This window comes from Methylophilus methylotrophus DSM 46235 = ATCC 53528, assembly GCF_000378225.1.
In the GTDB taxonomy this organism is placed as follows: domain Bacteria; phylum Pseudomonadota; class Gammaproteobacteria; order Burkholderiales; family Methylophilaceae; genus Methylophilus; species Methylophilus methylotrophus.
In genome coordinates, this window is sequence record NZ_KB905142.1 from 57672 (window position 1) to 113406 (window position 55735).

Sequence of the window (55735 nt, forward strand, 5' to 3'; positions counted from 1 at the left end):
ATGGTTTGTATCACGCCCTTGAGCAAACGCCGCAATTAGGTAAGCAGATGCGGCTGATGTTTTTTACCGATGGACAGCAAGCGCCGCCAGCCAATCCGAGATATATGCCTACTTATGCTGGTAAGCCAGGAGATGTACAGGGTTTTCTGGTGGGTATGGGCAAACCGACACCAAGCAAGATTCCCAAGCTGGATGAAAAAAATGCGGTTTCCGGTTATTGGGAGCAGGAAGAAGTGCAACGCTTCGGTAATTTCGGCATGGCAGAAACCTTATCCGTATTGGCCATGGAGCAAGGCCAGCATGACCGTAATGCCGGGCACGGGCCAGGCAATACATTACTGGAAAACGCACATTTGTCTGCGCTGGACGCCCAGAACTTGCAGCGTCTGGCCGAGACCACCGGTTTGCATTTTGTCCGGCTGGACGATACCGCCCAGGGCAGTGGCTGGGCAACAGGATTAGGCATGACTGCCTGGCGTTGGGCCGATACCGACCTCAGACCCTGGCTGGCCTGGCCAGCGGTGGCTGCCTGGCTGGTCTACCTGGCCTTGACCTTTGCCGGTAGCGCCTGGATAAGTGCTTTCCGGCACATCTGGCGTGGCATCAGGCACAGGTTGCCCTCGCTCAAGCGGCCTGGCAAATTATCCCCATAGATTTTATCGAGAAGGAGTAAACATGAAGTGGTCTTTATTACTGGCTGGATTATTGTTGAGTGCGAACGCGTGGGCGCATGGTCCCACACCGCAGAAAACGGATGAATCCATCCAGGTGGGTGCGTCGGCAGAGGCTGTCTGGAAGCGTATCAGCGCACCCTGTGGTCTGGCACAATGGCACCCGCAAGTGACGGCCTGTGAGGCGGTGGGGGACAAGCAGCAAAAGCTAACCCTCAAAAACGGCAAGCAGTTGCTGCAGGAAATTGATGAAGTCTCGGCTACGGACATGACGGTGGCTTACCGCTTGTCCGGGGATATTGACCTGGAAGCACTGCCAGTCAGCTCGCTCAATGGCAAAATCAAGGTGAGTGCAGATGGCAGCAATGCCAAGGTGGTATGGACCGCACGTTACTACCGTGCATTTACTGGCAATGAGCCGCCTGTAGGTCAGGACGATGAATCTGCTAAAAATGCCGTGGATAATTTCGTGAAAGAAGGTTTGCAAGGGCTGAAAGATGGCCGCAATGCCGTCGCAGCCAGCAGCACCAAAGGCTGGCGCCAAAAGGTGTGTGTGGCTCTGCGCCCACTGTTTAAAAGTGTAGGCATGTCTGTGTGCGCCTAAGGGGTAAGCATGCGTGTGCGCTTTTCTTTGTTACTGGTTCTACTATCGGTCATTCATCCGCATTGCCAGGCAGATGAGTCACAACAGGCGCTGGTCAGGTTGGTGGAGACGGATGACTCCCTGTGCCTGGCTCATGGCGGCAAAATGGTCTCATTACAGTTGACCGAGGCTGCCATGTCAGTGGATCAAAGTCCGGTGGAAGTGTGGATAGACCGCTGGTTTATGCAAGTGCAAACCGCGGACCACACCCGGCATGTGCTGACGCCGGAAGTACCAGAAACAGAACTGGGCTGCTCACAAAGCATCGCTGGCCCCCAGCACTGGACGCTGGGCACCATCAAACGCCTGCCGGTGGCAGGCGCTCCCTATCGCAAGGATTAATACATGCAACCTAACCAGACTTCCCCTCAACCGGTCACACTAGATAGCCAGCAGCAGTTCAACCAGCATGTGGCGAGCCAGGCATTTGTGGTGCTGCTTTTTACTGCCAAATGGTGTGACCCGTGCCAGACGTTTTATCCCGTGTTTGCCGAAGTGGCATCACAGAACCCAGCGGTATCATTTGCAATTGCTGACGTTGATGTGGCCACCGACCTTGCCGCTAATTTCCAGGTGGCGCAGGTGCCTGCGCTCATGGTGGTACGCGAACGTGTGATTATTGATATGGTCACCGGTGCCATGCATACCCATGAGTTGCAACACCACCTGCAAATGTGGCAGGCATTGGAGATGAAGGCCATTCAAGACCATTTCTCGCAAACCTCTTCCGCAGCGTAAATATCGCGTGCCTCTTCTTACAGCAAGTGCTACCCGAAGCGCCGGTGAAAAATTCCCAAGCGCTTGCGGGAGACTGTCTCAATCCGTTTGTCAGATAAACCCTTATAGTTTTTACCACAAGGTTGGGCTGATAACCCCCGGCCTGGTGTATGTCAGGCCCTGGTAACAGGGATGTGATCTTCCCCATGATTAAAGTGTTATGCATGCTGTTGGGCCTCAGCCTGGGCGTTTATGCGCAGGCGGCAGACTACGCCTATATCACCAATCAGGGTGAGGATACTGTGTCGGTGGTTGACCTGCAAACACAGCAGGTAGTGAATACCATCCAGGTAGGCAGAGCGCCGGTGGGGGTGGCTGTGGATAAGCGCCACCACAAAGTATACGTAAGCAATGTAGAAGGATATTCGCTCTCGGTGATTGATATGCACCGCCAGCAAGTGATAAACACCATTGCTTTGCCGATCGCACCCGTAGGCATCACTGTCAGCAAGCGCGGCGACCGTGTCTATGTGGCTGACTGGTATCACGATACCGTGTTGGTGATGACGGTAGAAGGGGAAACAGTTGCGCAAGTACAGGTGGGTCATGCGCCTGGTGGCCTGCAGTTGAGCCGAGATGATGCAACGTTATATGTGGCGAACCGGGATAGTAATGATATGAGTGTGGTTGATACACGCACATATAAAGAAACACATCGCATCAGCGTGGGGCTGCATCCCTTTGGATTGAGCCTGAGCCCGGACGGTCAACAGCTATTTGTGGTGAATGTGTATTCAAACGCCATCAGCGTGGTCGATACGCGGCGGCATCAAGTGGTGAAGACGCTGGCCGTAGGTGATCATCCTTATTGCGCCACCACGGATATGACAGGTCAACGCTTGTATGTGACCAATACCGGCGAAGACAGCGTCAGTGTGATTGACCTCGCCAGCGGCAAAACCATCGCTAGGGTTCGCGTGCCGGGCACGCCCGAAGGCATTGCTTATGATGCGGTGCATCAGCAGATACTGGTAGCGAGCTGGATGGATAACGTATTGGCAGTGATTGATGGCGAGCGCCTGATCTTGAAACCGGCTATCAAGGTGGGCTCTCAACCACGTGCATTTGGCCAGTTTGTCGGGCATACCGAGTGAGGATGTTGGTTGACTATGCTCGTTGTGCAAATAAAGGGAATTTTTCCCGGATAAATCGGGAAGCATGCCGCTATTGGCAGTACGCCTGAACACTTATGATGCAATCATCATTTAAATATTATATTTAATTGATTTTGCATAAAGTATATCTCCATGTTCGGGCCAGTTGTTGCAGCAACTGGCCGATTTTTTTAAGGATGCTGTATGCAAAAACACCTGTCACACCTATTGCTTGCTGGCGCGCTGGCCAGTTTCTGTTCAAACGTTTTTTCCCAACCCCTTGCCTATGTGCCCAACGAAAAAGATGGCACGGTTTCAGTGATTGATACCAGCACTGACGAAGTCATCAACACACTGCCTAAAAAAGGCAAGCTCGGCAAAAAAGTGCAGGCCGCCGCCATCCACCCCAGCAACCAAAAACTCTACGTCGTCGTGCGCGATAAAAACGCCGTCTCGGTGGTAGACACCCAGCTCGGCAAACAAACTGCCCTGATCAAAGTCGGCGACGAACCCGAAGGCATTGATATTTCACCCGATGGCAAGTTGCTGGCCGCCTGCCTGGAAGAAGAAAACGCCGTGTCGCTGGTAGACCTGCAAACCAACAAGCTCAAACACACCATTAAAACCCAGGGCAAAAACCCCGAGCATTGCGTATTTTCACCCGACCAGCAATGGCTGCTCGCCAGCAACGAAGAGAGCAATAATGTGGATGTGATTAACCTCAACACGCTCAAATCCGAACACCTGATCGCATCCACCAAACACCCGCGCGGCGTTGGTTTTAGCCCCGATGGCAAATGGGCCTACGTCGCCAACGAAGCCGCTAACATGCTAGAGATAGTCTCCACCGCCGACTGGAAAGTACAAGCCAATATCAAGGTCGGCTTGCGCTCCAACGGTGTCAAGGTCAACGCCGATGGTAGCCGCATTTACGTTAGCAACGGCGGCGATCACAACCTCAGCGTGATCGATACCGCCACCCGCGAAGTCATCGCCACGATCCCAGTCGGCCAACGTCCCTGGAATATGGCACTGACACCGAATGGTAAAAAACTCTATGTCGCCAATGGCCGTAGTAATAATGTCTCGGTGATTGATACCCAAACAAATGCCAAGCTGAAGGATATTGCGGTGGGGAATCTGCCTTGGGGGGTGGTGATTCATTAACCTTGATAGGTGATTGTTGCTTTTTATTCTGCATCACCACAATATGCGGCGTACCGTGTACGGTACGCCCTACTTGGGCTGAAGGACCGCCATTATTTTTTTCTTCCTTTTTAGGAAGACCTGCCCTTTAGGAACTCTCTACCTACTCATACTTGTTTCCTATGCCCAGCGCTGTGGGTGGCCGACGAGTCGCCAGGCCCCTGCGATTTGGTGACCACAAAGTCTTGCTTGTCTTCATCCCATCTAGATTCAATGCCAGTGACGCAGGACGATTCGTCACCGAAGAATTGGAAGAGATGTAAAAGATCCTCGATTCGGAGCTCATAGGCCCACTTGTGCCGTTTGTAGTCTGAGAAAACGAGCATTGAAGCAAAGCTTCGTCCTTCGGACAATGTCTGCATCCAGTAGTAATGAATGATCTGGTTGCATACATCGAGGGTCGACAGTGTAACCGACTCTGGGTTCCCCATATCAAAGCACTCGTGCGGCCAACCTGAGCCGGTGGCAGTGAACGGGCGGTTGCCGATCTTCTTGTAGCGCAGTACCGGCATACTTCTACTGCGGGCGCAATCATTGACCTTCGGTCGCTCCAATAGTGAGCGAATTTGAAATGCAGCCAACATAAGCTTACGCTCGAACAGTACGAGCTGTTTCTCAGACCACCGACGATACGTCCGATGATTCTTGAGCCAGTTCAGATCAGCTCTCAACTCAGTACGCCAATAGCGGGATTCAATCATTTTGAAGGCTAGCGGAGGTAAGGGGCCGTCTGGAGGCGGCACGCCGGAATACGTTCTCGCTTGACCGAAAGGTAAGACATTGAACTAAGCACGAGGCCCCCAAATGGCCTTGTTTCTCCGTTCCCAGTACTCGTATAAATCATTCCGAAGAGTGATTATCCGATCCGCAAGCTTTTCCAGAGACTCTGCGGAAAACTGGACATATTCTTGCTCCATTCCTTTTGCTGTCGTCTTAAGCCTCACATAGGTGTAGCCATCGTGATCGGTATTTTCCCAATCAGCGTGGACAACTAGGTTCCTAAGTTTTCCAACATCCGTAAGGTCAGCAATTAGCTTTTCAAACCCATCAATGACTCCAGAACCAGACAAATGCAAATCATCGCAGAAGCGTTTGAAGAGATCGACCTTCGCTCCATAACTCAACTTTTGAATGATGATCAAGCCTGGAATATCTGTTCTGTCCGTAACGGTTTCACACAGCACTGAATCTAGGGATTTCTCAAGCGCGTTGAAATACATAACGACTAAGCCAATAAGAGGCAGTGAATCTTCTAGATAGAGCTCGGCTTTCTCTTCGTCTTCTATCTCATGAGACAGATGTTGAATTAACTGAGTCGTTTTGGTTTTCATGACCTTAACCTCTAGCGACTAACATTAAGGGGCGCGCTTTAGCGAGACCTGCTTGATGGATGGGGTGGGAATGACAATCACAGTAGTCTCTTTTCAGTTTTTGGCAAATGTTCTGAAGTAAGGAAAAATAGGTCAGTAACAATACCCTCAAATAAACGGTTTAGGTCGTCAAGGTCATCGGGTGTAAAGTGTTCTTCAGCGGTTGCTAGATTACTTTTTCGTATAGATTTCTTTTCGCGACGAATTGTATCGGGTTTGGATTCGCTTGCATCCCATAGCGAGTGCACAAGAGTATTTCTCTGTTGTTCTGCCCAGTGAAGACGGGATATAAGTTCAGATATATCGTCTGGTAGGGTGGTTGATTTTAATGAGTGTGCAAACAAAGCTCCAAATGTTGCCACGCGAGAGCGAAAGGACATCTCTGTAGTAATAATTTCACCAACTTTGCGCGAACGACCCACCATTGCAGAAATGCATACCGAAAGTGCATCTTCTATGCGCTGAAACTGAACAATGCATTCTCCAAGGCGGGCTAATCCGCTTTCCCAAGAGTTTAATGATTGAACCAGTTTTTCATATTCGCTACGACGCATAGTTCTTAAGATGCCCAACGTAAACTAGGCATCCTAAATGACACAAAACTTTCCAGTATTGATGCTTTTTTGATTGAAGGTTTAAGGCTTTTATTTAACATTTTCAAGCTGTTGTTAAATTTTAGACCATCCTAAAATACAACCTTAACTGCGTCAACTTCTATCAGCCCTACACAATAACCAATACCTTTTAATGACATATTCATCAAAAGTCGAGTTTGCCGAGAACAGTTCCATGCCTTCTGGCTTGGCTTGAACAAGAAGCAATCCGTCCAATAGGTCTTTGTGGCAGGTTTCTTGTAAGAGGTTACAACGCTACAATCGACTATGTGATCGCACGCCTACATAATTCTTGCTGTATGAACGAATAGGGAAAAATTCCCGAATGTTTTTGGTGAATACTCTTTAAAATCCCCATTGCATGATGAAATCTCTCAGTCTTCAATTCAAACTCAATCTGATCATTACCCTGTTACTGCTTGGGCTATTACTGACTTGGGCGATTTCCGTGATTAAAAATGCGCGGGAGGATGTGTTGGCAGAGGTGGATTCGACGACCAACCTGGTGATGCATTTGCTGGATGCGCAGATCGCGCATTACATGACAGACTTTGGTTGGCTGAGCCGTAGCGAGGAAGGAAAAGTCTCTGTTTTCAGGCTGGAAGAATTGACCAATATCCGGCATCTGAAGGTGGATTTTTTTGATGTGAATGGTCGCTTAAGGGAGTCTAACCGCTCGACGCGTGTGGAGCATGCGGGGGAAGAACCACCGATCTGGTTTGTCAGGTTGCTCGACATTTCGAGTGTGCTTAATGAACCCAAACGCAAAAATATCATCCTCAACGGGCGTTTGATCGGTGAGTTGGTGATTACGCCTGATCCGAGTTTCGAGTTGCGCGAGATCTGGGATGATACTTCAGGCTTGCTCTCTATCGTTGGCTTGTTTGGCCTCAGTGTGCTGTTGTTTGTGTATTGGACGGTGCGGGCGACGTTTAAACCGGTCAAGCAGATTATCCATGGCTTAAACCAGATTGAACATGGCGATTACCAGACCCGGCTGCCTGGTTTTGAGCAGGTTGAGTTAAGCGAAATCAGCGACAAGTTTAACAAGATGGCGAGCACGCTGGAGCAAAGCATACGCAATAACCACAGGCTGACCCAGCAGATTATTCATTTGCAGGAAGAAGAGCGCAAAAAGCTGGCGCGTGACCTGCATGATGAAATCGGCCAGTACCTGACCGCAGTGCATATAGATGCCAGTGCCATGGTGGCGGCCAAAAAGCTGACCGTAGCGCGTGAAAGTGCCAAAGCGATTGCGCAAATCACCCGGCAAATGATGTTCACTATTCAGGATTTGCTGGCGCGATTGCGCCCGCGGGTGCTGGACGAGCTTGGACTGAGTCTGGCACTGGCAGAATTGATTCACCACTGGCACGATAGAAACCGCAGCATCATGGTCGTGAATAATATTTCCAACCACTTGACGCAGCCAGATGAATCGGTGGCGGTGACGGTATACCGTATCTTACAGGAATGCCTGACCAATATCAGCAAACACGCTGCGGCCGAGCGGGTGACCATAGAGGTGAGCGACAAGGCGGGTGGTTTGTACTTGCTGGTTGAAGATGATGGCCGTGGTTTTGATCCCACAGTGCCAAGCCGGGGTTATGGCTTGGCTGGCATGCAGGAGCGCGTGGAGGGATTGATGGGAACGATGAATATTAGTAGCGCCCCCGGCCAGGGGACACGCATAGAAGTGCACTTTCAAAATACAGGAAAATTTCGGGATACTGCGCCATGATAGTCAAGGTTGTGTTAGTGGATGATCACACGGTGGTGAGGTCAGGGTTGCGCCGTTTGCTGGAGAGCCATAAGTCCATAGAGATTGTGGCAGAAGCGGACACCGGCGAGATGGCGTATCAAGTGTATGGGGAAGTCTTGCCCGATGTGGTATTGATGGATATTTCCATGCCGGGCATGGGCGGGCTGGAAGCCGCCAAACGTATTTTGCAGCGCTATCCCCAGGCAAAAATTGTGATTTTCTCCATGCATGAGGCGGTGTCGTTTGCAGCCCAGGCGCTTAAAACCGGCGTCAAAGGCTATGTCACTAAAACGGGTGTGGCTGATGACTTGGTTCAGGCGGTGCTGGATGTCGCCAAAGGCCGTACCTTCCTGAGCCAGGATGTGGCGCAAAAGGTGGCTTTGCAGACATTGATCGGTGAAAGTAATCCGCTACAGCAGTTAACCTCGCGTGAATTTGAAGTGTTCCGCTTATTGGCAGAAGGTAAACGCGTCGAAGACGTGGCCGAGATGCTTAAAATCAGCCAGAAAACTGTCGCTAACTATTACACACTGATCAAGCAGAAATTATCCGTGAACAGCCCGGTGGAAATGGTGAGGCTGGCGATGAAACATGGTTTGATTGATGCCGAATAACGGGCCGCGATTTATTCCTCATCTGCAATTAGTCTACCTTTAATAAATCCTCCCAGCGCGTCGTATAGCCAGGACTCTTACGCTCCTGCTTCATGCGCCAGTCTTGCCTGACCTGCAATCCCTCGCTGGCTAGTTTGACCGTAGCCCGCCCCATTTTCTGGTTGATACTGTCCAGCACATGCATCAACCGTTCCGACTTTTCCTGACCAGTGGCCGCATGGAACATATCCTGTTGCTGTGCCCCGGCAGTCACCAGTTCACCCAGTGATACTCCCGCCTTGGCATAGTCGTATCCCGGACGATAAATCTTTCTTAGAGCAACGAGAGCTGCCTGAACCAGATGCAAGGTATTATTGGTGGCGACATACAGCGATAACCGCAGGCTGTTGTCGTATTGTTGGCCGGGGTCGCGGAAAGGGCTGGTGCGGATATAGACATAGATACTGCCTGCATATAATTTTTGTTGGCGCAGTTTTTCCGCTGCACGGGTCGTATAAAGCGTGACGGCTTCTTCCAGACTTTGCAGGTCTCGCACAGGGTGACCAAAGCTGCGGGTACTCAGGATTTGCTGCTTGGGGCCCCGTATCTGTTCAAGTTCCAGGCAGGCGGTGCCATTCAGTTCGCGTACCGTTTTCTCCATGATCACGTTAAACTTTTGTCGCATGGCTGCCGCATTGCTTACCTTGAGGTCATAGGCGGTGTGTATGCCTGCGTCATGCATATGCTGGCTTAAATGCCGGCCTATGCCCCACACATGGCTGACATCAATATCACGTAATGCGTCATCTACGGCAGCCATGGGCATGCTGTTGAAATTGCACACGCCATTCAGGGCTGGCTCTTGCTTGGCGAGATGGTTAGCCAGTTTTGCTAATGTTTTGCTGCTGCCTATCCCAACGCATACCGGCAGGCCGGTCGACTGCAGCACTGTTTGCCTGAGTTGCTTGGCATACAGTGTCAGGTCCCGCGTCGCAAATGAGGTGAGATCAAGAAATGATTCATCAATGGAATAAACTTCTTGCGCCGGGCTGAATTGCCGCAAAACAGACATGACGCGGTTACTCATGTCGGCATATAGTGCATAGTTGGATGAGTACGCAACGACGCCTTCCTGTTGGGCAAACTTGCGGACCTTGAACCAGGGTGCGCCCATGGGGATGCCCAGGGCTTTTGCTTCTGCACTGCGGGAGATAATGCAGCCATCATTGTTGCTTAACACCACCACGGGGCGATTGCGCAGCTTTGGGTTAAACACGCGCTCGCAACTGACGTAGAAGTTATTCACATCTACCAGTGCGATGGCCCTGGGGGCAAGATCTTTAAATGGGGTCTCATTCATTTTTATGAGGCCCATTTCATGAAATTCCCTAAAGTCTGTTCATGATCCGCAATAGCATGATTTTGACTGGGCAGGCCGATAATACATGCACACGAACCAGACATGGGGTCGGTTCGGGAAATAAAAAAGGAGATCATTATGTGGACTAAACCAGCTGCTACCGAAATGCGTTTCGGCTTTGAAGTAACCATGTACGTGATGAACAAATAATTCATCTGAGTACCCAGCAACCCGGTATGAATCCATGCCGGGTTTTTTATTGCCATCATATCCATGATTGTCTATCTGAACCGCCTGAACGAACCAATCACCACGCCCCACACTTCAAACTGCATCGGCGGCTCGATCAGGATAGGGCTGTATTTGCCTGATGCATTGGCGGGTAACAGCTTAGGGTTGCCATTTTTTTGTTTTGCCAAGATTTTGATGGTGAATTCGCCATCTATCATGGCAAGTACAATATCACCTATAACAGCTTGCTTGCCTCTATCCACGACCGCTTTGTCTCCTGGTATCAAACCCGCTTCAATCATGGATTCCCCCTGGATCGTGACAAAAAAAGTGGTATCCGCCTGATCAATCAAGTAGGCATTCGGGTCCAGACGGTCTTCGATATGGTCATCTGCTGGTGATGGAAAACCTGCCGGCACTTTGGATTGGAAGATCGGCAGACTGACTTCTTGCAGATCTGCTGCAGGCAGGGCGAATTTAGACACTTGATCCAGGTTTTGCTTTAACTGATTGGCTTGTCGCTTTTTGGCGTAAGCTGCCATGAGATCGCTGACCACCGGTTTCTGGCTCACCGGAATACGTACAACAATGGTTTTTTCCAGGCGGGTGGTAGAGCCGGGCTTGCGCCCAGCGCCTGGCCGTTTACCGCCTTTTATCTTTTTAACCTCATCGCTCATTGATTAATTGTAACAAATAATCAATCGTGCATAAGTCATTATGTTGATATTTACTTAAACTTTAATTTTCAAGGATAGACGTCGGTTGCTGCATGTGTTTTTCTAACCAGCATTCAGGCTAACCGTTATACTGTTGCGCTTTGAATTCACTGACTGACTATGGACTGGATACCACTGTTTTTTGAGCAATATGCACTCTTTTGCCTGATAGGGATGGTGGTTGGTGTGCTGTCCGGTTTGCTGGGAATCGGTGGCGGGATTGTGCTGGTACCCATGCTGCATGCCATACTGGTTGCAAAAGGATTTTCAGCCGATGTGGCTTTTCATATGGCGCTGGCCACTTCAATGGCATGTATCGTGTTTACTTCACTGTCGAGTATTTTAGCGCATCATAAAAACCAGAATATTGTCTGGCGATATGTCTGGGCCATGGTGCCCATGGCGTTTTTGGGCTCGCTGCTCGCAACATTGGTGGCGATTCATCTGGATGCCTTTTATTTGACACTGTTTTTTGCCATGTTTACTTTTTTTGCAGCGGCTCAATTATTCCGGGACCGCAAACCTATCCAGCATAAAGTCCCGGGCAAGATTGAAATCAGCCTGGTATCCCTGTTAATTGGTGTGATTTCCGCCTTGGTGTCGATTGGCGGTGGTACGTTAACGGTGCCTTACCTGGCCATGCGCAATGTGTCGGTCAAGCAGGCGATTGGCACTTCGGCGGTGCTGGGTTTCCCGATTGCGCTGGCGAGCACAGTGAGCTATTTGCAAGATGCCATCCGGCAAGCTACGCATGCGCCCGACACCTTTGGGCTGATCTATTTGCCAGCAGTGATGCTGATTACCCCGCTAAGTGTATTGTTTGCGCCTGCTGGTGTGGCATTGACAAAACGCTTACCAGTGAAAATATTAAAGCGTATTTTTGCCGTGTTTTTGATGGGGATAAGTATCCACTTGCTGTGGTCACAGTTGGCTTGACCGTCTCCGTGACAGCCAATAAAAAACCCGCTTTGCAGCGGGTTTTGTTTTCAGTGCGTGATAAACACAAGCACTGATTATTTGTTCATGATGTACATAGTCACTTCAAAACCAAAACGCATTTCTGTAGCAGCTGGTTTAGTCCACATGATTAATCTCCTTTTGGTTGTTAAGTAGTACATCGTTCTGATGTACTTGTATGACTCCCACTATACGCATGTGTTTCAAAAGTGCCCTGAGGGCATCACGTAAAAACGGCTCATGATTTTACGTAGTTTGAGTTGAAGTCCTCAGCCGGCAGCGTAGAATGGGAGTCAAGAATCATCACAAAAATAAGGGTGTGACATGATGCAGCGCTTGCCCCGCTGGGTGGAGTGGGGCGGATTTTTACTGGCCATGAATGCCGGTTTTGTGAACGCCGTCGGTGTGCTGGGATTTCGTCACCAGGCGGTGTCGCACCTGACCGGTATCTCCACTTATTTCTCCATTGAGTTGGTGAATCAGGATGCATGGCAAGTCTTGCATCTATTGTGGGTGATCCTGTTTTTTGTGCTGGGGGCCATTTTGAGCGGTGTGCTGATAGGAAATGAAGCACTCAGAATCGGCCGTCGTTACCATGTGGCGTTATGGCTGGAGGCTGGTTTATTGGCCGCCTCTGTCTGGTTGCTGAGTCATGGCTGGCAAAGTGGGCAGTGGTTGGCCTCAGCCGCTTGCGGCCTGCAAAATGCCATGACCAGTACCTTTAGCGGGGCGGTGGTGCGTACCACGCATGTCTCAGGGTTATTTACCGATATCGGCATTGCCCTCGGCCTGCGTTTACGCGGGCAAGCGGTGGATAGGCGACGCCTGCTACTCTATACCCTATTGATTGCCGGCTTTATTTGTGGTGGCGTGTTAGGCGTCTGGGGATATCTGCATTGGCACTTTAACGCCTTGTTATTGCCGGCAGCGCATGTGGCTGCTCTCTCTGTGAGTTACTACGGGCTTAGCCGTCGGCACTGATGCTCTCTGATGATGCATTAAAAGTCAGTCTCTGCCTGGCGAGCAGACAAAAAAGTGTCATCAATTTGTAATACAATCAGTCTTAGATTTTTTAACATTTCAGAAACCAGGCCATGTCGATTCAAACTATCCCAACCCAACCTTTTGCTGACCAAAAGCCAGGTACCTCGGGCTTGCGTAAGAAAGTGCGCGTGTTTCAGGAGCCGCATTATCTGCAAAATTTTGTGCAAAGCATTTTCGATACGCTGGAGATTCCGGCCAACGCTACCTTAACGCTTGGCGGCGATGGCCGTTTCTATAACAAGGAAGCGATCCAGATCATTATCAAAATGGCAGCGGCCAACGGCTTTGCCAAGGTGCTGGTTGGACAAAACGGTATCCTGTCGACCCCGGCCGCGTCAAATATCATCCGCAAATACCAGACTTTTGGCGGCATTATCCTTTCTGCCAGCCATAACCCGGCTGGCCCCGACGATGACTTTGGCATTAAATACAACACGGGCAATGGTGGGCCAGCCCCCGAAAAAATCACGGATGCCATTTTTGCCAACAGCAAGCAGATCACCCAATACAAGATGGCTGATTTACCCGAGGTTGATTTGTCCAGCATAGGCATCACCACCCTGGATGGGTTTGAAGTCGAGGTGATTGATTCGGTCAGCGATTATGCTGACTTGATGCAAAGCATGTTTGACTTTGACGCCATCAAGCGCTGGCTGGCGGCCGGACATCGCTTGCAATTTGATGCCATGCATGCCGTGACCGGACCTTATGCCAAAGAGATTTTTGGCAATCGTTTGGGGGCACCAGCCAATAGCTTGATGAACTGCGAAGTGTCAGAGAATTTTGGCGGCGGCCATCCTGACCCCAACCTGACTTATGCTGAAGATTTGGTCAAGATTGCTTATGGTCCCCAAGCCCCGGATTTTTCAGCCGCCTCAGATGGTGATGGTGACCGGAACATGATCCTGGGCAATCATTTTTTTGTCACCCCCTCCGACAGCCTGGCGCTGATTGCGGCCAATGCCAAGTTGATTCCGGCGTATGCCAAGGGTTTGTCTGGCGTAGCGCGCTCCATGCCGACCAGCGGTGCGGTGGACCGCGTTGCCGCCAAGCTGGGCATTGACTGTTATGAAACGCCCACCGGCTGGAAGTTTTTTGGCAACTTGATGGATGCGGGGCGTGTCACCTTGTGCGGTGAGGAAAGCTTTGGTACCGGCAGTGATCACGTGCGCGAAAAAGATGGTTTATGGGCAGTGTTGTGCTGGTTGAATCTGCTAGCGGCGACTAATGAAAGTGTGGAGTCACTGGTGCGTAAGCACTGGCAAACCTATGGCCGCAATGTGTATTCCCGGCATGATTACGAAGGCGTGCCCACCGAGCAGGCCAATGCCGTGATCACCCACATCAATGCTCAGTTTCTGACCTTGCCTGGCCAGGTATTTGGCCGTTATACCGTCCAGACGGTGGATGACTTTAGCTATACCGACCCCGTTGATGGTTCAGTCAGCAATAACCAAGGGGTACGCATCCTGTTTGCCTGCGGTTCGCGTGTGGTCATCCGTTTGTCTGGTACAGGCACTGAGGGGGCGACTATCCGTGTCTATCTCGAAGCGTTCACTGAAGATGCAGCCCAGCAGCAACTGGATGCACAGGAGGCTTTGGCCGAGTTGATTGCCGTGTCGCATCAGATCTCTCAACTGCCCCAACTCACTGGCAGGCAGCAACCGACGGTGATTACTTAATAAGTGTGGCTGCCTGGGGAAACGGCTGAATGACGATGATCAAAAAAACAATTCTTTGCCCGCTGCTACTGTCCGCAGGGTTGTTGGCCTGTGGTATCAATCCGGTGACCAAGGAGCGTGAGTTCCAGTTTGTCTCGCAAGACAAGGAAGTCCAGATCGGCCAGCAAAATTACAGCCCTGCACGCCAGTCACAAGGTGGTGACTATACGCTGGATGCAGAGTTGACACGCTATGTGCAACAAGTCGGGCAAAAACTGGCTGCGGTATCAGACCGCCCCGATCTGCCTTATGAATTTGTCGTGTTGAATGATTCAGTCCCCAATGCTTGGGCCATGCCCGGCGGCAAAATCGCGTTTAACCGTGGCCTGCTTTACGAGTTGCACAGTGAAGCCGAACTGGCTGCCGTACTCGGCCATGAAATTGTGCATGCGGCTGCCCGCCACGGTGCCAAAGGCATGGAGCGCGGCATATTTATGCAAGGTGCGATGCTGGCGGTGGGCCTGGCCACGCGAGACTCTAATTACGCTAATCTGGTCGTCGGTGGGGCGCAGCTGGGCGGACAGCTTATTTCGAGTAAATATGGCCGCGATGCCGAGTCAGAGTCTGACCACTATGGCATGAAGTATATGAAACTCGCCGGTTACGACCCGGCTGCTGCCGTCACCTTGCAGGAGACGTTTGTGCGGCTGAGTGAAGGTAAACGGCAGGATTTCCTGTCCGGGCTGTTTGCCAGCCATCCACCGTCACAGGAGCGTGTTGACCTGAATAAAAAGACGCTGCAAGAGTTGGGCGCTGGTGGTGAGATGGGTAAAGAGGTTTACGCGCAAAAGGTCGCCAAACTGATGGCGACCCGCGAAGCCTATCAAGCCTATGATGAAGGCAAAGCCGCGTTGCAAAAAGGCGATGCTGAAAAGGCCAGGGCATTGGCAAAAAAAGCCATCAGTATCGAGCCGCGTGAAGCGCGCTTCCAGGAGCTACTGGGTGATATTGCTTTAACCAAGAAAAATACCACCGAAGCCTTAGCCTTTTATGACAAGGCCATCCAGATGCAGCCTGATTACTTCAAGCCTTATGTGCAAAGTGGCATTGCCTTGTTTAATGACGGCAAGAAAGAGCAGGCCGAACCATTTTTAAAGAAAGCCAACGCCTTGCTCCCCACTGCACCGGGCTATGCCTTGCTGGGGCAGATTGCCGAAGGACGTGGTGAAACCTCCCTTGCCTTGCAGCATTACCAACTGGCTGCGAGCTCAGATTCTGAAATCGGCAAAGAGGCTGCTGCCCGCGCCATGCGCATCGATTTGCCACGTAACCCGGCCCGTTATTTGCCCTCTGGTCCGCTGGCGGACAACACGGGTATGGTTTACGCCGCGGTGCAAAATAGCAGCAGTGTGCCAGTTGGCCGTGTAAGGGTGCGCATGCTGCAATACGATAGCCACGGCCGCCTGGTAGACCAGACACGTTCCATGCTGATTACGGGCGGGATTGCACCAGGTAAACGTGGCTCAGTTGCCACGGGTATCCGCATTCAGGACCAAGCCGCATTACAGTTTTTCCGTGTGGTGGTAGAGGGTGCTGAGCTGGCGAATTAATCCCACTAAATACCAGTAAACATTTTCTTATGGCTACCCAAGACACCTGCTGCTCCGTTTCACCTTACTTTGAAATTCATCCAGGCCAAGCGGCTGCTTTTCGCGCCATCTGTGAAAAATACGTTGAATGGTCTTCGCGTGAGCCAGGCTGCCTGTATTACGGCTTTAGTTTTGATGGCGATCTCGCGCATTGCCGTGAAGGCTTTGAAAATGCCGAAGCCTTGTTAGCCCATCTGGAAAACCTGCGCCCGATTTTGCATGAGATGGGTGAGGTGTCTAAGCTGGTGAGAATTGAGGTGCATGGGCCAGAAACTGAATTGGCGAAGTTGCGGGTGCCACTGGCGGGTCTGAATCCTCAGTATTTTGTGCTGGAATTTGGCTATCGCAAAGACATGGATGAATAATCCGTTGTTTCTTACACCGGGTCATTTAATCGGTGACCTTGTTACTTGGTCTCTCCGTCACTAATTGTCATCACTCCCCGATGTAACCGGACATCCATCCGGCCTAAAAAACTCATGCCGAGCAGGGCATCTCCTTCAAGGCCCGGCGAAATCGTGGCGGCGACATCATGGGCGACCACACCACCAAGTTGAACGGTTTTCAGCCGTACCAGATACGACACAGCAGTGCCATTGGCGGTATGCGTATTGATGGCCTCATGGCTGACCAGCCCTAAACGGTTGGCGACATGCTGCGAAATCGCGACACCAGTGGCACCGGTATCCACCAGTACACGTACGCGTTCTCCATTAATCAGCGCTTCGGCACTGTAGTGACCATCGGGGCCGCGCTTGAGGCTAACGACTTTCTGCTGGCCGATCTGCTCTAGGGTATTAGGATGTTGTACACGTTCTATGAGCAGCCAGACCAAGGCGGCAAGGCCCAGCCAGATCATGGTGAAGAGCAGGCCGCGCCCGCGCGAGTATTTTCTATGAGTTGCTTTAAGCATGCTCATTCAATGGAGGCTTAAAAAGGAATTTTCAAGTCTGGTCTGGCACTGCTAAGCACTTGTTTGAATGCCTGCTGAATGCGTGTTAACGCCGTGGTGTCATCTGCTTCAAACCGTAAGGTCAGTACGGGCGTGGTGTTGGATGCACGGATCAGGCCAAAGCCATCTGCATATTCCACACGCAAACCATCAATGCTGATGACGTCAATGGCATCGGGGAATTGAACGGATTGTTGCAGGGCGGAAATGAGCGCGTGGGGTTCGCCCTCCTGCATGGCAATTTGCAATTCTGGCGTGTTCAAACTGTCTGGCAGGGCTTCGAGTACGGCGCTGGCATTCGGGCTGCGGCTGACAATTTCCAGCAAGCGTGCGGCGCTATAAAGCCCGTCATCAAAGCCAAACCAGCGCGGTTTACCTTCTTTGGCATCATTGAAAAACAAATGTCCGGAGAGCTCACCGCCAATGGCTGCACCGGTTTCCCTGATTTTGGCTTTCATTAAGGAGTGGCCGGTTTTCCAGATCACGGGTTTGCCGCCGTGTTCGCGTATGTATGCTGATAAATGGCGCGTGGATTTCACATCGAAAACCACGTGACTGCCGGGTTGTTGTGTCAGCACGTCTTCTACAAAGAGCATCAGTTGTCGGTCGCTGCGAATGATTTGCCCATTTTTGGTGACGACGCCCAGGCGGTCGCCATCGCCATCAAACGCTAGGCCGATTTCTGCCCCGCCTGTGCGCAGACAGTGCATGACATCTTGCAGGTTCTTGGCTTCGGCTGGGTCAGGATGGTGGTTAGGGAAACGGCCATCCACCTCACAAAACAAAGGGTCAACCTCACAACCCAATGATTTAAATAACGCAGGAGCATAAGCCCCTGCGACACCGTTCCCACAATCAATGGCCACCCGCATGGGCCTGGCAAGCTGGATGTCGGAAATGATGGCTTCCTGGTAGGCCGGTTGAATATCGTAGTGGGATTCCGAACCTGACTGATCTGGTTGGTTAAACCGTTGTTGGATAATGCGTTGCTTGATGGCCTGAATGGCGTCGCTGCTCAAGGTTTCACCGGCAATCACCATTTTCAGACCATTGTACTGAGGCGGGTTGTGGCTGCCGGTAATCATGACGCCACTGCTGGTCTGGGCCAGGTAGTGCGTCGCGAAATAGAGCATGGGCGTGGTGACCATGCCTAAATGAATCACACTAATCCCGGCCTCCCGGATGCCTTCGCTAAGGGCGGCTGCCAGTGCTGGACTGGACAAACGGCCATCAAAGCCGACACAGATGTGATGCTCGCCACGTTCCTCTGCCAGCGAGCCCAGTGCCAGGCCTATCTGTTTGACAATCTCCACAGTCAATGTGTCATCCACAATGCCGCGGATATCATAAGCTTTGAAAATGGATGCTGGCACTAACTGCATTTATTCCGCTTCTTCTATCCAGGCCAGCTGTATGGCTTCGAGGATTTTTTCACCGCAACGGGAAGGCTCATCGTCAAAGTCCTCCAATTCTATGACCCACTGCATAAGGTCAGTGAAACGGATAGTTTTGGGATCTACGTCGGGAAATTTATCATAAAGTTCTTCAGCAATCCGCTGGCTGTCGGTCCATTTCATTGTCATTACTCCATTTTACAAGGCGAGGTTGTTGATATTATAACTGACAGCCCTCACCGAATTTGACAGAATCCGCCTACACTTTTGTCAGACAAGCGGGACTGTTCAGTAGGTGATTGTCTGGGCATCATAGCGAAGATGAGTGATACTGAGATAACAAAAACAAAATCCAGCAAAGTCACCAGATGGGTCACGGCGAGTTTGCTGGTGTTGGTGTTGACCGTGATAGGCTGTGAAGTGGCTGGGTGGCCTTTTTTGCGCCAACCATTGCAACAATTCCTACAAAATAAGTTACATCGGTCTGTGGAAATTGAACGGCCGTTCCACTTACAGTTGCTAGGTGGCATCCGCCTGCAGGTCGGTGGATTAAATATCTCTGCGCCTGAAGGATTTGGCGCGCCTTATTTTGTCGATGCACGAGGGCTGGATTTACAGCTCCGGTATCGACATCTGTGGTCGTTGAAAGAGGGCGATCCTTACCGCATCCAGGCGATTCGCGCCGATCAACTCAACGCCTATCTGCTTCGTCATGCTGACCGCCATGCCAGCTGGGATTTTGAGCTGGATGATACCAGCCCGCCAAGGCCTTTCCCGGTGATTGAACAGCTTGCTGTCAATCAGGGACAAGCCAAAGTAGATGATGCCATTACTCATGCACAATTGGCGGTGAAATTTTTTACCGAAGAAGGCGAGCACTTGGCAAGTCCTGAGTCCAGGGTAAAGGTGAGTGGCAAGTTCCGTCGGTTGCCATTGCAGGGGGAGCTGGTCACCCAAGGGTTTTTGCCGGTGGCGACGCACGGCAAGGACTCCCCACCGATTAATTCCCAGGGCTGGCTCAAATATGGGGCTGTGAAGGCACAGTTTCGTGGATCGGTATATGATTTATTTGGTGAGCAGCGCGTCAAAGGTAAGGTAGATGTCACCGGGCCTTCATTGGCAGATGTCGGTGACTTGTTGGACCTGACTTTTCCACGGACTTCTGCTTTTAAAGTGGCAGCCGAGGTGGAAAAAGGGACCAGTCAATGGAAAGTGAATATCCCTTCAGCAAAAATAGGACGTAGTCGCCTATCGGGCGAGTTTGTTTATGACCTAGCGCCCGAAATTCCCATGCTGAGTGGCAAGCTGCAAGGAGCATTATTAATGCTGGCTGATCTGGCTCCAGCATTTGGGGCGGCTCAAGACAACGCAACCAATACACATCCAGGCAAGTTATTTCCCGATGAGTCGCTCGATTTTGCCACTTATGGACGTATGAATGCCGATATTGATGTGCACCTGGATGCGGTTGATTTAGGCAGTGCCTTCAGGCAGAAGATTTCGCCACTTAAATTGCATCTGACACTTAATAAGCACAAACTCAGTCTGGCTGAGCTTCAGGCCAATACGGCGCAAGGCAGTGTGTCAGGGGCGCTGAGCATTGATGCACATGATTCCCGGAATACCGATCTCTCTCCACCCCCTGCGCCAGATTGGGAGATTCAATTGGCCGTGCGTGATATCCGGCTGGAGCAGTGGCTGAAGGTTCAGCAAAATCAGGTGCAGCAAAATCCACCAGATAAGGCGCAGGCAGGTCAACAGCAGAATAAGCAACAAAGCGCCAACGCAGCGCCGCCCTATATTTCTGGCCGGTTAACCGGTAAGGCAAAGTTACAGGGTCGGGGTCGATCCACGGCGGCCTTGCTTAAGTCGCTGGATGGACAAGTGGCGCTGATGATACGCCAGGGTGAAATTTCGCATTTGGTCGTCGAAGCGGCGGGACTGGATATTGCGCAGGCCGTGGGTGTGCTGATCAAAGGGGACCAGCCGTTACCTATGCAATGTGCGGCCATGGGCTGGCGTGCCAAGCAAGGTGTGCTAACGCCTGAAGCCGCCTTGATTGATACTCCGGTGACTACCGTGAATGTGTTGGGGCAGGTGAATCTGGGGGAAGAACAGTTAAATCTTAAATTGCAGGCCAACCCAAAAAACTTTTCACCGTTTACCGTGCGCTCCCCGATTCTTGTTACAGGTCCGTTTGTAAATCCGCAGGTGTCATTAAGTCCTGGCCCGATTGCTGCACGGGTAGCTGGTGGTTTATTGCTGGCGCTCATCAATCCCTTTGCGGCGATTGTGCCTTTCCTGGATCCCGGTAGTCAGGCCGATGCGGCTGCCGATGATGGATGCCAGCAAACCTTGCAACAATTAAAATCGCGACAGAGTAAAAGTCCGCAAACAAAAAATACTGAGGGCAAACAGCCCTAGGTCAACATTCAAAAAAGAACCCAACCGAAGTTGGGTTTAGGGAGCGATTTTGGAGATATACGCTTACGGTTATTAATAAGCATAAGCTGTGCCAGGTTTAATAATCCTATACAAATCATGCACATAAATAAATTTCTCATTTTTATTAGTACATTTACAGTCATCAACTGCTGAAGTGGGTGCACCGAATTGGTGCGATGCGGGCAATGCCAGCGCATGCCATCGTGAACATGCCATCGTGAAATAGTTAGACAAGTCCTTGATCATCGCAGTGGTGATGTCCGCACATGAACCATGCTAAAGATGCATGCAGGGGTCGCCTCATGGTAAAATCGCGCTTTATTTTTGTGAATACGGAAACTTGATCGTCATGTTTAGCTTTTCAAGAAACTTAAGCGTTGCAGACCCGGCATTGGCCCAAATGATTTCTTCCGAAGTAGAGCGTCAGCATCAGCATATTGAGCTGATTGCTTCGGAAAACTATACCAGTCCAGCAGTCATGGAAGCCCAGGGCTCGCAACTCACTAACAAGTATGCTGAAGGCTATCCGGGCAAGCGTTTTTACGGTGGTTGCGAGTTTGTGGACCAGGTTGAGCAATTGGCGATTGATCGCCTGAAAGCTTTGTACGGGGCTGAGTATGCCAACGTGCAGCCTCACTCCGGCTCACAGGCTAACCAGGCAGTGTATTTCTCCATCCTGAAACCAGGTGACACGGTGATGGGTATGAACCTGGGCCATGGTGGTCACCTGACGCACGGTTCTCCTGCAAACCTGTCCGGTAAATTGTTCAATATCGTGCCTTATGGCTTGAACGACAAAGAAGAAATCGATTACGACGAGATGGAGCGAATTGCCACCGAGTGCAAACCAAAATTGCTGATAGGCGGCGCATCTGCTTACGCTTTGCGGTTTGACTGGGCCCGTATGGCTGAAATCGCCAAAAAAGTGGGCGCGTATTTCATGGTCGACATGGCGCATTATTCTGGCCTGATCGCCGCGGGTGTCTATCCTAACCCGGTACCACATGCGGACTTTGTGACGTCTACCACGCACAAAACCCTGCGTGGACCCCGTGGCGGTATCATTATGGCTAAAGCAGAGTTTGAGAAATCCATTAACTCCAATGTGTTCCCGAGCTTGCAAGGCGGCCCGCTGATGCACGTGATTGCGGGTAAAGCAACCGCGTTCCTCGAGGCAGCGCAGCCTGAGTTCAAGGTGTACCAGGAGCAGGTGTTGAAGAACGCCAGCGTCATGGCTAGTACATTGGCCGCACGTGGTTTGCGCATTATTTCCGGCCGTACTGAGTCACATGTGTTCCTGGTGGATCTGCGTCCAAAAGGCTTGACCGGTAAAGCGGCAGACGCCTACCTGGGCCAGGCACACATCACTGTGAACAAGAATGCGATTCCCAATGACCCCGAAAGCCCATTCGTGACTTCCGGTATCCGTATCGGTTCACCAGCGATCACCACACGTGGTTTCAAAGAAGCGGAAGCAGAGCAAGTGGCCAACCTGATTGCCGATGTGCTAGATAATCCGGAAAGTGCGGAAGTGATTGCTGCGGTGAAAGCCAAGGTACACGCGCTGACTGACAAATTCCCCGTCTACGGCAAGTAATCACTTCAGGCGCTTTCAGCCATGAAATGTCCGTTTTGCGGTGCTGATGATACGCAAGTGGTAGATTCCCGCCTCAATGAGGAGGGGAATTCTATCCGCCGTCGACGCCGTTGCCAGGTGTGCGACAAACGTTTTACGACTTATGAAACGGCAGAGCTGCACCTGCCGCAAGTGGTCAAGCAGAATGGTACCCGCGAAGAGTTCAAGCGCGAAAAGTTGCGGGTATCATTTACGCGTGCGCTGCATAAACGCCCTGTCCCTACCGAGTATGTCGACAAAGCCATGGACCGCATTATTCAAAAAGTGCTCGGTTTAGGTGTACGTGAAGTGCCTGCCCGGCTACTCGGTGAAACCGTGATGCAGGAACTCAAACAAATGGATCAGGTGGCGTATATCCGCTTTGCTTCGGTGTACCGCAGCTTTTCGGATGTGGATGATTTCCATAACGCCATCCGCGATCTGGATGTGACTGATAGCGATTAATCCTCTGAAAGGCAGAGTGCATGAAACTGATCAAGTTGTCTGCGATTGTACTGGCGGTATTCACGGTGATCCTCACCATCGTCTTTTTTACCTGGTGGGCATTCAAGGACGAAGCGGTATTTGGCAGTGAGAAATTTGACCAGACACGCTGGATGGAGCTTTCGAGTAGTGTACAAAAAGATTGCCGCCGGGGTGACATGGCTTACGACCTCAAAAATCATATCTTGATCCGCGGTGCCAAAAAAGAGGCTGTGATGGCCCTGCTCGGCCGCCCCAGTCTCGAAGATGCCAACGCACTGGAGTATGACCTCGGCAAATGTATGCATGTTTACCATGCATTGCGTATTTATTTTGATGCGGATGCGCGCTTAACCCATAGCCAGATTTCCTCGCACTAATGCCTTATGCACAGGCCAGGGAAAGTCCTGAGGTTTGCGGCGTAAAGGTTTTATAGCGTTTATAGAACGTCTGCATAAAGTCTGCCAGTCGATCAGCGGCAGCAATTTCCAACCCATTATAAATCGAGGCACGGATGCCACCGATGCTGCGGTGACCATTCAGGCCTGAAAAGCCTGCCTGTTGGGCAGCCTGTAAAAATGCCTGTTCTATCTCTGCGTTAGGTAAATTAAATACCACATTCATGTTGGAGCGGTCAGCGATAGCGGCACGACCGCGGTAGAAATCGGCATAGTCATCCAGCACTTGGTACAAACAAGCTGCTTTCAGCTCGTTATGTTTGGCAATATTGTGCAAGCCGCCGATGTCATGAAGTAGCCAGCGTGTCACCAGCAACACACTGTAAATGGCAAACACAGGCGGAGTATTGTAAATAGAGTGCGCATCCGCCTGAGCATGGTAGTTGATAAAGCCAGGTAAGTCCTTGGGCAGGGTCTGCATAAAATCATCGCGCAAAATGACGAGTGTCACGCCTGCGGGGCCTATGTTTTTTTGGGCATGGGCATAGATCATTGCATAGCGGTTGAATTCGCCTGGTGCAGACAGCAGGTCAGAGGACATGTCACAGATACGCGGGACATCGTCCCGGCCGGGCACACGGTGAAACTGCAAGCCTTCTACGGTTTCGTTTGAAATGTAGTGAAAATAGGCAGCATCTTTTGAAAACTGCAACTCCGCATCACTCGGCAAACGGCTAAACTGGTCAGCCTTGCCGCTCCACGCCAGATGAAGCTTGCCAGACTTTTCAGCTTCATGAATGGCTTTGCCACTCCAGTAGCCACTGTGGATGTAGTCAGCAGACTGCCCATCGCGTAACAGGTTCATGGGCAGCATGGAGAACTGTTGCGTGGCGCCACCTTGCATCATGAGCACGCGCGTAGTGTCAGGCAGGCCCATCAACTGGCGGATATTGTCTTCAAGCTCATGCACGACTTGTGCAAACCATTGCGAACGGTGGCTGATGCCGAGGATAGACAGACCGACCTCTGGCACACACAGCATGGCGGTTTGTAGCTGCTGCAATACACTCTCCGGCAATGCACCCGGGCCGCCAGAAAAATTCAATTGATTGGCATTCAGTTTCATCATGCGCTCTCCAGTAATGGTTGCGTCTGTAATGTATATAAATACTGCTCGAAAGCGTGCTGTAGTTTGGCAATCTGCCCAGCCTTGAACGGGAACAGGCTGGCCGAATCCATAGCGTGCACGGCCATGATATGGTCTATTTCAAACACCAGCAGTTTGCCATCCGGTGTTTCAGCACAATCAATGCACAGGTAATCAAGTTGTAAACGCTCATAAATGGCCGACAATGCAGCCTGATGGCGCGTAGCAAAACTGGTGAAGTTTTGCATGAATAGGTCTTCTTCTTCGCGTTTCTCGGCGGACTCATACATGCCGGCGTTGACGTAGTGAACCATCCAGTCACTCGAAATCGCCATATGGCAAATAAAGGGTTCGCCGCGCAGCATGGCAATTCTGTATTTGCGGAACTGCCCATCGTGGCTGCTGTAATCCACAAAACGGGACACAAAGAAATCGGGGCTTGTCACCTCTTTTAAATAGTCCGCTAGTTCATTCGCGGAGGTGATTCTGGCCAGATTGTTACCTGCTTGTGAACCAACGGGACGGATAATCAATGGAAAACCAGGCAATGCCTCAGGGGCGGGTTGTTTACCTTGGTTTTGCAGGCTTAAATCTGTCACTACCTGGCTACGCGACAGTTTATGTGTGCGTGGCATTTCCAGTCCTGGGATATCTTGCAAGAGCGCGCTTAATTGATCACGGTTAACGTTGGGCAGTAAATGCGGTGGATTGATGACCGGTTTTGCGTGACCTGACAGGCTGGCTTGCACAGCTAACAATAGCGCCCGGTTAGCCTGGCTATCAGACAGGCCTACCATGACGGCATCATGTTCAGGGAGTGGAGAGGGCAGCGGCTGTTCTACCGTGGCGTAGTAATAAAGCAGTTCTACCGGGGTGTTTTCCAGCAGGCAATCAATAGGGGTGTTTTCTGACAGGTCACCTGCCGTCATGATCATCAGCAGGCGGAATTTTGGTCGCCTGCAGTCAGCCGGGCGAATATACAGACGCTGTAAGGCTAATGCCTGCTCCTGGATGGCTAATCCCATGTCTCGCATTTTGAGACATAAAAATACCGTCGCCAGATTCATCCATAAGATGGCATTCTCCTGGTCTTGATTAGCTTGTACCAGCAACGATTGTGCATGGGATCGCAAGTCCGCGCCATTCAGGTTCATGCGCAGGAAAGGCGCAAGGCCCTGGAAGGTATGCCCGGCATTATTGTGTTCCAGTGACTGCAATAAGTTATGAAAGTATCGCCGCTTTTCAATGGCACGCGACGAAGCCCAGAAGTCATCGCTGGTGAATACCAGTGCATCGCCGACCTTTACCTGCACGCGATAGGGTTGGCCCAGCAATTGTGTATGCACGTAAGTGGCAAAGCACTCGGCGAAATCTTCCTGTACATCCATGCTGGCATATAAGGAGGGAAAAGCAGTTCTTGCCAGGTCGCGGTAAAGATCTAGCGCCTGGCTGACATGCAGTACCGGCTGGCGGTAAAACGAGATTTTTTCACGGTGGGGAAAGTTCTGTTCTGGTCGAATCGCTTTAGTACCACTCGTTTGCCAGCTATGTTTGCTAAAGTGACCGGCCAGTTTGGGGAGAGGAAAGCTCCACTCTTTGGGGCAAATGTCTGTCATGGTAGCGAGGACATGGCCAAATTCATGCAGTAATAGGAAGCGCAAGGCTTGCACGCGATGGTCGCTGTCTTCGTTGGCAATGCACACCTGAATCTGCACCTCTTCATCCGCCGTAAACGCCGAATTTTCTTTCCAGCTGGCCCAGGCATTTGCCGAAGCGTGCGCAAACGCATGAGTATCCAGCACGATAATAAATCCGATATTGTTGCTGCCATCACCCAGTGCGACCATATCGGTCAGGCCGGATGCTCCCAGGCCATCAGCAAAGAAAATCCCCAGTACAGATTTGTTGAGCGTATTCATGAGGCTTTCTGGCAGGGTTGCCAACGCCTCTGTTAAATCTGATTCTATTTCAGGGCTTATTCGGCTGAGGGTGCATGTCTGCTGCTGCGAGCGGCCATAAGTCGATAAAAACGACTGCAAGTCTGCGGTAGGGGCGGCAATGCGTGTGTGCAGCGGTTGTGCATACAGGGCCAGCCAAGGGTTGGGATCGGCAATATAAATCATACTTTGAGTGTAGCGTCATTACGCGTGCGTGCTTGCCTGAAAGAAACACGCAAAACCCCCCGTATTCGGCAGTTCGTGATGCGAGTGATGTTGCGATTTCACGCATGAGACCTTGTGCACAAAAGAACCGTAAACGCGGTATTTTTTGTATCATGGCAATCTATGTCTCAAAGTACACAAGATATTGAATGGATGACCCGTGCGCTGCGTCTGGCAGCGCGTGGGCTGTATACCACGACGCCTAACCCGCGTGTTGGCTGTGTCATTGTCAAACATGGCCAGGTGGTAGGCGAAGGTGCCCACCTCAAGGCGGGTGAACCGCACGCGGAGGTGCATGCCCTGCAAGCGGCAGGTGACTTGGCGCGCGACGCGACAGCCTATGTCACGCTGGAGCCTTGCAGTCATTTTGGACGCACGCCACCCTGTGCCGATGCGCTGGTCAAAGCGGGCATCAACCGCGTTGTCGTGGCGATGCAAGATCCTAACCCGCTGGTTTCGGGCAAGGGCATTGAACGTTTGCGAGCACAAAACATCACGGTGACGGTAGGCGTGTGTGAAGCACAGGCGAGGGCACTCAACCCAGGTTTTATACTTCGCATGACCCAGCAACGGCCTTATGTCAGGCTCAAGGTGGCTGCCAGTCTGGATGGCCGTACAGCGTTATTGAATGGTGTCAGCCAGTGGATCACTTCAGCAGATGCGCGTAAGGATGTACATCATTGGCGTGCACAGAGTTGTGCCATTGTGACTGGTATTGGCAGTATCCTCAAAGATGACTCCGCGTTAACGGTCAGGGATGTCCAGACCTCCAGGCAACCCTTGCGCGTGATTGTGGACAGCAGGCTAAAGATTCCCCTCGATGCTAAAGTGTTGCAGGATGGTCATGCTGTGGTGGCATATGCACAGGGGGATGCAGCCAAACTGGAGTTGTTGCAGGTGATGGGTGTACGCACATTGCATGTGGCGAATGCGCAAGGCCTGGTCGATCTGGCAGCACTCATGCAAACCCTGGCAGCGCTACCCTGCAATGAGGTGCTGATAGAAGCGGGTGCAACCCTCAATGGTGCCTTCCTGCAAACGGGGCTTGTGGATGAACTATTATTGTATTACGCACCCAAACTGATGGGCAGTACTGCGCGCGGCATGTTTGCCCTGCCCGAGATGGCACACATGACTGACGCACATCCCCTGCATATTCATGATATTCGCCAGTTCGGCCAGGATATCCGTGTGCAGGCCAAACTCCAACCCTGATATGTATGCTGATTGATACCCATTGCCACTTAGATGCCAGCGAGTTTGATGCCGATCGTGACCAAGTGTGGCGAGAGGCGCAAGCGCAAGGCGTGCGTGCGCTGGTGATTCCGGCTGTCATGCAATCCACGTTCCAACCGGTGATGGATTGGTGCGCACAGCATCCACACACAGGCTTTGCCCTGGGCTGGCATCCTCTGTTTGTCGATCAGGCGGCAGATGACGCCTTGCAGCAGATGCAAGACACGGTGGCGGCAGTGTTGGCAGGCCCGCAAGCAGGGCAACTCCTGGCAATCGGGGAAATCGGCCTGGATTTTTATGTCACGCGCGACAACGAAGTCAAGCAGGTTGCCCTGTTTGAAGGGCAATTACAGATCGCCAAGCAGTTTGGTCTGCCGGTCATTTTACATGTGCGTGCTGCAGTGGATAGTGTGCTTAAATACTTGCGCAAACATCGTCTAGATAGTGGTATTGCGCATGCATTCAATGGCAGCCTGCAGCAGGCAACGATATTCACTGAACTTGGATTCAAGCTTGGATTTGGCGGTGCCATGACCTGGCCACGCGCACTGAAAATCCGCAAGCTGGCTGCTGAGCTCCCCGTGGAAGCCCTGGTTTTAGAGACGGATGCGCCCGATATTCCCCCGGTTTGGGTGGGTCATCACGGACGGAATACGCCTGGACAATTAAAAAGAATAGCAGAGGAAATGGCCCTAATTCGTGGCTTGGAAATTTCGCAACTCATTGAAATCACAGGTAAAAATTCTATGCAAGTTTTGCCAAAATTAGCGTATTTATGCACATGACTTAAAGTGACACTTTAAGAATATGACGAAAGTGTTTCAATTATAGTGGTGAGTTATAAGTCATTGATTTTATTGAATAAAAAAATAGATTAAAAAATGAACTTTTGGAAAAAGTCCTTTTAAATTGGTAAGTTACGTTTTTAAGACACAGCAATCCACAAAGTTATCCACAGATTTTGTGGATTGAAATTTACGGTGTTTGTCCTACAAAAAAAGCAAGCGGTTTTACAAACTTTACAACAATTGATTCTCCATCGTCAGGCATCATTACATGCGTATTCATGAACAACATTTTCGTACAATTTGGCAGGAGGCCAATGCTGTCTGCCTAATAGACCAAACACGCCTCCCCTTTGAATTTGTGACCGTCACCGTGACGACCCTGCCGGAAATTTGTCATGCCATCCGCAGCATGCAAGTGCGCGGCGCGCCACTGATAGGGGCCACAGCTGCTTACGGCGTGGCACTGGGGATACAGGCTGTTGCCACAGACCAGCAGTTAAATGCTGTTGTGAAAGAATTGATTGCGACCAGGCCGACTGCCGTTAACCTGGCATGGGCGGCTACACGCATGCAGCAACAATTGCAGGCTTTACCAGTATCGGCACGCGCAGCCCATGCCTGGCAGATGGCTGCAGAAATCGCTGATGAAGATGTGGCGCAGAATCTGGCGATTGGCCAGCATGGCAAAGTGTTGATTGACTCAAAAGCGGGTGTTAATCCTCAGCAGGTAGTGAATATCCTGACCCATTGCAACGCCGGGTGGCTGGCGACGGTGGATGGCGGAACAGCGCTGGCGCCGATTTACGCTGCGCATGATGCAGGCCTGAGGGTGCATGTATGGGTAGACGAAACACGTCCGCGCAACCAGGGTGCCAGCCTGACCGCCTGGGAGCTGGCGCAGCATGGCGTCCCGCATACGGTCATTGCAGACAATGCGGGCGGGCATCTGATGCAGCACGGGCAGGTCGATATGGTGATTGTGGGGGCGGACCGGGTGTCACGGCACGGGGATGTCTGCAACAAGATTGGTACCTATTTGAAGGCCCTGGCGGCCTTTGACCAGAATGTGCCGTTTTATGCAGCCGTCCCCACGCCTACCATAGATTGGCAACTGGCACGCGGAGCGGATATCGACATTGAAATGCGCGATGCCGATGAAGTGGCTTATATGCAAGGCCAGGGAAAGGATGGACAGTTGCAACAAGTGCGTGTCATTCCACATGAAAGCCAGGCACTGAATCCTGCGTTTGACGTAACCCCCGCCAGGCTGGTGACAGGCATCATTACCGAGCGGGGGGTGTTTTCTCCAAATCAATTAAGCAACCTGGAGCTTTCCACATGAACGCCACCCCTGCAGAGCAGTTGTTGCAGACAGTGCAAAAGATGGCACAGGCTGGACTCAATAAAGGCACGTCCGGGAACGCCAGTATTCGCTTGGAGGATGGTTTTTTGGTTACCCCTTCTGGCGTCCCGGTTGAGCAGTTGAACGCAACAAGTATGGTGTACATGGACTGGGAGGGTAGGCCGGAAGCTGGTAAGAAACCTTCCAGTGAATGGCGTTTTCACCGCGATATTTTGCTGGCCAGGCCAGAAATGGGCGCCGTTGTCCATACCCATAGCATGTTCGCTACCACCATCGCTTGCATGGGGTGCAACGTGCCACCCTTCCATTACATGATTGCAACAGTCGGCGGCGATGATATCCGTTGTGCCCCCTATGCCTTGTTCGGGACCCAGGACTTGTCCGACAGTGCCGTTGACGCCTTGCACGACCGCAAGGCTTGCCTGTTGGCGCACCACGGCATGATTGCGGTGGGCAAGACTCTGCCACAAGCGCTGGCGATTGCGGTGGAAGTTGAGAACCTGTGTGAGCAGTATTGGCGGCTATTGCAGTTGGGTGAGGTTAAACTGCTGACGTCTGAACAGATGCGCGAGGTACATGCCCAGTTCACCGGTTATGGTCAGTGGGGGAAATCGCAGCTATAGCTTTGGAAAGAGTTCCAGTGTGGTCAGGCGCAACAAACGGCTCGGGTCACAGACGAAGACATTATTTTCCATGGCCAGAATCGCTTCGGTAGGGGCGTAACACCTGAGCAAAACACCACCGGAGTCGACCGCATTGAGACCTTTGGCATAACTGGTGGCAAACGCTTGCGAAGGTGTCCAGCAGAAACCGATCTGGTGCTGGTCAAATAAAAACCAGCATTCGCCGCGATACAAGTTTAATCCTTCCCCGTTGTAACCTGGCAAGGCCTTTCTGAGTACCGCCAGTATCAAATCATCGTCCCGGATTTTTGCACGCAAGTCACCGCCGTACTGCATCCACAACGTGGCTATTTTCGCTTTCTGAAAAGCGGAATCATCTTTGAGTTGAGAGAGATAGTTGAACGTTTCGCGCCAGAGCGGGGCATCCACCGCGTTGACATACGAACCCAGGCAAAACTGTTTGGCGAGGGACTGGACTGTTTGTGTCATCTGCATCTGTTACAAAATCCGGGCTTAACGAATCCATTCGCCATCAACCAGTTTTTCTTGCGGCTGGAACTGCTGTTTGTAAGCCATTTTCTGGCTGTCGGCGATCCAATAGCCTAAATATAAATAAGGCAGGTTAAGTTGTTTGGCCCACTCGATTTGCCACAATATGCTATAGGTGCCATAGCTGGCTTTATCGTTAGCATCATAAAATGTATACACCGCAGACAAACCATCAAGGACAACGTCGATGACACTGACCATTTTCAGGGTATGTTGCGCATCACGAAACTCCACCATCAGGCTCTCAACATTGCTCTGGCACAAGAACTGTTGATACTGTGCAGCTTCATCTTCCAGCTCAGCAGAATGATCCGGCCCCTGATGGTGACGTTGTGCCTGGTAGGCCTGATATAAGGCAAAATGCTCTTCGTGATAACTCGCTTCGACAATAGAGACTTGAAGGTCTGCGTGTTTTTTAAACGCACGCAGTTGGCTGCGCGTGGCCTGGAACTCATTCACGGGTAGGCGTACGGAAATGCAGGCATTGCAATGCTCGCAATGCGGGCGGTAAGCAAACTTGCCGCTCCGTCTGAAGCCCTGTTGAATCAATCCGCTATAAACGGTGCCATCCACCAGGTTCTGCGGTGTGGCAATCAGGCTTTGTGCCAGTTTCTTGGGCAGGTAACCACATGGATAGGCTGTGGTCACATAAAACTGCAGCTTTTGCAGCGGGGCATCATTAGGTAGCGTCATATTGCACTAGCTCGTTCAATTGTGCGATAAATCGGTCTCTCGGTATTTCATATGCACCAAAACCCGCCAGTAGCGGTGTATGCATCTGACAATCTATCATACCGACTTGTTGCGCGTTTAACCATTGCACCAGATGGGCAAACGCCACTTTGGAGGCATTGCTCACATGATGAAACATGCTTTCACCATAAAACATGCGGCCAATTTTGACACCATAACAGCCGCCAACCAGTTGGTCCTGTTGCCAGGCCTCTACGCTATGGGCATAGCCCATGAGGTGTAGCTGATGGTAGGCCTCTACCATTTCGTGTGAAATCCAGGTGCCCGGTTGACCTGGACGGGGTGTTTGTGCGCAAGCCTGCATCACTTGTTTGAAATCGGTATTGAAACGGATGTCGAATGGACGCTGTTGGATGACTTTGCGTAATGAACGGTTGATGTTGAGGGATTCTGGAAACAGCACCATGCGCGGGTCTGGGCTCCACCATAGGATGGGTTCTTCTGGGCTGAACCACGGGAATATACCCTGTTTATAGGCAGCGATCAGCCTTTCCGGCTGTAAATCGCCACCGATTGCAATCAAGCCATTCGGGTCGGTCAGGGCTTCCTGCAAGGGCGGAAAAGGCGTGTCTCTGCCCAGAATAAGGACTGGCCCTCCTGGCAGGGGGTAGTAGTGTTCGTGCATAAACGTCAGCTAAATTCGTAAGGGTCGTGCTTACCTACCCATTCTATAACCTTGTGACCAGGCATGCCACGCGCGATGCCAAATCCTTGCGCATAATCGCATCCCAGTCCTGCCAGAATGCGTGCCTGCTCGGCTTGTTCTACGCCTTCGGCAATGACTTTACGGCCAAACTCACGGCTTAGGGTAATGACACCTCTTATCACCGCCATATCCTCCTGGTTGCTGAGCATATTATGCACAAATGACTGGTCTATCTTGATGATATTGACCGGCAGGCGACGCAAGTAAATCAATGAAGAATAGCCCGAGCCAAAATCGTCAATTGAGAACGCTACGCCTAACGACTGGCATTGCTGGATGACACGGTTCACGCGGGAGAAGTCACTGATTGCGGCACTTTCGGTAATCTCGATGTGCAATTGCTGTGGAGTGATCCTGGCATACTTTTTAAATAAAGCGGCCAGGTGGTCCGGAAATTGTTTATGCATCAAATGCTGTGCGGCAATGTTCACCGATACTTGCGTATGCAGGCCCTGGTCTTGCCACTCGGTGAGTTGGCGCAGACTCTCCTCAATCACCCAGTTGCCGATATCAATAATCATGGTGGAATGTTCCACGGCATCCAGAAAGTCCTTGGGGAAGAGCAGGCCACGTACCGGGTGCTGCCAGCGCAGCAACGCTTCAAAACAGAACAACTTGCCAGACTGCATGCAAACCTGTGGCTGGTACACCAGTTTGATGTGGTTGTTCTGGATGGCGTTGAGTAAATCTCGCAGGAGCAGTTGCTGTTGCTGGGACTGCTGTGCTGAAGCCAGGTCAAACAGCTGGTACTGGTGCCCGCCATGGGTCTTGGCATGGTACATGGCATGATCGGCATGTCGCAGCAAGGTGTCTGGGGGATTGTGGTCCGTCGGATAAAGGGTATAGCCAATGCTGGCCGAAATCGAGAATTTGAATTTATCCACCGTAAACGGCTTTTCAATGGCAGACAGCAGTTTTTTAAGTAAACGCGTATATTCAGCTTGTGTGCGACCGCCACAGAGCAACATCGCAAACTCATCTCCTCCCAGCCTGGCCAAGGTATCTTGTGGCTTGAGTATCCCTGTCAGCCTGGTTGCCAGTTGCACGAGTAACTTGTCTCCATATTCATGGCCATATTGGTCATTTACAATCTTGAAGTCGTCCAGGTCTATGTAACAAATAGCCACCAGGGATTGCTGTCGCTCGGCTTCCAGTAAGGCCTGTTGCAAGCGGCTGGAAAACAGCACGCGGTTTGGTAATTGTGTTAATACATCATGGTATGCCAGGTGCTCGAGCATGTTCTGTTGCTCTTTGGCATGAGTAATGTCGGAAAATAAGCCTACATAATGCTGAAACTCCCCCGCCTGGTTAAGTACGGGTGACAGTTCCAGTTCCACCAGGTAATCATTCCCCAGACGATGGCGGTTCCATACTTCACCTTTCCACGTTTGGAAAGCCTGTTCGCCTGTATAAAGCGATTGAAAAAAGTCAGGCAGCTGGCAGGCGATACCCAGCGCTGCGGGCAATTCGCCAATCGCTTCTGCCGAAGAGTAGCCAGTGACCACACTGAAGGACGGATTGCATTGCACAACCAGGCCATGGTGATCGGTAATGAAAATGGCATCATGCGCGTGCTCAAACACGCTGGCAGACACTTGTAGCCGGTTGGCGCTGGCCTTGATCTGGTTCACCATTTCGCGCAGGCGCTGGCGCATTTTTAACATGCTGGCAATCAATGTGTCCGGGGCAGCAGTCGTATGATCTTCCGCAAAATCACCGCGTTCTATCCGCATCAACAGCTGTTTGGCAGTATCGGGGTCGCCCCCCAATGGATTCAAGACAAAGCGCCGCAGCCCACTGACCACTACTATGACCACTACCAGCGTCAGGCTGAAGGCAATGATCATGACCGGTGATACTGCACCCAGGGCCGACCAGTAAGCCTCATTGACCGGATACAGGATATTGATCTGGAAGTCCCATTCCGGCACGTCCTTACTGATTCGTTTCCATTGATGCTGTTTGTCCTCCAGCGCGGACAAGGCTTGGGATGGGCTGATGCCCTCCGTCAGGAAACGGATTTTACCGCGACCATCTGTAATGGCGACAAACCCTTTTTCCATAAATCCCCATTGGCGGATGGCTTGGTCAAGCGCGTTAAAATCCAGCTTATAGCCCACATACCAGGCGCCAATCAGCTTGCCCTGGTCGTCGTGCATAGGCTCGTAGCGCGAGAGGTAGGCTTCCCCCAGAATATCTACCACGCCGTAATAGGTTTGGTCTTTAAGCAGGCTCTCAATGGCCCTGCCAGACGGGCTTAACTCCGTCCCGAAAGCATTGCTGCCATCGGCTTTTTTGACGTTAGTGGCTATGCGTAAAAACTGCCGGCCGCGTTTGACAAAGATAGTGGCTGTGCCGCTACCAATGCGTGTCACAGAATCCACCAGAATCGTTCGGCCAGTCTGTTCAATGTTACCGAAACGCAAATTGGGTACTGTGGTGCCCAGCATGTCTGTAACCCCTTGGATGTTGGGGGCACCTTCCACTGAGGCATATTGTTTGAGTAAGGCCATGCTCGAAAGCACATGCTCACTGACCAGCGTTCTGGCGGTGATTAAGAGGTTGGCGAGCTTTTGTGTTTCTTCATGGGCTTTGCATTCAATATCATTCAGGTGGTGATTGAAAATATAGGCAAATGAAAGGAGGCCAGTGATTAGGCCGAAAGCTGCCAGTGGCAACAAGATTTTCTTGAATAACGCGTAATGCTTCATTGTTAAAATATGTAATTATTATATAAAAAATATCCCCTTGATACCTGTAAGGTTATACAGGGCTTTGACGCTGGCTGCAATCGGAAATAAAGGGCGCAGGATAAATGTAAGTATTTTTTAATGACTATCGTCTCATCTAAGACACACGGACTAACAGCGTTCTTATCATGCTTTTGTCACTATGGCAGTGGTCGGACGGCAAATCCTATTAAAAAACGATTTCAAATCAATCAATTAACGCGTAAAATGCGCAACTCTCAAGCATTGCTGGTCACCTCGCGTGGAAATCTACACCTCCCTTACTGCCAAACCTGTTAACAGCTACCGCCCTTATTGGGCCAAGCGTTTCGGGACTGCACCTGTGCTGCCCATGAGCCGTGCCGAAATGGATGCGCTGGGCTGGGATAGCTGCGACATCATTTTGGTGAGTGGTGATGCCTATATAGACCATCCCAGCTTTGGTGTGGCCCTGATCGGGCGGTTGCTTGAAGCACAGGGCTTTCGCGTAGGGATCATTGCGCAGCCAGACTGGCAATCGGCCGAACCATTCAAGGTGCTGGGCAAGCCCAATCTGTATTTCGGAGTGACGGCAGGTAATATGGATAGTATGGTCAACCGTTACACGGCAGACCGTAAAATCCGTTCCGACGATGCGTATACCCCCAATGCTGAGGCGAATAAACGTCCGGACCGCGCCGTATTGGTGTACTCGCAACGTTGCAAGGAAGCTTATTCAGACGTGCCACTGGTGATCGGTAGTATCGAGGCCAGCCTGCGGCGGATTGCCCATTATGATTACTGGTCGGACAAAGTACGCCGCTCTATTCTGATTGATTCCAAAGCCGACTTGTTGGTATACGGTAATGCCGAGCGTGCCATTGTTGAGCTGTCGCACCGGATTGCACGCGGTGAAGCAATCCATGACATTCAGGATATCCGCGGTACGGCGTTTATCCGCAAACAGGTGCCGGATGATTTTGTGGAAGTCCCTTCTACACGCCTGGACAGGCCTGGCGTCGTAGAGAAGCACGAAGATCCCTATGCCATGAAAATGGGTAAGGGCGATGCCAGCTGTGCAACCGATGAGAAAGCCGGTGAGACTGCACCCACGATCAGCCTGCCGCTACCGCTCAAAGCGGCCAAGGTGCCCCGTGACCGCCAGGTCATTCGCATGCCTTCCTATGAAGATGTGGTGAATGACCCTGTGATGTATGCGCATGCCTCACGCGTGCTGCATCTGGAAGCCAACCCCGGTAATGCGCGCGCGCTGGTGCAAAAGCATGGCAACCGGGAAGTCTGGCTCAATCCGCCCCCCATTCCGCTGACCACCAAGGAGATGGATTACGTCTACGACTTGCCGTATGCACGTATGCCGCATCCGGCCTATAAAGGTGCCAATATTCCTGCCTGGGAAATGATCCGCTTTTCGGTCAATATCATGCGGGGTTGTTTTGGCGGTTGTACATTCTGTTCGATTACCGAGCACGAGGGACGCATTATCCAGAGCCGTTCTGAAGATTCTATTTTGCGCGAGATTGAAGAAATTCGTGACAAGGTTGATGGCTTTACCGGCGTGATTTCTGACCTGGGCGGCCCGACGGCGAATATGTACCGCTTATCCTGCAAGTCTGAAGACATTGAGAAGAATTGCCGCAAATTGTCTTGCGTCTATCCTGGTGTCTGTGAAAACCTCAATACCGACCATTCGGCATTGATCCAGTTGTATCGCAAGGCACGCAGCCTGCGTGGCGTGAAAAAAATCCTCATTGGTTCTGGCTTGCGTTATGACCTGGCCGTGAAGTCGCCCGAGTATGTGAAGGAACTGGTACAGCACCATGTCGGTGGCTACTTAAAAATTGCACCAGAGCATTCTGAAGAGAATGTGTTAAGCAAAATGATGAAACCCGGCATGGGTGCTTATGATGAGTTCAAGCGCATGTTTGAAAAATTCAGTGCTGAAGCCGGTAAAAAACAATACCTGATCCCGTATTTTATTGCGGCCCATCCCGGGACGACGGATGAAGATATGCTCAATCTGGCCCTATGGTTGAAGCGTAACGATTTCCGTCTGGACCAGGTGCAAACGTTTACGCCAACTCCGATGGCGATGGCGACGGCCATGTATCACAGTGGCAAGAATCCCTTGCGCAAGGTGACAGCTGATTCTGAGCCTGTTCCAATCCCCAAGACTGGAACAATCCGTAAACTGCATAAAGCCTTTATCCGTTACCATGACCCGCAAAACTGGCCCATGCTGCGCGAAGCGCTGAAGAAAATGGGCCGTGCAGACTTGATCGGTAATGGTAAAAAACACCTGGTGCCAGCTTATCAGCCGGCGGTCTTGCCTAAAATTGTGCAGTCTGATGGTAGCCGCTTCCAGGCCAAACCTATGCCCAAAGGATTTAACCAGACCAAAAGCTTTGCCAGCCCGAAAAAGCATACAGGCGGTCGCCACAAGCATTAAGAGTATTGCAATATCTCATTAGCCAGAGGTCTTGATCGGATCAACTTGGGCATTGACCAGCGTTGGCGGACGATAATCTGCTTGTGCCCGCCATTTGGCAGTAATGCTGTCATCAATGGTGACATTCACCGCACGCAACTGGCCTTGTGTCACTGCGTAGGGGCGGTAAAAGCGGCCATCTCCTTTTTTGAATATGCCTTTAAACCAGCCATATAACCCATAAGCGAAAGCTTTAAATGAGTCGGTGGGGTTGGTTAAGTAGGCATCTGGTGCCGCCATGAACGGCTTAAGTTTTAGTTGTGCATCGCGTGCTTTTTCCAGCATCCAGGCTAAGGCAATCCCAGCCAGTGGGTCTTTGCCATAACCGCCACCGACATTGGCATGCGCGCCAATGAACCAGCGTTGTTCCACGGCAATATTCTCGGTTTTTTTGCTGCCCCCTTCGTTGGTCCACATGGCCACTTTGTAAGCTTCACGGTGCTCATCAATCGCCATCGCGTGATAGGCATAAGAGACAATTTTGGAAAGCTCTGTATCATGCCAGGCGTAAAAACCGTACTCCGAAATCATGGTGCCTGGAATTCCCAGCGCACCCACAGTGTCCCAAACCCCTAAAAAGTGGATACGAACTTCTTTACTATAGGTTTGCCTGAATGCCTGACATTGCGCACTATCAGGATGGGCGGATTTATCCCGGTACAGTTTTTCTGAACGATGCAATAAGTCTGGCGTGCTGGTTTTGAGTAGCCCGCATTTCCTGATCAGGCCGACCATGCTCCTGGCGGTATAGGCGCCACGACTGAAACCGAATACCCAGATGTCATCACCCTCCTGGTAATGTTTCACCAGCCAGTCATAGCCCTTGAGAAGGTTCTCGCTTAATCCGTAGCCAAATAAGCCACCACGCAGTTTGTCGCCCGCCGCAGTCCCTACACCGGGTTCATAGAAAAAACGCTGGTAAATGTCACCATCATATTCTTCAATCAAGGTCGATAGTTGATAGACATTAGTCAAGTCTTCCGGGTCGTTCCAGGTGCCGTCAAACAGCACAATCAGTCTTTCTTTTTTCCTCATTGCTGCCTCCGGGCTAATGGGCTGGTTGTAGGGTAATCAGGCCAGGCATCAGGTGCTGAATCTGTGACAGAATGGCTTGATCGGCTGTGCCCATGGGTAATTTAAGATTTTGCGCGATATGTTCACCCAAGCAGCGATAGCTCTCAAACTGGGACTCGCTGAAAAACTGGTCAACGGTGCTGTGGTGCGGGAAGCTGGGTTCCTGCAATTTGAAGTTGATAAGGTCGCTGGGTTCATCCCCGGTGAGTGAGCTTTTGATATAGACTAGGTAGCCCATATGTTCAGGATCACCATCCCCAAGATAATCTATGGTGCCAATCGCAAAGTGACGGCTCCCACATTTAAACAACCCATATTTGCAATCGCTGACGGGAAGCAAGGCGCTGATGTCCAGCTTGATGGTGATGCCGAAATCGACTTTGCATTTGCGGATCGCATTGCCCAGGTCCTCAAATTCATACCCAGTATCGGCACCAGCATCAATCGCAACGATCAATTTGCAACGGCGGCGTACCAGTTCATAAATGCCCAGGTTTTCAAAGTGGCCTCCATCTGATAAATACAGGTAACCTGAGGTCGAGCCGGTATTGGTGATCAATTCCTTGATCAGGTAAAACAGGTTCCAGAATGGTGATTTGCGCTCTGGCGGATTGCGCAGGCGATACTTGCAGCGCCAGCGGATCAACAGGCGGTTAAGGTAGTTTTCATGCAGGGGGTTACCAAACCAGCGGCCCAATCTGGCGTTGAATATTGTCATGATAAAGCCCATGACCGGGTTGGTGTGGTACCCCATATTGGGGCTGGCTGCGGCACCGCTGGTCGACACCAGGCTGCCCAGTTCCGGGCCGCCTTCTCCCGTGTAATGATAAGTGTCGTACCAGACTTCCTTATCCGGCAATTTAAAGCCGCAATAATAAGGGCTGAACATAAACGACGCGGCCTGGCGTTGTTGCCAGGCCAACTGAGAGCCATCACTGATATTCACCGCGGTGTTCACTATATGGGTAGGACGTTGTCCGCGCAACGCTGACATGGGCAGGTCATCTTGGTCATCAAAACCAGTAAAAGTATTAGGCTTACGGGCATTGTTAGCGGCGCCCAGATAGCAGCGGGTGAGGCGATTACGGTAAAAATTGTGCAGTGAGAACACATTAATATCAATGCGCCAACTGCCCAATGCCACAATCAGCAATGCACCAGCAAACCACCAAACACGGTGCGGGGAAAGGTAAAGGCTAAAACTCAGGTATCCGGACATCAGCAGAATCAACGCCACCACAATGTAAGGCAAGACATGCGTGAACTTGCCTTTAACGCTATTCGGCGGCTCGGTCCCGGTATGACGGCTTTTGCCTAATCTGGAGGTAAAAAGAGCGAGCAGCCAGGATCCTAATCCTGCCAGGCTTTTTTCCGTGGCAGGGATGTCTGCCAGGGTTTGGTAAAACAAGTAGGGGATGTAAAGCGCACAAGCAAAGAGGGCCAGCCAAATGACACAAAAGGCCAGATTAACGCCGCCGATACGATGCCACCATTCACGCGTACTCACATCAATCAAACGGCCACTTAATCCCATCAAGGCGACCAGCCCTGCAGAAATCACCAGTGAGATCACAGGCACGCCCAATCCTATCCAGTAGTTCGGGCTGATATGGCTATCCTGGTGGTCAGTAGGATAAATCACCAATAGCTGCTGCCAGCTTTCACTGGGAAACGCCCAGAACAGCAAGGTGAATCCCGCTACGCCACATAAAAACGCAATGAGCGGATATCTGGCGTGCGCGGGCGTCAGGCACGTCAGGCGGCTAAAATAGAAGGAGGTGGCCAGGCTGATCAATGCCAAAGCCACGCCAGCTTTGCCCAGTGTCGTTTGCCATGCATTCTCAAATAAATTCAAAAGCAGACCGAGATCAACGCTGAAACCTGGCTGTAATGTTGGATGAATGTCGGAATGACTCAGGAAAATCACCGACATCATCAGGCAAACCAGGACACACAGTAATAGCACCTGGTTGAGTAAGGTATTCGCCATCCATTGTGCCAGTGCCGACAACGTGTCACCTGTGAATAAACCGGTTTTGGGTGTCAGGTAATTGCTATAACTGCGTAACCACAGAATTGCGCGTTCAGTCGCTGTCGGTTGGCGTGCAATCGCACCTTCAGGTTGCGTGGATAACACCAGTTCGCCTTGTACCGTATTGACATGATTGCTGTGCTTGACCAGGCTGGAAAACCAGGCGCCGATGTAGCCACCGCCAGACACGGTTGAAAGATAATCAAACTTGTTTAACAACCCTTTTTTAGCCATGCCCTGCAGGATGCCCAGGTTCAGTGTCGCGCTGCGTATGCCTCCACCGGAAAATGCTAACCCTATCAAATTGTTGCGATGTATCTCTTCGCGTAAATGTGACATGCCACGGATTTCGGCATCGAGGACCGTATCAAAAGAATGTGTTTTATGTGGATCAGTCTCATCTGGCTGGTGGGTTGCGTGCATGGCTTTCTCCCAGAATTTATCGTTGATATTATTTAACACATGGTAGCGCTGTCTCATTTATGTGACAACTGGTGTTGCCAGGTGGTAATCATGGCAAGCGCGCATGATTTATGAGAGGATGTAAAGCAGGGTCATGTTGACCAGGAGCAATGAAAAGTGGGGAATGCGATGCGCTGGGTATGGTTGTTATTAACGACAGTTTTTTTACTGCTCTCTCAGCAGGCTGAGGCCGCTGAAAAAGGGTTGTTCTGGCAATTAGAGTCTCCCAGTGGCCAGGTCAGTTACCTGTTTGGCACCATGCATACCGACGACAACCGGGTGACTAATTTTCCCCCATCAGTCATACAGGCATTAAAAAATGTAGATACCTTTATGCTGGAGGTGGCGGATGCGCCGCCAGCAAGCTTATTGCAGTTGCCGCAGGGCAATTTAAAGCAGTATTTATCTGAGACCGAGCTGGAGCAGGTGGCAAGGTTGGCTGATATGCATGTAATGCCGATGGAAATGGTGCTCAGGATGAAACCATGGTTGCTCGCGGTATTGTTTGACTTGCCCAAACCACAAACCCCTTTTGCGCAAGACCTGTTGCTGAAAGCCAAGGCGGAAGAACTGGATAAACGAGTGTTGGGGCTAGAGAGTCCACAGGAACATTTTGGCGTCATGGATAACCTGACCACAGAGGAGCAATTGCAGATGTTACGTGCCGTGCTCAAACGTAGCCAGAAACAAAAGGAAAATGATTTTGAGCGGCTTATGAAGGCTTACCTGGCGGGTGATTCCGAGCAGGTGGCAAACATGGATGATGCCATGACCCAGGGGGTATTGCCTGCAGCCTTGTGGCAGCGGATGCGCGTAAAACTGCTGGATGAGCGTAATGTGTTGATGGCAGACCGCAGCCTGGAGCAAGCTAAACAGGGCAGAGTATTTATTGCGGTGGGCGCTGCCCATCTGGCTGGAAAAGATGGGTTGATACAGGCGTTCAGACAGGCTGGGTTTAAACTGACGCCACTTAAAAAGTAGCCAGTGTTCAGGCTGGCTTTTGTTGCGTGATCTCCTGCGCAATGCGTGTGATGTGCGCGACAAAATCTGCATCTTCGCCAACCAGTAACCTAGGCAGGTGTTGCCGGAAGTCTTCACGCAGGCACCATTCCCGCATGTAATCTTCCCATGACATCCAGCGTCGCAAACGCTTGCCACGCATATCAGGGTCATAAGCCAGAAGATAAGCCCGCTCAAACAGGGAAATCAGGATTTCAAACAGGACGAGCTTGCGTTCTTCCTGCTCAGCCGTCATGGGTAAGGCACCGCGATGAGAGCGCAATTGTAAATCGGGGTTGGCCATGACCAGTTTTAGAAAGTCGGTATAGTTGTCAGCTAATAACTGATAGACCTCTTCGTCTTCGTTCTCGCGCTCTTTGCGTTGTTCTAAGACAAAGGTGAGGATCGCGAGCGGCAAGCCGATCACGGTGACGACATAACTCAGTAACTCCCAAGTGGCAATAGACATAATTTGGCAACGTGGTTTGAATCTTACACCCGCACCGTCGTTTTAAAAGGGAAATAAATGCAAGTCAATTCAATTCGCTGGCATGTTGTTGAATCACATCAATGCATTCATCAAATTGCAGCGATTTATCAAAGAAATACTCTACCCCCATGTTCTGCGCCAGGTTGCGGTAATAACTGTTGCCATGGTTGGTTAACATGACAATATCAGGGGCCTTGAATGGGTAGTCCTGCTGCCGGGTGTGTCGCACCACGTCAAAGCCGGTCCCTTTGGCCAGCTCAATATCCAGCACGATCATGTCGTATTGGCGTTTGTTAAGCAAATCAATGGCTTCGTCACTGGTAGTGGCGATATCTTTGATATCCAGTTGATTACAGTCATGCAACATCTCCACGATAACATCGCGGATGAGCGCAGAATCTTCAACTAACAATAGTCTATACATGACGGTTCAACCAATGTTTACTCACGTGATGGTAAAAATATTGCTGCCTGACGAATTTCATTTTTTAATTAAGCAAGCCGTATTTGATGGCGTAATAAGTCAAGTCAGCATTCGATTTCATGGCCATTTTCTCCAAAATACGGCTACGGTAAGTGCTCACGGTTTTGATACTGATGAACAATTCGTCAGCGATGGCGGTGGGCGTCTGGCCAGCAGCCAGTTTGACGAATACCTGGAATTCGCGGTCTGAGAGCGTCTCATGCAGTTGCTTTTCTGACGGATGGCTAAGCTCGTTAGTCATCAGTTCAGCCAGCTCGGTTGAAATATAGCGCTTGCCTGCGGAGACAGTGCGGATGGCCTGGATAATCTCGTCAGAATCCGCGTTTTTGGACAAATATCCTTTACAGCCATTGCGCATTAAATTGAGTGCGTATTGGTCTTCAGCATAGCCGCTAAGGACTAATACAGGTAACTCCGGCGCAACGTGTTTTAATTCGTGTAGCGTATCCACCCCGTTTTTATCAGGCATGGAAATATCCAGCACCATGGCATCATATTCATTTTTGCGTACCAGTTGGATGGCCTCAGCCCCTGAGCTGGCCTCTCCGGTCACTTGCAAGTCAGACTCAAGTTCTATCAGGTTACGCAGGCCGTCACGGACTATGCTGTGATCATCTACCAAAAGAATTCTTTTCATTATGTTCTCTTTGATTTTATTTGTCAGGTTGGAGATTTTGCCACATCAGGGCTCGACCCAGGCTCAGAATGGTCTGTTTGAGGTTGCTCCTCCGGAGCCATTTCATTCCGGAATAAGCGCCAGTCACGACTAATCATGTTCAATGAGTCAGCAAACAGGGGTTTTTTCTGCCAGGTAGCCCGGACAGCCAGAAAAATGACCACGCCTATAATGATGGGCACCAGCATTGCAAGCCCCAAGATCAGGGAGCGTTGCGGATGTTCCCACAATAATGAGAATAGCCACATCAATCCCAGCAGGCCGGTAAAAATAAACATGCTAAACACCACCAGCAACCCTACGATGCTGGTGGCTAGCCGTTCAGTTTCCTCTACAAAATCCTGTTTCAATTGCTGTGCACGGTCCTCTGTATAGTCGGCAACATGATGGCGCAGATTGAAAAAATTATCTTTCAGTGCCGTCACCTTGCGATTGAGAAATAAAACAGCAGCAAATTTCAAGAGGTTTACCCACATAGCTTTCCTAGCTTATTCACGACGTTTGGAGCCTAACAAATATCCTATCAGTAAACCAACGCCCGCGGCTACCAGAACTGTGCCCATAGGATGCTCGTGTACGGTATCTACCGTTTTACCTTTAAGCGATTGATAAGTTTCGCTCACTTCACGCTGAACCTGGTCTTTGACACGGCTGGCCTTGGAGGCAAGCGCTGCCGCATTTTCTTCACTGGTCAGACGGTCAATATTGGCTTTCAGGCTATGAATGAGCTCTTTGGCTTTATCCTGCGTATTGTCCGCAGTGTCATTCACCGCGTCGAGCAAGTCGTTGGCGGTGGACTTCACCTGCGCGGCAATTTCTTCTATTGCTTCATCCGATTTTTTTGCCAGACGATCAGTTGTATTCTCAACATTATCTTTTGAAAAATTAAACATAGTGGAACTCCTTTTTTATCTTGATTACAAAAGAAAACACGCTCATTGAGGATCACCTCGAATCAGAAAGTGCTTTCAACATGTATGCATGTTACGCAATCACATGTTGAATCCGTATCGGCCAGGCACCGATATCAAGGTCAGAATCATCTGACAACCATAGTAAATAAAGCTTTACTGCATGTTTACGTTGCCGATCAACAGTAACATCGTTATCATGCGTTTCAGAATATTGTTAACAATATATTTAAAAAGTTACGCCGGATTGTCTGGATTTTCAATCTTTTCATTTGACTTTGATGCATAAAATCAGAACCTACCTTATTGCCTTGCTTGACCGCCTGGAAAAAATAAGTGACACCTTCGGCGGGAACACGGTGGCTTTGCTCACGGTTAGTTTACTGTTGGCTGCAGCCATGCTGGTGGTCAATGATCGTTTCATTGTTTCTACGCGAGAAAAAACCGATGTGTTGTCCATGCTGGACGAATTGCTCCTGGAAACCTGGAAGGTACAGTCCAATCTGGCGATTGCAGAAAGTTCGCAGAGAGGATATCTGTTGACCCGTTCTGACAATTACTTTAAACCTTATGACAATGCAACCGGGCAAATCAGTCAGCAGTTACAAAATATCAATACCCTGCTCAACCATACCAACCTTGTGAAACATGCCGAAATCCAGTCGACCATGAACGAACTTATGAGCAGTATTTCAAAAAAATCTGCAGAAATGAGCGTGACCATAGACTTTGCCAAGAAGCGCCAGTTCGATAAGGCCTTGGCGGTGGTCAGGCTAGATTCAGGTATTAAGGAAAGCCATAATATTGAGATCTTGTCACGCCGCTTTGAACAGCAGGTGATGGCTTACAGGGCGGAACTGGAGGATAAGCGTAATACGATGCGTCGCATGATGCGATGGTTTGTAATGGCTTGCCCGCTGATTTTTGTTTCACTGGTGGTATTGGTGATCAGGCGTCTGCTACGGGAGCTGGCAGAAAAAGCAAACCTGTATGTACGGCTGACAGACGAGAATGCCGAATATGAGCGTAATATCCAGCGCATGACGACGACATTGCAGCGCCAGGCATTGCAGGCTCAAACCAATGTAGAGCGTGAGCGCTATCAGCTGTCCAGGGAGTTACATGATGAGCTGGGTTCCTTGCTGACAGCAATCAAGATGGATATCTCCTGGGCTATCAAGCACTTAAAAGAGGACATGCCTCAGGTCACGGAAAAGCTGAAAAAAACCAACCAGTACCTCGACCGCAGTATTAATTTCAAGCGTGAAATTGTTCAGAACCTGCATCCCTCCATGATCAAGAGCTTTGGCCTGATTGCGTCATTACAGAACCTGCTCAATGAAGCCGGGGGGCGCAATCAATGGCAACTGGATGTCATCATGCCAGATCAGGAAATGTTGATTAACGAGACACTGAGTCTGATTATTTACCGGCTGGTGCAAGAAAGCCTTAATAATTGCAGCAAGTATGCCAAAGCGACACAGGTTTCCGTGCACCTGATGCATGACGAGCAATATATCAAGCTGGAAATTGCCGATAACGGCATAGGTTTTGATATGAACAGCTTAACCACTGCCAATACTGGCATCAGTGGTATGCGTAACCGGGTAGAGTCGATTGGTGGTCACTATGAAGTCACCAGTGCCCCCGGCCAGGGAACCAGCACGCGTGTGTTACTGCCATATCTTTTGGCTGATCCTTCCTAGTCACTTCACGTATTTCACTTCATGTAGTCATATTCTGACACTGGATTCAGTGATTGGAGGACTGACGGTATTTGTTTGTCTGATTAACATGTCAACACACTAAACAATAAATTCAGTTGAATTGTTAGTGGCTAAGCGTGAAAAAGGAGACGCACATGTTAATGTCAAAATACAAACAAGCAATAATCTTTGGCAGCCTGTTGGCGACCACCATCACATTAAACGCTTTTGCGTTCGATCTTGAGGAAGTGCAAAAGGGTGATAAGCCTTATTTGGAAGAGTTCACTGCACTGGACAAAAACGCGAATAACACTTTGACCTGGGCTGAAGCGCAGAAAGACAAGGGGCTCAAGCAGCAAGATTTCAAATCATACGACCATGACAAAGATGGTAGCTTGAGTTACGAAGAATACGCAGAACTCAAAACGCAGACTGGTCAAAAAGCCATTAAGGGCGCCATGTCTGACAGCTGGATCACCACCAAGGTAAAAGCCCGGCTGTTGGAAGAAGAATCATTGAAGTCACTGAAGATCAGTGTTGAAACACACAAAGGTGAAGTGTTGCTGAGTGGGTTTGTGAATGACTCCACGCTTAAAGCAAAAGCAGAAGAGCTTGTTGCGACTGTCGAAGGCGTGAAATCAGTCAAAAATGCAATCGTAGTTAAAGGTTAATTACACCCCCTTGCAAGCTACTTTTTCTCTCCCAAGTACGTAGCTTGCTCTTTTTTTTCCGGCGGGTTGTTCACAAGTGTTGACTGATTCATCCTCTGTGCGACTCGAACAACTCGCCACCTTAAGTAGCAGAAAGGAAACATCATGAACAAGATGAATCGTTATCTGGTAAGTAGTGTATTGAGCGGTATGTTGCTGTCAGGCCCTCAAGCCATGGCTAAAGGCGAACCCATGTATGATTTTCTGCCTAGCGACACCGTGATCGATAATGTGAAAAACAACCTCCAAAGCCATGGGGTAGATGTGTCTAACCTCCAAGTCGATGCTGATGCGCAAGGTGTGGTGCAATTAAGGGGTGAAGTGGCCTCAAAACAAGAGGTAGAAAGCATCACCCAGATTGCGAAGGAGTCAGAGGGCGTATATGCCGTGCTAGGCGCTTTACGCTATGAAACTGGCGAAGTGGTACCTGCACCTGTTCCTGAGGGCCTTGACCCTATGATGGATGCGCCTGCCGCTGGTAACGAGGCGACGCAACAGCAGATAGATGCGCAATGAGCTCACCGGGAGACACCGCTCTCCCGGGGGTTGACCAGGCAAGAGTTAGTGATGCTCGGGCACCACATGTCGACCGGATTCGTACTCAACCTGGTTGGCTTGTCTGATGAATAGTAATTGGTCAGTGGCAAATCCCAACGCCTTGGCTTTAGCCATGAGGTGCTGTTTGATGGGGTAAGTTAGTTGAGGCGTGCGTGACAATATCCATAAGTAATCCCGTCCACTACTGACCAGCGCATAGTTATAGTATGGTTTGTCGAGTTCCAAGATATTGTACTCGCCATAAAAGGGCCCAAAAAACGAAACTTTAAGTCGACCCGTGCGCGTGCCATCGGCGTTTGTCGGATCGACAAATTTTGCTTTGCCCACGGCCTCACTCCAGTCATTCTTTTTTGTATTAAACCCGCGGTTAACCACTTTTAATGTTCCATCTGCTTCAATGCTGTACTTCGCCGTCACTTGTTCCAGCCCTTTTTCAAAACGATTATCCAGTCGTGCGATTTCGTACCAGGTGCCCACATATTGGGTAGGGTCAAAGCTGGGGACTATGGCCTGTTCAGCTTCTGGCGACATTCCTTCTGAGCAAGCGCTCAAGGTGATCACGGATGCAATATAAAATAGGTAGGAAAAAGTTTTAATGAGCATGTTGAATGAGTAAGTGTTAAGCAAGTCATTACAGACCGTTTAAAATAACACAAATTCCATCATGAAAAAAAGTCGGTGAAAGCGGGTGGTATTGGTAACCGCGCAGAACAAGAGATGGATAGCCGAGTGTATAAAAGGCGTTCTCGTTGGGAATAAAGGCAATCCATGTTTGACCATGATAATGGGCGCTAATAAGGTTAGTTGGAGAGTGAAATGAAAGTATGGATATTGGGTGTGAGTCTATGTTGCTTTAGCGTATTGGCACAGGCGCAAAGTTGCAACAATAAAAATGTGGCTGCCAGTGGTGTGGGCGGGGTTGCCGGGTCGGCGATCGGCGCCGTCATGCTTGGCCCTGCTGGTGAAGTATTGGGCGGGGCGGTGGGCGGTGCAGTCGGTAGCGTGGTTGCGAATGATGGCAAGGCGCAGCCTTCAACCATGTTAGGTGGTGCAGTGGGTGGCGCAGGTGGTGCAATTCTTGGTCGTGGCTTAGGTGGCGGCAGGCTATTAGCCGTCCTGGGAGCTGGCTTGGGAAGTGCGGGCGGCGCTTGTGTTGCGCAGCAGGCCTCGGCTGGAAAAGGCCGCCATGTCACGCAGGTAAAAAAAGCTTCTGCCAACAACGCAACTGCCAAAGCGCAAAGATTGTTGGGGAGCTAATTGTTGAGCCAGTGGCAAATTCATTTATTCCCCTGGCTCTTGTCTTTTGACTAGCGCTGGGTTAACTTTTTGAGTTGGTACATCAATGCATCCCCTTCAACCAGCAATTGTTCCACAGATTTAGGGAGTTGGGGATCAAATTCAACGATGCCGTGTGCAAATGAAATCCTGTACGGTTGGCGCTGTTGTTGCCTGATGGTGTCAAGATATGCAACCAGTCGCTCTATGTAGATATGTGCTTCATGGTGGCGGGCATTGGCCAGTAGAACCACAAATTCATCCCCGCCCAGCCGGGCAAATATATCCGAAGTACGGCCCACTTTTTTCAATGCTTTGCCAAAAGTCTGCAAAGCGCGATCACCTTCATCGTGCCCATGTGAGTCATTGATAAACTTGAACTCATTCAGATCCAGAAAAACAAGCGAGGCATACACATGGTGACGGGTAAAATAATTGAGGTATTTTTCTGCCAACATGATTAAACCACGCCGATTATTCACCTCAGTGAGATCGTCCATGGTTGCCAGTTCAATCGCAGCAAGTTCATGCTCCACCATGAGTGCAAGATCATGAAGGCCTTCGATATCCTTATCGGTAAATTCGCGGGGTTGCGTATCAATCAGGCACAAGGTGCCGATTTTAAAGCCATGCTTGGTGCGGATGGGCCTGCCTGCATAGAACCGGATGTGAGGTGAGCCAGTCACCAGTGGATTGTCTGAAAATCTGGAGTCTTTTGAGGCATCTGGAATCACAAATGTGTCATTTCCCAGGATGGCGTGACCACAAAAGGAAATGTCCCTTGGAGTCTCCTGGATGTCTAGTCCCACGCAAGACTTGAACCATTGGCGATGGCTATCTACAAGGGTTACTAGCGCAATCGGCACATTGAACATCCTACTGGCAATCCTGGTTACACGATCGAAACGTTCTTCTGACCGTGTGTCGAGAATTGCCAGAGCACGCAATATATTCAGGCGCTCGGCTTCATTTTGGGGTATCTCAGGTGTTTGCAAAGTAGCCAACTGCTTCCAGAAGGTAAATAATGATCATACTGGGATTTTATGTATTATACATAGACAGAATAAAACGACTTTTGTGCCTAACTCTTTCAGTTTTGGCGGAATATTTTATGTTTGCAAAGACGCGAGTTTGAGGCCAATGATGCCCGCAATAATGCAAATCAGACTAACTACTCGTAGCAGTGAAACCGGCTCGTTGAATAGCCAAATGCCACCAATTACCGTGCCGACTGCCCCAACGCCTACCCAGACGGCATAAGCAGTGCCGACTGGAAGCTGTTTAACACAAATGCCCAGTAACCAGATGCTAATGACCATAGCAACGATTGTCCAGAGCGATGGCCAGAACTTGCTAAAGCCATCAGTGTATTTTAGGCCTATTGCCCACGCTGTTTCAAATAAACCAGCAATCATTAATACCAGCCAGGTCATCACATTCCTTTTTGATGATTGATTGAAAATAGCTTGTGCAAGTAATTATCTAAGACTGCACAGCGCTTAACTCATCTTCAGATAACCAGCGCCATTCTCCCGCTGCCAGCGTCTCCGGCAATGCCAGTTTACCAATTTGTATACGCTTCAAACCTTCTACGCGGTTACCGATCGCAGCAATCATGCGTTTAACCTGGTGATATTTGCCTTCAGCCAGTGTCATATGAATGACTGTATCGCTCAGGCGAGTCACGGCCAGCGCTGCAATCGTCTCTTCTTCATCTATCAGTTTGACACCGGATAGCAAATGTTGCTGGTCAGTTTCACTCAGCGGATGTTTACATGTGACTTCGTATACTTTAGGCACATGATGCTTGGGGGAGCTGATTTTATGAATAAATTGCCCGTCATCTGAAAGCAAAATCAGGCCTGTCGTATCTTCATCGAGGCGGCCTATGCATTGAATGCCGCGTTCTACCAGGGGCGCAGGCAGGAGTGTATAGATGGTGGGATGAAACTGGGTTTTGTGCGTGCATTCGTAATGCGCAGGTTTGTGCATCATGAGGTAGCTGTGTTCACGATACTCCCAGGATTCGCCTTGAACGGTGAAATGCAAATTGTTATCCAGGACAAACTTGGCGTCAGGATCATCGCAAAGTTCGCCATTCACGGTCACTTCTTCGTTGATAATCAAAATGCGGCACATTTTGCGTGTGCCAAAACCCTGCCTGTGCAGGATACGTTCCAGATCTAGTGTTTTTGCCATATGTGAATTATACGTGAGGGCGCTTCTATAAATCCAAATTACTATGCCAGGCAAGGCGTGATAAAAAATTGCGAGCATGCGTACGCATTGTCTGCTTAAATCGTCTGAACGTCGCAGACGCCTATAGTTGATATTTCAGAAGATATTTCCAGGCAGAGTCATCCAGGCAATTCACGTATAATCCCGCCATGGCCTTTAAACACATCACGTCCCGCGATAACCCGATTTTCAAGCAACTCCGCAAACTGGTTGACCAGTCACGTGAGCGCAAAAAAACAGCGTCCACCTTACTGGAAGGAGTGCATTTGATAGAAGCCTACCTGCAGGTGTGGGGCGAGCCACGCTTGTTAGTTATTCCTGAAGGGAAAAGTAGTGTGGAGGCGACAGCACTGATCCAGCAACTGGCGGATGTGGATACCATGCTCCTGCCAACCTTGATGTTCGCAGAACTGGCGCCGGTTGCGTCTAGTAGTGGCGTCATGGCACTGGTGGATATCCCTGAAGCTCAAGTGCCTGCAAGCATCGATTTTGCTTTACTGATTGAGGATATCCAGGATCCGGGAAATCTGGGCAGTATGCTGAGAACGGCCGCCGCAGCAGGCGTGCAAGTCGCTTACCTGACCAAAGGATGCACCGATGCCTGGTCACCCAAGGCGTTACGCGGCGGGCAGGGCGCGCAATTTGTGTTGCCTGTGATTGAGGCGGTGGACGCACTGGAAATAGTGAACAGCTTTGCAGGACAGACGTTGGCACTGACTATGCATGGTGAAGGTCTTTATCAACAATCCCTGCGAGAGCCCGTATTGTTTGCAGTGGGAAATGAGGGCGCGGGAATTTCTGCTGCCTTGCAGTCAGCCGTCAATACCTGTGTCACCATCCCCATGGCGCATCAAGGCACACTGGCGATAGAGTCACTGAATGCCGCAGCAGCAACGGCAGTGGCACTGTTTGAATGCCAGCGCCAGCGTACTAGCGTTTAAACCCATTAATGCGTGACCTTGTGGTCATCATCCTCATCAAACAAGGCTAAGGCCTCATCTTCATCCACGACATAATGTTTGTGGCAAAAGTCACACTGGATTTCCACGCTCCCTTGCTCTTCAATGATGCTACGCACCTCAGCCAGACCGAGCATCTGCAACATATTGGTGACATTGGCTTGAGAACAACTGCAAAAAGTCTCTACCTCACGGCCACTGAACAAACGCACGTCCTCTTCGACAAACAGTCGTTGCAACAGGGTGATGGCCTCTAAATTGAGTAATTCTTCATCCGTGACTGTTCCAGCCAAATGCTGGACACGATTCCAGCAATCGAGGTCATATTCTTGTTGTTGCGGCAGTTTCTGTAACAACAGGCCGGCGGCACGGTCGCCTTCAGCAGTCAACCATAGGCGGGTGTCAATTTGCTGCGAACGCAACATGTAATTCTCGAGCATCGTCGCTATATTGTCCCCCTCAAGTGGGACAATCCCTTGGTATGGTTCGCCCTGCTCAGGCATCAGGGTGATGACCAGCTGGCCTTGTGTTAGCCACTGGGTTAGACCATGGCCATGTAACTCGGCACTCACTTTGGCCGTGGCTCGAATATTCAGGTCTGATGTGCATTCCACCACTAATAGCTGCAAACTTCCCTGACTTTGCAGTTGTAGGATCAGTTTTCCCTGCATCTTGAGGGTGGCGGTCAGCAATACACTGGCAGCTGTGAATTCCCCGATCACTTTTTTCAGGGCGGGATCTAGCGTCTGGTGCTCAAGCGCCTTGAACAGGCTTTTATCCAGCATGACATGGTTGCCACGTACAGCGGATTGTTCAAAGATAAATGGATGTAACAGGTCAGTAGTCATAACGATTATTTTAACATTTCTCGTTGGTCTCAACTATGAACTTGAGTTTTTAAATGATAACAATTATCATTAGCGAGATAATAAAATTAATCAATAATTATTAATAAGGTAGTAGAAGAGGATACGTAACAAATGAAAATGACCCTGAAATGGATCAATGCAGCCGTTTTGTCTGCATTTTCGACCATTGCACTCTCTGATGATGTTAGCCAAGTCAAACCCCACTTTCTGGAAGTTCCTCGTGTTGATGTCATCGGGACTAAAGACCAGCAGTTCAAACAATCCAGTACATCCACTATTATTGAGCAACAAGAGCTTGAGAGTGCGCATGTGATGACCACTAATGAAGCTTTGCGCAAAGTGCCGGGTGTGGTAGTCAGGGATGAGGAGGGATTTGGGATGAGGCCTAATATCAGCATTCGTGGCCTCAATCCTACCCGGTCAACCAAAGTATTGTTATTAGAAGACGGCATCCCTTTGGCATATGCACCGTATGGCGATAATGCTAGTTACTACTATCCCGCGATTGACAGATTTTCTTCGATCGAGGTGCTTAAGGGGGCCGAACAGATCAAGTTTGGGCCGCAAACCATAGGCGGTGTCATTAATCATATCACTCCGAATGCCCCGCAAGCGTTTGGAGGGTATGTGAGCGCGACTGCTGGTAATCGTGACTTCTTGAATACCAAAATCAATGTCGGCGGCAACGGTATGTTGTTAGATTACACACACAAGCAAGGCGATGGTGCGCGGGATAATACCTACCACAACGTCGATGATCTCAATTTTAAACTGACAAAAGCCATCAATGATTACCACGGCGTGACTTTTCGCGCCAACTATTTCAGTGAGGATTCGCAAGTCAGTTACTCTGGTTTAACAAGAGCAGAATATATCAATTTTGGTGGACGCTATAATCCATTCAAACGTGATGATTTTGAAACGACACGCTATGGCACCTCAGTGACGCACGATTGGCAAATTTCGAGTGATTTGTCACTGATTACTAATTATTACTATAGCTACTTTACGCGGGATTGGTGGCGTCAGCAAAGCAACTCTTCAGCGGGAAATATTGCGACTGGAGTAGGATGTGCAGCGGTAGGTAACGGACGTATCTTAGGGTTGGAAGTTGATACGGATACTTGTCAGGGGAATCAGGGGCGCTTACGTACTTATGACACTTATGGTGTTGAGCCTCGCCTGTCATGGAGTCATGACTTAGGTCAATTGGACATTGGCATCAAAGCACACTATGAGGAGCAGCGTCGTGTTCAAAAAAACGGGACTTCAGCCAGCGCACGTGATGGCGCAATTTCAGAGAATAACTTTCGTGAGACCAATGCTTACTCTGGGTTCATCAGCAATAGATTTGATTTTGGTGACTTCCATTTAACTCCTGCGATTCGATATGAACACGTGGAAAATAAACGAAAAAATGGCGCAACTTCTGCGTCTAGTCTAGTTACCCGTGGAGAGTCCACGATACATGAATGGGTGCCGGGTGTTTCACTTGCTTATACGCCAAACGATCAATACACAGTATTTGCGGGGGTACATGAAGGTTTTGCACCACCGCGTACTGAAGACTTGATTGGTGCCAATGGCGGCTCAGTGGATGTGGGTGTTGAAAAGTCAAAAAATTATGAACTTGGATTCAGAGCTCGTCCGAACAAGGCGTTTAGTATTGAATCAACACTATTTTATAATGATTTTGATAACTTGATTGCCGTGGGTTCTGTGGCTAGTAATGTGGCGTTGTCAGAAGGAAAGGCGAAATTTGGAGGGCTGGAAATTTTAGGGCGTTATGATTTTGATAACGGTCTGTATAGCCGTATTGCCTACACGTGGCTGCCGCTGGCAGAGCAGGAGTCACCCTTCCGTAATGTCCTGACTAATGCAATAGTTGGGGGTAGTGCATCAGGTAATCGACAACCTTATGCGCCAAAAAATACCGTCACAGCTGCTTTTGGCTACAAACTGGGGCAATGGGATGCTATGATTGAAGCGGTACATGTTGGCAGACAATACGCTGACTTCGCCGAAACCAAGGTAGTGGATATTACGGGTCAGTTTGGTGAAATTTCAAGCTATACCATTTATAACGCTGCCATCAACTACAAGATGCCAGCATACA

At 50.3% G+C, this 55735-nt stretch carries 57 protein-coding genes (2 of these 57 only partly in view); 30 read left to right on the forward strand and 27 right to left on the reverse strand.

All coding sequences use genetic code 11. The annotated features are described in order from the left end of the window. From F463_RS0106875 to F463_RS0106900, 6 genes are all read left to right on the forward strand, one after another. Window positions 1-653 carry the 3' portion of a vWA domain-containing protein gene (locus F463_RS0106875; RefSeq protein ID WP_018986328.1) on the forward strand. Its footprint begins 451 nt before the window's first position, so the window shows 653 of its 1104 coding nt (coding positions 452-1104); its start codon lies off the left edge, out of view; it ends in the stop codon at window positions 651-653. Window positions 654-675: 22 nt separating this feature from the next. After that, window positions 676-1275, forward strand: a complete 600-nt coding sequence (locus F463_RS0106880; protein ID WP_018986329.1) for an SRPBCC family protein — start codon at window positions 676-678, stop codon at window positions 1273-1275. 9 nt (window positions 1276-1284) lie between these two features. Then, window positions 1285-1656, forward strand: a complete 372-nt coding sequence (locus F463_RS0106885; RefSeq protein WP_018986330.1) for a hypothetical protein — start codon at window positions 1285-1287, stop codon at window positions 1654-1656. Window positions 1657-1659: 3 nt separating this feature from the next. Then, entirely contained in the window at window positions 1660-2052 is a 393-nt protein-coding gene (locus F463_RS0106890; RefSeq protein ID WP_018986331.1) for a thioredoxin family protein, read from the forward strand. A gap of 185 nt (window positions 2053-2237) precedes the next feature. Continuing rightward, window positions 2238-3185 (forward strand): YncE family protein, encoded by a 948-nt coding sequence (locus tag F463_RS0106895; protein WP_018986332.1) that lies wholly within the window; start codon window positions 2238-2240, stop codon window positions 3183-3185. A 204-nt stretch (window positions 3186-3389) separates the two neighbouring features. After that, complete coding sequence (locus F463_RS0106900) at window positions 3390-4352, forward strand: beta-propeller fold lactonase family protein (RefSeq protein WP_018986333.1); 963 nt, start codon at window positions 3390-3392, stop codon at window positions 4350-4352. 146 nt (window positions 4353-4498) lie between these two features. Here F463_RS0106900 and F463_RS15080 read toward each other — a convergent pair whose 3' ends face one another. From F463_RS15080 to F463_RS14170, 3 genes are all read right to left on the reverse strand, one after another. Continuing rightward, the gene (locus F463_RS15080) at window positions 4499-5092 is read right to left on the reverse strand and encodes a hypothetical protein (protein ID WP_018986334.1); all 594 of its coding nucleotides are present in this window, start codon (window positions 5090-5092) and stop codon (window positions 4499-4501) included. 84 nt (window positions 5093-5176) lie between these two features. Then, on the reverse strand, window positions 5177-5722 hold the full coding sequence (locus F463_RS0106910) for a hypothetical protein (RefSeq protein ID WP_018986335.1): 546 nt from the start codon (window positions 5720-5722) through the stop codon (window positions 5177-5179). A gap of 77 nt (window positions 5723-5799) precedes the next feature. Further along, window positions 5800-6315, reverse strand: a complete 516-nt coding sequence (locus tag F463_RS14170; protein ID WP_018986336.1) for a hypothetical protein — start codon at window positions 6313-6315, stop codon at window positions 5800-5802. A 421-nt stretch (window positions 6316-6736) separates the two neighbouring features. Between F463_RS14170 and F463_RS0106920 the strand changes: the two genes are divergently transcribed. Then, the gene (locus F463_RS0106920) at window positions 6737-8116 is read left to right on the forward strand and encodes an ATP-binding protein (RefSeq protein WP_026295395.1); all 1380 of its coding nucleotides are present in this window, start codon (window positions 6737-6739) and stop codon (window positions 8114-8116) included. Continuing rightward, on the forward strand, window positions 8113-8751 hold the full coding sequence (locus F463_RS0106925) for a response regulator (RefSeq protein WP_018986338.1): 639 nt from the start codon (window positions 8113-8115) through the stop codon (window positions 8749-8751). Before F463_RS0106920 ends, F463_RS0106925 begins: the two co-directional genes overlap by 4 nt. 28 nt (window positions 8752-8779) lie before the next feature. Here the strand turns inward: F463_RS0106925 and F463_RS0106930 are convergent, their stop codons facing one another. Continuing rightward, window positions 8780-10090 (reverse strand): Y-family DNA polymerase, encoded by a 1311-nt coding sequence (locus tag F463_RS0106930; RefSeq protein ID WP_026295396.1) that lies wholly within the window; start codon window positions 10088-10090, stop codon window positions 8780-8782. Between the two features lie 138 nt (window positions 10091-10228). Between F463_RS0106930 and pqqA (F463_RS14775) the strand changes: the two genes are divergently transcribed. Beyond that, the gene (gene pqqA, locus F463_RS14775) at window positions 10229-10300 is read left to right on the forward strand and encodes a pyrroloquinoline quinone precursor peptide PqqA (RefSeq protein WP_081624291.1); all 72 of its coding nucleotides are present in this window, start codon (window positions 10229-10231) and stop codon (window positions 10298-10300) included. Window positions 10301-10371: 71 nt separating this feature from the next. Here pqqA (F463_RS14775) and F463_RS0106940 read toward each other — a convergent pair whose 3' ends face one another. Beyond that, a complete protein-coding gene (locus F463_RS0106940; RefSeq protein ID WP_018986341.1) occupies window positions 10372-10998 on the reverse strand; it encodes a LexA family protein in 627 nt (208 codons plus the stop codon). A gap of 159 nt (window positions 10999-11157) precedes the next feature. Between F463_RS0106940 and F463_RS0106945 the strand changes: the two genes are divergently transcribed. After that, window positions 11158-11973 carry a sulfite exporter TauE/SafE family protein gene (locus tag F463_RS0106945; protein ID WP_018986342.1) on the forward strand — a complete coding sequence of 272 codons (816 nt, stop codon included), beginning with the start codon at window positions 11158-11160 and terminating at the stop codon, window positions 11971-11973. Window positions 11974-12050: 77 nt separating this feature from the next. Here F463_RS0106945 and pqqA (F463_RS15255) read toward each other — a convergent pair whose 3' ends face one another. Next, window positions 12051-12122, reverse strand: a complete 72-nt coding sequence (gene pqqA, locus F463_RS15255; protein ID WP_154650036.1) for a pyrroloquinoline quinone precursor peptide PqqA — start codon at window positions 12120-12122, stop codon at window positions 12051-12053. Window positions 12123-12318: 196 nt separating this feature from the next. On the opposite strand from pqqA (F463_RS15255), the gene F463_RS0106950 reads away from it, so the two are divergent. The 4 genes from F463_RS0106950 (at window position 12319) to F463_RS0106965 (ending at window position 16713) form a co-directional block, all read left to right on the forward strand. Beyond that, a complete protein-coding gene (locus F463_RS0106950; protein WP_018986343.1) occupies window positions 12319-12975 on the forward strand; it encodes a YoaK family protein in 657 nt (218 codons plus the stop codon). Window positions 12976-13088: 113 nt separating this feature from the next. Beyond that, entirely contained in the window at window positions 13089-14720 is a 1632-nt protein-coding gene (locus F463_RS0106955; RefSeq protein WP_018986344.1) for an alpha-D-glucose phosphate-specific phosphoglucomutase, read from the forward strand. A 35-nt stretch (window positions 14721-14755) separates the two neighbouring features. After that, window positions 14756-16309 carry a M48 family metalloprotease gene (locus F463_RS0106960; RefSeq protein WP_026295397.1) on the forward strand — a complete coding sequence of 518 codons (1554 nt, stop codon included), beginning with the start codon at window positions 14756-14758 and terminating at the stop codon, window positions 16307-16309. 29 nt (window positions 16310-16338) lie between these two features. Next, on the forward strand, window positions 16339-16713 hold the full coding sequence (locus F463_RS0106965; RefSeq protein WP_018986346.1) for a putative quinol monooxygenase: 375 nt from the start codon (window positions 16339-16341) through the stop codon (window positions 16711-16713). 41 nt (window positions 16714-16754) lie between these two features. On the opposite strand, the gene F463_RS0106970 is transcribed toward F463_RS0106965, so the two are convergent. The 3 genes from F463_RS0106970 to iscX are packed head-to-tail and all read right to left on the reverse strand — an operon-like array spanning window position 16755 to window position 18877. Beyond that, a complete protein-coding gene (locus tag F463_RS0106970; protein ID WP_026295398.1) occupies window positions 16755-17267 on the reverse strand; it encodes a retropepsin-like aspartic protease family protein in 513 nt (170 codons plus the stop codon). A gap of 11 nt (window positions 17268-17278) precedes the next feature. Then, complete coding sequence (locus tag F463_RS0106975; RefSeq protein ID WP_018986348.1) at window positions 17279-18682, reverse strand: phosphomannomutase/phosphoglucomutase; 1404 nt, start codon at window positions 18680-18682, stop codon at window positions 17279-17281. Continuing rightward, window positions 18683-18877 (reverse strand): Fe-S cluster assembly protein IscX, encoded by a 195-nt coding sequence (gene iscX, locus F463_RS0106980; protein ID WP_018986349.1) that lies wholly within the window; start codon window positions 18875-18877, stop codon window positions 18683-18685. A 138-nt stretch (window positions 18878-19015) separates the two neighbouring features. Between iscX and F463_RS0106985 the strand changes: the two genes are divergently transcribed. The 4 genes from F463_RS0106985 (at window position 19016) to F463_RS0107005 (ending at window position 23617) form a co-directional block, all read left to right on the forward strand. Further along, a complete protein-coding gene (locus F463_RS0106985) occupies window positions 19016-21118 on the forward strand; it encodes an AsmA family protein (RefSeq protein ID WP_018986350.1) in 2103 nt (700 codons plus the stop codon). A 370-nt stretch (window positions 21119-21488) separates the two neighbouring features. Then, entirely contained in the window at window positions 21489-22736 is a 1248-nt protein-coding gene (glyA, locus tag F463_RS0106995) for a serine hydroxymethyltransferase (RefSeq protein WP_026295399.1), read from the forward strand. 21 nt (window positions 22737-22757) lie between these two features. Next, entirely contained in the window at window positions 22758-23219 is a 462-nt protein-coding gene (gene nrdR, locus F463_RS0107000; RefSeq protein ID WP_018986353.1) for a transcriptional regulator NrdR, read from the forward strand. Window positions 23220-23239: 20 nt separating this feature from the next. Further along, window positions 23240-23617: a hypothetical protein gene (locus F463_RS0107005; protein WP_018986354.1), complete on the forward strand. Its 378-nt coding sequence runs from the start codon at window positions 23240-23242 to the stop codon at window positions 23615-23617. Window positions 23618-23621: 4 nt separating this feature from the next. On the opposite strand, the gene F463_RS0107010 is transcribed toward F463_RS0107005, so the two are convergent. Both F463_RS0107010 and F463_RS0107015 read right to left on the reverse strand, forming a co-directional pair. Next, window positions 23622-24764 (reverse strand): phosphoserine transaminase, encoded by a 1143-nt coding sequence (locus F463_RS0107010; RefSeq protein ID WP_018986355.1) that lies wholly within the window; start codon window positions 24762-24764, stop codon window positions 23622-23624. Next, window positions 24761-26905: an ATP-grasp domain-containing protein gene (locus F463_RS0107015; RefSeq protein ID WP_018986356.1), complete on the reverse strand. Its 2145-nt coding sequence runs from the start codon at window positions 26903-26905 to the stop codon at window positions 24761-24763. The genes F463_RS0107010 and F463_RS0107015 overlap by 4 nt, the downstream gene beginning before the upstream one ends. Before the next feature lie 162 nt (window positions 26906-27067). Between F463_RS0107015 and ribD the strand changes: the two genes are divergently transcribed. The 4 genes from ribD (at window position 27068) to F463_RS0107035 (ending at window position 30954) form a co-directional block, all read left to right on the forward strand. Then, window positions 27068-28159: a bifunctional diaminohydroxyphosphoribosylaminopyrimidine deaminase/5-amino-6-(5-phosphoribosylamino)uracil reductase RibD gene (gene ribD / locus F463_RS0107020; protein WP_018986357.1), complete on the forward strand. Its 1092-nt coding sequence runs from the start codon at window positions 27068-27070 to the stop codon at window positions 28157-28159. Window positions 28160-28164: 5 nt separating this feature from the next. Further along, on the forward strand, window positions 28165-28965 hold the full coding sequence (locus tag F463_RS0107025) for a TatD family hydrolase (protein WP_018986358.1): 801 nt from the start codon (window positions 28165-28167) through the stop codon (window positions 28963-28965). Between the two features lie 271 nt (window positions 28966-29236). Then, a complete protein-coding gene (mtnA, locus tag F463_RS0107030) occupies window positions 29237-30310 on the forward strand; it encodes an S-methyl-5-thioribose-1-phosphate isomerase (RefSeq protein WP_018986359.1) in 1074 nt (357 codons plus the stop codon). Continuing rightward, a complete protein-coding gene (locus F463_RS0107035) occupies window positions 30307-30954 on the forward strand; it encodes a class II aldolase/adducin family protein (RefSeq protein WP_018986360.1) in 648 nt (215 codons plus the stop codon). Before mtnA ends, F463_RS0107035 begins: the two co-directional genes overlap by 4 nt. Here the strand turns inward: F463_RS0107035 and F463_RS0107040 are convergent. The 4 genes from F463_RS0107040 to F463_RS0107055 are packed head-to-tail and all read right to left on the reverse strand — an operon-like array spanning window position 30949 to window position 35673. Beyond that, on the reverse strand, window positions 30949-31443 hold the full coding sequence (locus F463_RS0107040; RefSeq protein ID WP_026295400.1) for a hypothetical protein: 495 nt from the start codon (window positions 31441-31443) through the stop codon (window positions 30949-30951). The two genes, F463_RS0107035 and F463_RS0107040, sit on opposite strands and share 6 nt — an antisense overlap. Before the next feature lie 24 nt (window positions 31444-31467). After that, on the reverse strand, window positions 31468-32196 hold the full coding sequence (locus F463_RS0107045) for an arginyltransferase (RefSeq protein ID WP_018986362.1): 729 nt from the start codon (window positions 32194-32196) through the stop codon (window positions 31468-31470). After that, window positions 32183-32881, reverse strand: coding sequence for a leucyl/phenylalanyl-tRNA--protein transferase (gene aat, locus F463_RS0107050; RefSeq protein ID WP_018986363.1), 699 nt, complete (start codon window positions 32879-32881; stop codon window positions 32183-32185). Before aat ends, F463_RS0107045 begins: the two co-directional genes overlap by 14 nt. A gap of 5 nt (window positions 32882-32886) precedes the next feature. Further along, window positions 32887-35673 carry a bifunctional diguanylate cyclase/phosphodiesterase gene (locus tag F463_RS0107055; protein ID WP_018986364.1) on the reverse strand — a complete coding sequence of 929 codons (2787 nt, stop codon included), beginning with the start codon at window positions 35671-35673 and terminating at the stop codon, window positions 32887-32889. A gap of 280 nt (window positions 35674-35953) precedes the next feature. Between F463_RS0107055 and F463_RS0107060 the strand changes: the two genes are divergently transcribed. Next, window positions 35954-38137 (forward strand): YgiQ family radical SAM protein, encoded by a 2184-nt coding sequence (locus tag F463_RS0107060; RefSeq protein ID WP_018986365.1) that lies wholly within the window; start codon window positions 35954-35956, stop codon window positions 38135-38137. Window positions 38138-38155: 18 nt separating this feature from the next. On the opposite strand, the gene F463_RS0107065 is transcribed toward F463_RS0107060, so the two are convergent. Both F463_RS0107065 and F463_RS0107070 read right to left on the reverse strand, forming a co-directional pair. Further along, complete coding sequence (locus F463_RS0107065) at window positions 38156-39211, reverse strand: DUF2235 domain-containing protein (protein ID WP_018986366.1); 1056 nt, start codon at window positions 39209-39211, stop codon at window positions 38156-38158. Between the two features lie 13 nt (window positions 39212-39224). After that, window positions 39225-41705, reverse strand: a complete 2481-nt coding sequence (locus F463_RS0107070; RefSeq protein WP_245545164.1) for a patatin-like phospholipase family protein — start codon at window positions 41703-41705, stop codon at window positions 39225-39227. A gap of 168 nt (window positions 41706-41873) precedes the next feature. On the opposite strand from F463_RS0107070, the gene F463_RS0107075 reads away from it, so the two are divergent. Beyond that, the gene (locus tag F463_RS0107075; protein ID WP_018986368.1) at window positions 41874-42725 is read left to right on the forward strand and encodes a TraB/GumN family protein; all 852 of its coding nucleotides are present in this window, start codon (window positions 41874-41876) and stop codon (window positions 42723-42725) included. 7 nt (window positions 42726-42732) lie between these two features. Here F463_RS0107075 and F463_RS0107080 read toward each other — a convergent pair whose 3' ends face one another. The 5 genes from F463_RS0107080 to F463_RS0107100 all read right to left on the reverse strand — a co-directional run bounded on the left by F463_RS0107080 (window position 42733) and on the right by F463_RS0107100 (window position 45286). After that, window positions 42733-43212: a hypothetical protein gene (locus F463_RS0107080; protein WP_018986369.1), complete on the reverse strand. Its 480-nt coding sequence runs from the start codon at window positions 43210-43212 to the stop codon at window positions 42733-42735. A gap of 64 nt (window positions 43213-43276) precedes the next feature. Further along, entirely contained in the window at window positions 43277-43657 is a 381-nt protein-coding gene (locus tag F463_RS0107085) for a response regulator (RefSeq protein ID WP_018986370.1), read from the reverse strand. Window positions 43658-43721: 64 nt separating this feature from the next. Next, window positions 43722-44354: a response regulator gene (locus F463_RS0107090; protein ID WP_018986371.1), complete on the reverse strand. Its 633-nt coding sequence runs from the start codon at window positions 44352-44354 to the stop codon at window positions 43722-43724. Window positions 44355-44377: 23 nt separating this feature from the next. Continuing rightward, on the reverse strand, window positions 44378-44869 hold the full coding sequence (locus F463_RS0107095) for a phage holin family protein (protein WP_018986372.1): 492 nt from the start codon (window positions 44867-44869) through the stop codon (window positions 44378-44380). A gap of 12 nt (window positions 44870-44881) precedes the next feature. After that, window positions 44882-45286 (reverse strand): ElaB/YgaM/YqjD family protein, encoded by a 405-nt coding sequence (locus F463_RS0107100; protein WP_018986373.1) that lies wholly within the window; start codon window positions 45284-45286, stop codon window positions 44882-44884. Between the two features lie 299 nt (window positions 45287-45585). Between F463_RS0107100 and F463_RS0107105 the strand changes: the two genes are divergently transcribed. The 3 genes from F463_RS0107105 to F463_RS0107115 all read left to right on the forward strand — a co-directional run bounded on the left by F463_RS0107105 (window position 45586) and on the right by F463_RS0107115 (window position 48236). Beyond that, window positions 45586-47010 (forward strand): CHASE3 domain-containing protein, encoded by a 1425-nt coding sequence (locus F463_RS0107105; RefSeq protein WP_018986374.1) that lies wholly within the window; start codon window positions 45586-45588, stop codon window positions 47008-47010. A gap of 155 nt (window positions 47011-47165) precedes the next feature. After that, a complete protein-coding gene (locus tag F463_RS0107110) occupies window positions 47166-47681 on the forward strand; it encodes a BON domain-containing protein (protein ID WP_018986375.1) in 516 nt (171 codons plus the stop codon). A 144-nt stretch (window positions 47682-47825) separates the two neighbouring features. Then, window positions 47826-48236, forward strand: a complete 411-nt coding sequence (locus F463_RS0107115; protein WP_018986376.1) for a BON domain-containing protein — start codon at window positions 47826-47828, stop codon at window positions 48234-48236. Between the two features lie 45 nt (window positions 48237-48281). Here F463_RS0107115 and F463_RS0107120 read toward each other — a convergent pair whose 3' ends face one another. Next, window positions 48282-48809: a lipocalin family protein gene (locus F463_RS0107120; protein ID WP_033413248.1), complete on the reverse strand. Its 528-nt coding sequence runs from the start codon at window positions 48807-48809 to the stop codon at window positions 48282-48284. A 285-nt stretch (window positions 48810-49094) separates the two neighbouring features. On the opposite strand from F463_RS0107120, the gene F463_RS0107125 reads away from it, so the two are divergent. Next, window positions 49095-49535, forward strand: coding sequence for a hypothetical protein (locus F463_RS0107125; RefSeq protein ID WP_018986378.1), 441 nt, complete (start codon window positions 49095-49097; stop codon window positions 49533-49535). Between the two features lie 50 nt (window positions 49536-49585). On the opposite strand, the gene F463_RS0107130 is transcribed toward F463_RS0107125, so the two are convergent. The 3 genes from F463_RS0107130 to F463_RS0107140 form a co-directional block, all read right to left on the reverse strand. Further along, window positions 49586-50557 (reverse strand): GGDEF domain-containing protein, encoded by a 972-nt coding sequence (locus tag F463_RS0107130; protein WP_018986379.1) that lies wholly within the window; start codon window positions 50555-50557, stop codon window positions 49586-49588. Window positions 50558-50662: 105 nt separating this feature from the next. Then, window positions 50663-50986, reverse strand: a complete 324-nt coding sequence (gene sugE, locus F463_RS0107135) for a quaternary ammonium compound efflux SMR transporter SugE (RefSeq protein ID WP_018986380.1) — start codon at window positions 50984-50986, stop codon at window positions 50663-50665. A gap of 49 nt (window positions 50987-51035) precedes the next feature. Beyond that, complete coding sequence (locus F463_RS0107140) at window positions 51036-51752, reverse strand: pseudouridine synthase (protein WP_018986381.1); 717 nt, start codon at window positions 51750-51752, stop codon at window positions 51036-51038. 188 nt (window positions 51753-51940) lie between these two features. On the opposite strand from F463_RS0107140, the gene F463_RS0107145 reads away from it, so the two are divergent. Then, window positions 51941-52732, forward strand: a complete 792-nt coding sequence (locus F463_RS0107145; RefSeq protein WP_018986382.1) for a TrmH family RNA methyltransferase — start codon at window positions 51941-51943, stop codon at window positions 52730-52732. A 5-nt stretch (window positions 52733-52737) separates the two neighbouring features. Here F463_RS0107145 and hslO read toward each other — a convergent pair whose 3' ends face one another. Next, window positions 52738-53598, reverse strand: coding sequence for an Hsp33 family molecular chaperone HslO (hslO, locus tag F463_RS0107150; protein ID WP_018986383.1), 861 nt, complete (start codon window positions 53596-53598; stop codon window positions 52738-52740). 132 nt (window positions 53599-53730) lie between these two features. On the opposite strand from hslO, the gene F463_RS0107155 reads away from it, so the two are divergent. After that, a protein-coding gene (locus F463_RS0107155) for a TonB-dependent receptor family protein (RefSeq protein ID WP_026295407.1) crosses the window boundary here: on the forward strand, window positions 53731-55735 show its 5' portion. 122 nt of this gene lie beyond the right edge of the window; only the first 2005 of its 2127 coding nucleotides appear in the window; the start codon lies at window positions 53731-53733; the stop codon falls past the right edge of the window.

What these genes read in the sequence shown, in the direction of transcription:
- F463_RS0106925 (WP_018986338.1), top strand. Translation starts at nt 8,113, where the DNA reads ATGATAGTCAAGGTTGTGTTAGTGGATGATCACACGGTGGTGAGGTCA.
- F463_RS0107105 (WP_018986374.1), top strand. Translation starts at nt 45,586, where the DNA reads ATGCATAAAATCAGAACCTACCTTATTGCCTTGCTTGACCGCCTGGAA.
- F463_RS0106920 (WP_026295395.1), top strand. Translation starts at nt 6,737, where the DNA reads ATGATGAAATCTCTCAGTCTTCAATTCAAACTCAATCTGATCATTACC.
- F463_RS0107025 (WP_018986358.1), top strand. Translation starts at nt 28,165, where the DNA reads ATGCTGATTGATACCCATTGCCACTTAGATGCCAGCGAGTTTGATGCC.
- iscX (WP_018986349.1), bottom strand. Translation starts at nt 18,877, where the DNA reads ATGAAATGGACCGACAGCCAGCGGATTGCTGAAGAACTTTATGATAAA.
- F463_RS0107015 (WP_018986356.1), bottom strand. Translation starts at nt 26,905, where the DNA reads ATGATTTATATTGCCGATCCCAACCCTTGGCTGGCCCTGTATGCACAA.
- F463_RS0107035 (WP_018986360.1), top strand. Translation starts at nt 30,307, where the DNA reads ATGAACGCCACCCCTGCAGAGCAGTTGTTGCAGACAGTGCAAAAGATG.
- F463_RS0107110 (WP_018986375.1), top strand. Translation starts at nt 47,166, where the DNA reads ATGTTAATGTCAAAATACAAACAAGCAATAATCTTTGGCAGCCTGTTG.
- F463_RS0107055 (WP_018986364.1), bottom strand. Translation starts at nt 35,673, where the DNA reads ATGAAGCATTACGCGTTATTCAAGAAAATCTTGTTGCCACTGGCAGCT.
- aat (WP_018986363.1), bottom strand. Translation starts at nt 32,881, where the DNA reads ATGCACGAACACTACTACCCCCTGCCAGGAGGGCCAGTCCTTATTCTG.
- F463_RS0106930 (WP_026295396.1), bottom strand. Translation starts at nt 10,090, where the DNA reads ATGAATGAGACCCCATTTAAAGATCTTGCCCCCAGGGCCATCGCACTG.
- glyA (WP_026295399.1), top strand. Translation starts at nt 21,489, where the DNA reads ATGTTTAGCTTTTCAAGAAACTTAAGCGTTGCAGACCCGGCATTGGCC.
- F463_RS0106950 (WP_018986343.1), top strand. Translation starts at nt 12,319, where the DNA reads ATGATGCAGCGCTTGCCCCGCTGGGTGGAGTGGGGCGGATTTTTACTG.
- F463_RS0106960 (WP_026295397.1), top strand. Translation starts at nt 14,756, where the DNA reads ATGATCAAAAAAACAATTCTTTGCCCGCTGCTACTGTCCGCAGGGTTG.
- F463_RS0106955 (WP_018986344.1), top strand. Translation starts at nt 13,089, where the DNA reads ATGTCGATTCAAACTATCCCAACCCAACCTTTTGCTGACCAAAAGCCA.
- F463_RS0107010 (WP_018986355.1), bottom strand. Translation starts at nt 24,764, where the DNA reads ATGATGAAACTGAATGCCAATCAATTGAATTTTTCTGGCGGCCCGGGT.
- F463_RS0106970 (WP_026295398.1), bottom strand. Translation starts at nt 17,267, where the DNA reads ATGAGCATGCTTAAAGCAACTCATAGAAAATACTCGCGCGGGCGCGGC.
- F463_RS0107065 (WP_018986366.1), bottom strand. Translation starts at nt 39,211, where the DNA reads ATGAGGAAAAAAGAAAGACTGATTGTGCTGTTTGACGGCACCTGGAAC.
- sugE (WP_018986380.1), bottom strand. Translation starts at nt 50,986, where the DNA reads ATGACCTGGCTGGTATTAATGATTGCTGGTTTATTTGAAACAGCGTGG.
- F463_RS0107075 (WP_018986368.1), top strand. Translation starts at nt 41,874, where the DNA reads ATGCGCTGGGTATGGTTGTTATTAACGACAGTTTTTTTACTGCTCTCT.
- F463_RS0106965 (WP_018986346.1), top strand. Translation starts at nt 16,339, where the DNA reads ATGGCTACCCAAGACACCTGCTGCTCCGTTTCACCTTACTTTGAAATT.
- F463_RS0106900 (WP_018986333.1), top strand. Translation starts at nt 3,390, where the DNA reads ATGCAAAAACACCTGTCACACCTATTGCTTGCTGGCGCGCTGGCCAGT.
- F463_RS0107040 (WP_026295400.1), bottom strand. Translation starts at nt 31,443, where the DNA reads ATGACACAAACAGTCCAGTCCCTCGCCAAACAGTTTTGCCTGGGTTCG.
- F463_RS0107095 (WP_018986372.1), bottom strand. Translation starts at nt 44,869, where the DNA reads ATGTGGGTAAACCTCTTGAAATTTGCTGCTGTTTTATTTCTCAATCGC.
- F463_RS0106895 (WP_018986332.1), top strand. Translation starts at nt 2,238, where the DNA reads ATGATTAAAGTGTTATGCATGCTGTTGGGCCTCAGCCTGGGCGTTTAT.
- F463_RS0107080 (WP_018986369.1), bottom strand. Translation starts at nt 43,212, where the DNA reads ATGTCTATTGCCACTTGGGAGTTACTGAGTTATGTCGTCACCGTGATC.
- F463_RS0106985 (WP_018986350.1), top strand. Translation starts at nt 19,016, where the DNA reads ATGAGTGATACTGAGATAACAAAAACAAAATCCAGCAAAGTCACCAGA.
- nrdR (WP_018986353.1), top strand. Translation starts at nt 22,758, where the DNA reads ATGAAATGTCCGTTTTGCGGTGCTGATGATACGCAAGTGGTAGATTCC.
- F463_RS15080 (WP_018986334.1), bottom strand. Translation starts at nt 5,092, where the DNA reads ATGATTGAATCCCGCTATTGGCGTACTGAGTTGAGAGCTGATCTGAAC.
- F463_RS0107125 (WP_018986378.1), top strand. Translation starts at nt 49,095, where the DNA reads ATGAAAGTATGGATATTGGGTGTGAGTCTATGTTGCTTTAGCGTATTG.
- F463_RS0107045 (WP_018986362.1), bottom strand. Translation starts at nt 32,196, where the DNA reads ATGACGCTACCTAATGATGCCCCGCTGCAAAAGCTGCAGTTTTATGTG.
- F463_RS0107090 (WP_018986371.1), bottom strand. Translation starts at nt 44,354, where the DNA reads ATGAAAAGAATTCTTTTGGTAGATGATCACAGCATAGTCCGTGACGGC.
- F463_RS0107140 (WP_018986381.1), bottom strand. Translation starts at nt 51,752, where the DNA reads ATGGCAAAAACACTAGATCTGGAACGTATCCTGCACAGGCAGGGTTTT.
- mtnA (WP_018986359.1), top strand. Translation starts at nt 29,237, where the DNA reads ATGCGTATTCATGAACAACATTTTCGTACAATTTGGCAGGAGGCCAAT.
- hslO (WP_018986383.1), bottom strand. Translation starts at nt 53,598, where the DNA reads ATGACTACTGACCTGTTACATCCATTTATCTTTGAACAATCCGCTGTA.
- F463_RS0107100 (WP_018986373.1), bottom strand. Translation starts at nt 45,286, where the DNA reads ATGTTTAATTTTTCAAAAGATAATGTTGAGAATACAACTGATCGTCTG.
- F463_RS0106910 (WP_018986335.1), bottom strand. Translation starts at nt 5,722, where the DNA reads ATGAAAACCAAAACGACTCAGTTAATTCAACATCTGTCTCATGAGATA.
- F463_RS0107085 (WP_018986370.1), bottom strand. Translation starts at nt 43,657, where the DNA reads ATGTATAGACTATTGTTAGTTGAAGATTCTGCGCTCATCCGCGATGTT.
- F463_RS0106890 (WP_018986331.1), top strand. Translation starts at nt 1,660, where the DNA reads ATGCAACCTAACCAGACTTCCCCTCAACCGGTCACACTAGATAGCCAG.
- F463_RS14170 (WP_018986336.1), bottom strand. Translation starts at nt 6,315, where the DNA reads ATGCGTCGTAGCGAATATGAAAAACTGGTTCAATCATTAAACTCTTGG.
- F463_RS0106975 (WP_018986348.1), bottom strand. Translation starts at nt 18,682, where the DNA reads ATGCAGTTAGTGCCAGCATCCATTTTCAAAGCTTATGATATCCGCGGC.
- F463_RS0106940 (WP_018986341.1), bottom strand. Translation starts at nt 10,998, where the DNA reads ATGAGCGATGAGGTTAAAAAGATAAAAGGCGGTAAACGGCCAGGCGCT.
- F463_RS0106945 (WP_018986342.1), top strand. Translation starts at nt 11,158, where the DNA reads ATGGACTGGATACCACTGTTTTTTGAGCAATATGCACTCTTTTGCCTG.
- F463_RS0107120 (WP_033413248.1), bottom strand. Translation starts at nt 48,809, where the DNA reads ATGTCGCCAGAAGCTGAACAGGCCATAGTCCCCAGCTTTGACCCTACC.
- F463_RS0106880 (WP_018986329.1), top strand. Translation starts at nt 676, where the DNA reads ATGAAGTGGTCTTTATTACTGGCTGGATTATTGTTGAGTGCGAACGCG.
- F463_RS0106885 (WP_018986330.1), top strand. Translation starts at nt 1,285, where the DNA reads ATGCGTGTGCGCTTTTCTTTGTTACTGGTTCTACTATCGGTCATTCAT.
- F463_RS0107145 (WP_018986382.1), top strand. Translation starts at nt 51,941, where the DNA reads ATGGCCTTTAAACACATCACGTCCCGCGATAACCCGATTTTCAAGCAA.
- F463_RS0107115 (WP_018986376.1), top strand. Translation starts at nt 47,826, where the DNA reads ATGAACAAGATGAATCGTTATCTGGTAAGTAGTGTATTGAGCGGTATG.
- F463_RS0107070 (WP_245545164.1), bottom strand. Translation starts at nt 41,705, where the DNA reads ATGCACGCAACCCACCAGCCAGATGAGACTGATCCACATAAAACACAT.
- ribD (WP_018986357.1), top strand. Translation starts at nt 27,068, where the DNA reads ATGTCTCAAAGTACACAAGATATTGAATGGATGACCCGTGCGCTGCGT.
- F463_RS0107005 (WP_018986354.1), top strand. Translation starts at nt 23,240, where the DNA reads ATGAAACTGATCAAGTTGTCTGCGATTGTACTGGCGGTATTCACGGTG.